Annotated in this window: 52 protein-coding genes, 10 tRNA genes and 1 other RNA gene (2 of these 63 running past the window's edge); 51 read left to right on the top strand and 12 right to left on the bottom strand. The window is 45.4% G+C overall.

All coding sequences use genetic code 11. From position 1 onward, the window contains the following. Both fbaA and mscS read left to right on the top strand, forming a co-directional pair. On the top strand, positions 1–806 hold the 3' portion of the coding sequence (fbaA, locus tag AB4133_RS06080) for a class II fructose-bisphosphate aldolase (RefSeq protein ID WP_010435694.1). It extends 271 nt beyond the left edge of the window; only the last 806 of its 1,077 coding nucleotides appear in the window; its start codon lies off the left edge, out of view; its stop codon occupies positions 804–806. Positions 807–1,183: 377 nt separating this feature from the next. Next, positions 1,184–2,050, top strand: a complete 867-nt coding sequence (gene mscS / locus AB4133_RS06075) for a small-conductance mechanosensitive channel MscS (protein WP_017063201.1) — start codon at positions 1,184–1,186, stop codon at positions 2,048–2,050. Positions 2,051–2,146: 96 nt separating this feature from the next. On the opposite strand, the gene AB4133_RS06070 is transcribed toward mscS, so the two are convergent. Continuing rightward, positions 2,147–2,776 carry a LysE/ArgO family amino acid transporter gene (locus AB4133_RS06070; RefSeq protein ID WP_372224070.1) on the bottom strand — a complete coding sequence of 210 codons (630 nt, stop codon included), beginning with the start codon at positions 2,774–2,776 and terminating at the stop codon, positions 2,147–2,149. 142 nt (positions 2,777–2,918) lie between these two features. Between AB4133_RS06070 and AB4133_RS06065 the strand changes: the two genes are divergently transcribed. Next, positions 2,919–3,815, top strand: a complete 897-nt coding sequence (locus AB4133_RS06065; protein WP_017068706.1) for a LysR family transcriptional regulator ArgP — start codon at positions 2,919–2,921, stop codon at positions 3,813–3,815. Positions 3,816–3,926: 111 nt separating this feature from the next. Beyond that, positions 3,927–4,640 (top strand): oxidative stress defense protein, encoded by a 714-nt coding sequence (locus AB4133_RS06060; protein ID WP_057622276.1) that lies wholly within the window; start codon positions 3,927–3,929, stop codon positions 4,638–4,640. A 116-nt stretch (positions 4,641–4,756) separates the two neighbouring features. Here AB4133_RS06060 and serA read toward each other — a convergent pair whose 3' ends face one another. The 5 genes from serA to zapA form a co-directional block, all read right to left on the bottom strand. Then, entirely contained in the window at positions 4,757–5,986 is a 1,230-nt protein-coding gene (gene serA, locus AB4133_RS06055) for a phosphoglycerate dehydrogenase (RefSeq protein ID WP_055319631.1), read from the bottom strand. A 260-nt stretch (positions 5,987–6,246) separates the two neighbouring features. Continuing rightward, positions 6,247–6,903, bottom strand: a complete 657-nt coding sequence (gene rpiA, locus AB4133_RS06050) for a ribose-5-phosphate isomerase RpiA (RefSeq protein ID WP_017059057.1) — start codon at positions 6,901–6,903, stop codon at positions 6,247–6,249. 124 nt (positions 6,904–7,027) lie between these two features. Next, on the bottom strand, positions 7,028–7,627 hold the full coding sequence (locus AB4133_RS06045; protein ID WP_017059056.1) for a 5-formyltetrahydrofolate cyclo-ligase: 600 nt from the start codon (positions 7,625–7,627) through the stop codon (positions 7,028–7,030). Between the two features lie 6 nt (positions 7,628–7,633). Continuing rightward, a non-coding RNA gene (ssrS, locus tag AB4133_RS06040) (6S RNA) lies at positions 7,634–7,817 on the bottom strand. An 11-nt stretch (positions 7,818–7,828) separates the two neighbouring features. After that, the gene (gene zapA, locus AB4133_RS06035; protein ID WP_004735366.1) at positions 7,829–8,137 is read right to left on the bottom strand and encodes a cell division protein ZapA; all 309 of its coding nucleotides are present in this window, start codon (positions 8,135–8,137) and stop codon (positions 7,829–7,831) included. A 308-nt stretch (positions 8,138–8,445) separates the two neighbouring features. On the opposite strand from zapA, the gene AB4133_RS06030 reads away from it, so the two are divergent. The 3 genes from AB4133_RS06030 to AB4133_RS06020 are packed head-to-tail and all read left to right on the top strand — an operon-like array spanning position 8,446 to position 11,459. Next, a complete protein-coding gene (locus AB4133_RS06030; RefSeq protein WP_372224069.1) occupies positions 8,446–9,021 on the top strand; it encodes a YecA family protein in 576 nt (191 codons plus the stop codon). Positions 9,022–9,045: 24 nt separating this feature from the next. Further along, on the top strand, positions 9,046–10,224 hold the full coding sequence (ubiH, locus tag AB4133_RS06025) for a 2-octaprenyl-6-methoxyphenyl hydroxylase (protein ID WP_017059054.1): 1,179 nt from the start codon (positions 9,046–9,048) through the stop codon (positions 10,222–10,224). An 11-nt stretch (positions 10,225–10,235) separates the two neighbouring features. Continuing rightward, positions 10,236–11,459 (top strand): FAD-dependent 2-octaprenylphenol hydroxylase, encoded by a 1,224-nt coding sequence (locus AB4133_RS06020; RefSeq protein ID WP_102321427.1) that lies wholly within the window; start codon positions 10,236–10,238, stop codon positions 11,457–11,459. A 123-nt stretch (positions 11,460–11,582) separates the two neighbouring features. Here the strand turns inward: AB4133_RS06020 and AB4133_RS06015 are convergent, their stop codons facing one another. The 3 genes from AB4133_RS06015 to ygfZ all read right to left on the bottom strand — a co-directional run bounded on the left by AB4133_RS06015 (position 11,583) and on the right by ygfZ (position 13,784). Continuing rightward, on the bottom strand, positions 11,583–11,789 hold the full coding sequence (locus AB4133_RS06015; RefSeq protein WP_009847660.1) for a DUF1107 domain-containing protein: 207 nt from the start codon (positions 11,787–11,789) through the stop codon (positions 11,583–11,585). A 557-nt stretch (positions 11,790–12,346) separates the two neighbouring features. Next, on the bottom strand, positions 12,347–12,808 hold the full coding sequence (locus AB4133_RS06010) for an aminoacyl-tRNA deacylase (RefSeq protein WP_029235114.1): 462 nt from the start codon (positions 12,806–12,808) through the stop codon (positions 12,347–12,349). A gap of 4 nt (positions 12,809–12,812) precedes the next feature. After that, positions 12,813–13,784, bottom strand: coding sequence for a tRNA-modifying protein YgfZ (gene ygfZ, locus AB4133_RS06005; protein ID WP_017059051.1), 972 nt, complete (start codon positions 13,782–13,784; stop codon positions 12,813–12,815). A 167-nt stretch (positions 13,785–13,951) separates the two neighbouring features. On the opposite strand from ygfZ, the gene AB4133_RS06000 reads away from it, so the two are divergent. Next, complete coding sequence (locus tag AB4133_RS06000; RefSeq protein ID WP_004735374.1) at positions 13,952–14,212, top strand: succinate dehydrogenase assembly factor 2; 261 nt, start codon at positions 13,952–13,954, stop codon at positions 14,210–14,212. After that, positions 14,160–14,579, top strand: a complete 420-nt coding sequence (locus tag AB4133_RS05995; RefSeq protein WP_346763701.1) for a protein YgfX — start codon at positions 14,160–14,162, stop codon at positions 14,577–14,579. The genes AB4133_RS06000 and AB4133_RS05995 overlap by 53 nt, the downstream gene beginning before the upstream one ends. A gap of 100 nt (positions 14,580–14,679) precedes the next feature. On the opposite strand, the gene nadB is transcribed toward AB4133_RS05995, so the two are convergent. Further along, positions 14,680–16,296 carry an L-aspartate oxidase gene (gene nadB, locus AB4133_RS05990; protein ID WP_017059049.1) on the bottom strand — a complete coding sequence of 539 codons (1,617 nt, stop codon included), beginning with the start codon at positions 16,294–16,296 and terminating at the stop codon, positions 14,680–14,682. Between the two features lie 389 nt (positions 16,297–16,685). On the opposite strand from nadB, the gene rpoE reads away from it, so the two are divergent. From rpoE to acpS, 11 genes are all read left to right on the top strand, one after another. Further along, positions 16,686–17,264 (top strand): RNA polymerase sigma factor RpoE, encoded by a 579-nt coding sequence (rpoE, locus tag AB4133_RS05985; RefSeq protein WP_008223963.1) that lies wholly within the window; start codon positions 16,686–16,688, stop codon positions 17,262–17,264. Between the two features lie 26 nt (positions 17,265–17,290). Continuing rightward, positions 17,291–17,914 (top strand): sigma-E factor negative regulatory protein, encoded by a 624-nt coding sequence (locus AB4133_RS05980; protein WP_171732419.1) that lies wholly within the window; start codon positions 17,291–17,293, stop codon positions 17,912–17,914. After that, positions 17,911–18,873: a sigma-E factor regulatory protein RseB gene (rseB, locus tag AB4133_RS05975; protein ID WP_372224068.1), complete on the top strand. Its 963-nt coding sequence runs from the start codon at positions 17,911–17,913 to the stop codon at positions 18,871–18,873. The genes AB4133_RS05980 and rseB overlap by 4 nt, the downstream gene beginning before the upstream one ends. Beyond that, positions 18,870–19,340 (top strand): SoxR reducing system RseC family protein, encoded by a 471-nt coding sequence (locus tag AB4133_RS05970; protein ID WP_017059046.1) that lies wholly within the window; start codon positions 18,870–18,872, stop codon positions 19,338–19,340. The genes rseB and AB4133_RS05970 overlap by 4 nt, the downstream gene beginning before the upstream one ends. 137 nt (positions 19,341–19,477) lie before the next feature. Beyond that, the gene (lepA, locus tag AB4133_RS05965; protein ID WP_017059045.1) at positions 19,478–21,271 is read left to right on the top strand and encodes a translation elongation factor 4; all 1,794 of its coding nucleotides are present in this window, start codon (positions 19,478–19,480) and stop codon (positions 21,269–21,271) included. A gap of 97 nt (positions 21,272–21,368) precedes the next feature. Further along, on the top strand, positions 21,369–22,265 hold the full coding sequence (gene lepB, locus AB4133_RS05960) for a signal peptidase I (RefSeq protein WP_017059044.1): 897 nt from the start codon (positions 21,369–21,371) through the stop codon (positions 22,263–22,265). 26 nt (positions 22,266–22,291) lie between these two features. Continuing rightward, the gene (gene rnc / locus AB4133_RS05955; protein ID WP_017059043.1) at positions 22,292–22,969 is read left to right on the top strand and encodes a ribonuclease III; all 678 of its coding nucleotides are present in this window, start codon (positions 22,292–22,294) and stop codon (positions 22,967–22,969) included. Next, the gene (era, locus tag AB4133_RS05950) at positions 22,962–23,933 is read left to right on the top strand and encodes a GTPase Era (RefSeq protein WP_017059042.1); all 972 of its coding nucleotides are present in this window, start codon (positions 22,962–22,964) and stop codon (positions 23,931–23,933) included. The genes rnc and era overlap by 8 nt, the downstream gene beginning before the upstream one ends. A 102-nt stretch (positions 23,934–24,035) precedes the next feature. Beyond that, positions 24,036–24,764 carry a DNA repair protein RecO gene (recO, locus tag AB4133_RS05945; RefSeq protein ID WP_019826299.1) on the top strand — a complete coding sequence of 243 codons (729 nt, stop codon included), beginning with the start codon at positions 24,036–24,038 and terminating at the stop codon, positions 24,762–24,764. Next, complete coding sequence (pdxJ, locus tag AB4133_RS05940) at positions 24,761–25,498, top strand: pyridoxine 5'-phosphate synthase (RefSeq protein WP_017059040.1); 738 nt, start codon at positions 24,761–24,763, stop codon at positions 25,496–25,498. Before recO ends, pdxJ begins: the two co-directional genes overlap by 4 nt. A gap of 69 nt (positions 25,499–25,567) precedes the next feature. Next, the gene (acpS, locus tag AB4133_RS05935; RefSeq protein WP_017059039.1) at positions 25,568–25,948 is read left to right on the top strand and encodes a holo-ACP synthase; all 381 of its coding nucleotides are present in this window, start codon (positions 25,568–25,570) and stop codon (positions 25,946–25,948) included. Between the two features lie 125 nt (positions 25,949–26,073). Here acpS and barA read toward each other — a convergent pair whose 3' ends face one another. Continuing rightward, on the bottom strand, positions 26,074–28,887 hold the full coding sequence (gene barA / locus AB4133_RS05930; RefSeq protein WP_017059038.1) for a two-component sensor histidine kinase BarA: 2,814 nt from the start codon (positions 28,885–28,887) through the stop codon (positions 26,074–26,076). 165 nt (positions 28,888–29,052) lie between these two features. Between barA and rlmD the strand changes: the two genes are divergently transcribed. The 13 genes from rlmD to rpoS all read left to right on the top strand — a co-directional run bounded on the left by rlmD (position 29,053) and on the right by rpoS (position 43,324). Beyond that, a complete protein-coding gene (gene rlmD / locus AB4133_RS05925; RefSeq protein WP_136978438.1) occupies positions 29,053–30,372 on the top strand; it encodes a 23S rRNA (uracil(1939)-C(5))-methyltransferase RlmD in 1,320 nt (439 codons plus the stop codon). A 134-nt stretch (positions 30,373–30,506) separates the two neighbouring features. Further along, complete coding sequence (gene relA, locus AB4133_RS05920; protein ID WP_017059036.1) at positions 30,507–32,729, top strand: GTP diphosphokinase; 2,223 nt, start codon at positions 30,507–30,509, stop codon at positions 32,727–32,729. 210 nt (positions 32,730–32,939) lie between these two features. Beyond that, positions 32,940–33,737, top strand: coding sequence for a nucleoside triphosphate pyrophosphohydrolase (mazG, locus tag AB4133_RS05915; protein ID WP_017068693.1), 798 nt, complete (start codon positions 32,940–32,942; stop codon positions 33,735–33,737). Between the two features lie 150 nt (positions 33,738–33,887). Continuing rightward, positions 33,888–35,528 (top strand): CTP synthase, encoded by a 1,641-nt coding sequence (locus AB4133_RS05910; RefSeq protein WP_017059034.1) that lies wholly within the window; start codon positions 33,888–33,890, stop codon positions 35,526–35,528. Positions 35,529–35,609: 81 nt separating this feature from the next. Next, on the top strand, positions 35,610–36,908 hold the full coding sequence (gene eno / locus AB4133_RS05905; RefSeq protein WP_017059033.1) for a phosphopyruvate hydratase: 1,299 nt from the start codon (positions 35,610–35,612) through the stop codon (positions 36,906–36,908). Positions 36,909–37,309: 401 nt separating this feature from the next. Beyond that, positions 37,310–37,591, top strand: coding sequence for a cell division protein FtsB (gene ftsB / locus AB4133_RS05900; protein WP_010435786.1), 282 nt, complete (start codon positions 37,310–37,312; stop codon positions 37,589–37,591). Beyond that, positions 37,591–38,292: a 2-C-methyl-D-erythritol 4-phosphate cytidylyltransferase gene (ispD, locus tag AB4133_RS05895; RefSeq protein ID WP_017059032.1), complete on the top strand. Its 702-nt coding sequence runs from the start codon at positions 37,591–37,593 to the stop codon at positions 38,290–38,292. The genes ftsB and ispD overlap by 1 nt, the downstream gene beginning before the upstream one ends. Before the next feature lie 2 nt (positions 38,293–38,294). Continuing rightward, a complete protein-coding gene (gene ispF, locus AB4133_RS05890) occupies positions 38,295–38,774 on the top strand; it encodes a 2-C-methyl-D-erythritol 2,4-cyclodiphosphate synthase (RefSeq protein ID WP_004739053.1) in 480 nt (159 codons plus the stop codon). Between the two features lie 22 nt (positions 38,775–38,796). Further along, positions 38,797–39,843: a tRNA pseudouridine(13) synthase TruD gene (truD, locus tag AB4133_RS05885; RefSeq protein WP_017059031.1), complete on the top strand. Its 1,047-nt coding sequence runs from the start codon at positions 38,797–38,799 to the stop codon at positions 39,841–39,843. 81 nt (positions 39,844–39,924) lie between these two features. Then, on the top strand, positions 39,925–40,668 hold the full coding sequence (gene surE, locus AB4133_RS05880; protein WP_017633214.1) for a 5'/3'-nucleotidase SurE: 744 nt from the start codon (positions 39,925–39,927) through the stop codon (positions 40,666–40,668). After that, positions 40,669–41,295, top strand: coding sequence for a protein-L-isoaspartate(D-aspartate) O-methyltransferase (locus tag AB4133_RS05875; RefSeq protein ID WP_017633213.1), 627 nt, complete (start codon positions 40,669–40,671; stop codon positions 41,293–41,295). Between the two features lie 35 nt (positions 41,296–41,330). Next, the gene (nlpD, locus tag AB4133_RS05870; RefSeq protein WP_372128350.1) at positions 41,331–42,245 is read left to right on the top strand and encodes a murein hydrolase activator NlpD; all 915 of its coding nucleotides are present in this window, start codon (positions 41,331–41,333) and stop codon (positions 42,243–42,245) included. A gap of 98 nt (positions 42,246–42,343) precedes the next feature. Then, a complete protein-coding gene (gene rpoS / locus AB4133_RS05865) occupies positions 42,344–43,324 on the top strand; it encodes an RNA polymerase sigma factor RpoS (RefSeq protein WP_017059027.1) in 981 nt (326 codons plus the stop codon). Positions 43,325–43,464: 140 nt separating this feature from the next. Here rpoS and mutS read toward each other — a convergent pair whose 3' ends face one another. Further along, on the bottom strand, positions 43,465–46,026 hold the full coding sequence (gene mutS / locus AB4133_RS05860; RefSeq protein WP_372224067.1) for a DNA mismatch repair protein MutS: 2,562 nt from the start codon (positions 46,024–46,026) through the stop codon (positions 43,465–43,467). A 124-nt stretch (positions 46,027–46,150) separates the two neighbouring features. On the opposite strand from mutS, the gene pncC reads away from it, so the two are divergent. From pncC to AB4133_RS05770, 18 genes are all read left to right on the top strand, one after another. Then, the gene (pncC, locus tag AB4133_RS05855; protein ID WP_029235458.1) at positions 46,151–46,645 is read left to right on the top strand and encodes a nicotinamide-nucleotide amidase; all 495 of its coding nucleotides are present in this window, start codon (positions 46,151–46,153) and stop codon (positions 46,643–46,645) included. 139 nt (positions 46,646–46,784) lie between these two features. Further along, entirely contained in the window at positions 46,785–47,825 is a 1,041-nt protein-coding gene (gene recA / locus AB4133_RS05850; RefSeq protein ID WP_017056586.1) for a recombinase RecA, read from the top strand. 332 nt (positions 47,826–48,157) lie between these two features. Continuing rightward, the gene (alaS, locus tag AB4133_RS05845; protein WP_017063223.1) at positions 48,158–50,740 is read left to right on the top strand and encodes an alanine--tRNA ligase; all 2,583 of its coding nucleotides are present in this window, start codon (positions 48,158–48,160) and stop codon (positions 50,738–50,740) included. Between the two features lie 220 nt (positions 50,741–50,960). Then, the gene (locus AB4133_RS05840) at positions 50,961–52,142 is read left to right on the top strand and encodes an aspartate kinase (RefSeq protein WP_082153902.1); all 1,182 of its coding nucleotides are present in this window, start codon (positions 50,961–50,963) and stop codon (positions 52,140–52,142) included. Positions 52,143–52,234: 92 nt separating this feature from the next. Beyond that, the gene (gene csrA, locus AB4133_RS05835) at positions 52,235–52,432 is read left to right on the top strand and encodes a carbon storage regulator CsrA (protein WP_004415691.1); all 198 of its coding nucleotides are present in this window, start codon (positions 52,235–52,237) and stop codon (positions 52,430–52,432) included. A 474-nt stretch (positions 52,433–52,906) separates the two neighbouring features. Continuing rightward, positions 52,907–52,999: transfer RNA gene (locus AB4133_RS05830), tRNA-Ser, on the top strand. A 43-nt stretch (positions 53,000–53,042) separates the two neighbouring features. Continuing rightward, positions 53,043–53,119: transfer RNA gene (locus AB4133_RS05825), tRNA-Arg, on the top strand. Positions 53,120–53,163: 44 nt separating this feature from the next. Further along, positions 53,164–53,256, top strand: a tRNA-Ser gene (locus AB4133_RS05820). A gap of 89 nt (positions 53,257–53,345) precedes the next feature. Next, positions 53,346–53,422 (top strand) — tRNA-Arg (locus tag AB4133_RS05815). 67 nt (positions 53,423–53,489) lie between these two features. Then, positions 53,490–53,566, top strand: a tRNA-Arg gene (locus AB4133_RS05810). 80 nt (positions 53,567–53,646) lie between these two features. Then, positions 53,647–53,723: transfer RNA gene (locus AB4133_RS05805), tRNA-Arg, on the top strand. Positions 53,724–53,802: 79 nt separating this feature from the next. Beyond that, positions 53,803–53,879 (top strand) — tRNA-Arg (locus tag AB4133_RS05800). A 58-nt stretch (positions 53,880–53,937) separates the two neighbouring features. Beyond that, positions 53,938–54,014, top strand: a tRNA-Arg gene (locus tag AB4133_RS05795). A 57-nt stretch (positions 54,015–54,071) separates the two neighbouring features. Beyond that, positions 54,072–54,148 (top strand) — tRNA-Arg (locus AB4133_RS05790). Between the two features lie 81 nt (positions 54,149–54,229). Next, positions 54,230–54,306: transfer RNA gene (locus AB4133_RS05785), tRNA-Arg, on the top strand. 375 nt (positions 54,307–54,681) lie between these two features. Further along, positions 54,682–54,939, top strand: coding sequence for an oxaloacetate decarboxylase subunit gamma (locus AB4133_RS05780; protein ID WP_004741884.1), 258 nt, complete (start codon positions 54,682–54,684; stop codon positions 54,937–54,939). 31 nt (positions 54,940–54,970) lie between these two features. Next, positions 54,971–56,746 (top strand): sodium-extruding oxaloacetate decarboxylase subunit alpha, encoded by a 1,776-nt coding sequence (oadA, locus tag AB4133_RS05775; RefSeq protein WP_017059560.1) that lies wholly within the window; start codon positions 54,971–54,973, stop codon positions 56,744–56,746. A 9-nt stretch (positions 56,747–56,755) separates the two neighbouring features. Beyond that, positions 56,756–57,671, top strand: partial view of a sodium ion-translocating decarboxylase subunit beta gene (locus AB4133_RS05770; protein ID WP_019825842.1) — the 5' portion only. It continues 215 nt past the right edge of the window; only the first 916 of its 1,131 coding nucleotides appear in the window; its start codon is at positions 56,756–56,758; its stop codon lies beyond the right edge, outside the window.

Below are 57,671 nucleotides of genomic sequence, written 5' to 3'. Positions count from 1 at the left end.
AATACGTACACGCTGTAGCTGAAGCTTACGGTGTTCCAGTTATCCTGCACACTGACCACGCTGCTAAGAAACTTCTTCCATGGATCGACGGTCTACTAGACGCTGGTGAAGAGTTCTTCGCACAAACTGGTAAGCCTCTATTCTCTTCTCACATGCTAGACCTTTCTGAAGAGTCTCTAGAAGAGAACATCGAAACATGTGCTAAGTACCTAGAGCGCATGGCTAAAATGAACATGACAATCGAGATCGAACTTGGTTGTACTGGTGGTGAAGAAGACGGCGTTGATAACTCTGATATGGACGCATCTGAGCTTTACACTTCTCCAGAAGACGTAGCATACGCTTACGAGAAACTAATGGCTGTTAGCCCACGTTTCACTATCGCTGCATCTTTCGGTAACGTACACGGTGTTTACCAAGCTGGTAACGTTGTACTTACTCCAACTATCCTACGTGACTCTCAAGCATACTGTGCAGAGAAGTTCGGTATCGCACCTAACGCTCTAAACTTCGTATTCCACGGTGGTTCTGGTTCTTCTGAAGCAGAAATCCAAGAGTCTATCGGCTACGGTGTTATCAAAATGAACATCGATACTGATACACAGTGGGCAACTTGGGACGGTATCCGTCAGTACTCTGCTGACAACTTCGATTTCCTACAAGGTCAAATCGGCAACCCAACTGGCGAAGCTGCTCCAAACAAGAAGTACTACGATCCACGCGTATGGCTACGTGCTGGTCAAGCTTCAATGGTTGCTCGTCTAGAGAAAGCATTTGCTGACCTTAACGCTGTAGACGTACTATAATTCTTTGAATTAAGTACTCTTTAAGTTTTAAAAACCCGCTCATTGAGCGGGTTTTTTTATATCTGATAAAAACTTGTACTAAATATGTGAAAAACCTAGCGTGCGGTGAATAAATTTCGTAGTCTTTTAGTTATCGGTATTTGTGTTTATCGGTAAGTTTTAATAATTCAAAAGCTTACATAAATATGACTTTGCAATCTGTCAAAGATAGGATATCGTGCCGAAAAACTGAACTTGGTTCAGTTTATAAAAAGGACTTGGCTTTAATTTACTTTTAACACAATGACTTAACGGTAATTACACTGTTTATTATATTGCAGAGTAAATGAGGCTTAAGGCAGTTTAGCCCATAGCATATTATATAGAGGATGCACATTATGGCTGATAGTTCGACAGCGATTGAGACTCCACTTGTGGATGGTTTGTCTCAAGCAGAGCAGTGGTTAACAAATAATTCAGATTTATTTATCCAATATGGCGTAAATATCATTTCAGCACTGATAATTCTATTTATTGGTAACCTTATTGTTAAAGCAGTAGCGAATAGCGTGTCTAAGGTTCTTCAGAAGAAGAAAATGGACCGAGCAGTTGTGGAGTTCGTCCATGGTTTAGTTCGTTATTTGTTGTTTGTGATTGTTTTAATTGCTGCACTTGGTCGTTTAGGTGTTCAAACGGCATCTGTAGTTGCTGTTATTGGTGCGGCTGGTTTAGCCGTTGGTCTTGCACTACAAGGCTCACTATCTAACTTTGCTGCTGGTGTACTTATCGTTGCATTCCGTCCATTTAAGTCTGGTGACTATGTGGAAATTGGTGGTGTGGCAGGTTCAGTTGATTCTATTCAAATCTTCCAAACGGTTCTAACAACGCCAGACAACAAAATGGTTGTAGTACCTAACGGTAGCGTTATCGGCAGCCCAATCACAAACTATTCTCGTCATGCGACGCGCCGTATTGATCTAATGATTGGTGTTTCTTACAACGCTGATCTTCAGAAGACAAAAGCGCTACTGACTAAGATCTGTGAATCTGATGAGCGTGTACTGAAAGAACCTGGCGTTCAAGTTGGTGTTCATACGCTTGCTGATTCTTCAGTTAACTTCGTTGTTCGTCCATGGGTTAGCACTGCTGACTACTGGAATGTTTATTTCGACCTGATGCAAGCAATCAAAGAAGGCTTGGATAACGAGGGTATCGAAATTCCATTCCCGCAAATGGATGTACACATGAATAAAGTAGAAGCTTAATTCCTAGTTAGTTTTTATAACTATAAGCTTTTATAAGGAAAGGCGGATAACTTAGGTTATCCGCCTTTTTTGTTGGTTTCATGAAGCTAAATAGATTTACCAGTATTGCTCAATAAGTCCATCGGTAAGCACCGTTGCTATGGCGAACATCATGGTTGCGACTGCGATATCAATGCCTTTCTTAACCTTAGGTTTAGATAGCGTCGGGCCTAGTTTTGCAGCGCCTAATGACAAAGAATAGAACCAGACGAACGAAGCCAATATAGTCCCCATAGCAAATGCAATTCTGTCGTTGCCTTCAAATTGCCCACCAATGGATCCAAGAATTACCACGGTATCCAAATAGAGATGTGGGTTTAATACTGTTACTGCCAATGCCCCTAAAATAACGGTGCGCTTGCCACGCGCTAATATCTCACCTTTCGACTCATCACTGGTGCGCACTTTGAATGCACTGCGTAGTGAGAGCAAACCATACACAGTCAGAAAAGCGATGCCACCTAGTGTCACTGAGGTAAGCAGTAATTCATTTTGCGACAAGATCGCTCCGCCGCCAAAAATGCCTAATGAGATAAACAGAGTATCGAGCAGGCTACAAATCGTTGCTGTCGTTAAATGATGATTGCGGTTTATCCCTTGATTTAGGACGTACGCATTCTGAGCGCCAATAGGGATAATCATACTTGCCCCTAGACCAAAACCTTGTAATAAAACCCAAAAACTCATTTTAACCTCCACTTATTTAACGATATTTACGTGCTATATGGCGAAGATACTCTGACCCTTTAAATAAGTATAATTAATGATTTTAATCCATTATTAGAGTTGCTAATGTGGTGATGAGTTAGCTTAAAAAGGAAGCAAATTGATGCGCGGATTGGATTATAAATGGATTGAAGCACTGGATGCTGTAGTAAAACAACGTAGCTTCGAAAGGGCTGCTGAGCAGTTATATATCTCCCAGTCGGCGGTATCTCAACGCATCAAACAGCTGGAAAAGTGGTTGGCTCAGCCAGCCTTGGTGAGAGAAAGCCCGCCTAGGCCAACGCCTGCGGGTAAAAAACTACTGGGCTTATATCGCCGTGTTCGTTTGTTAGAGCACGAGCTTGTGCCTGAGTTGATGAATGAAGAGGGTAATCAACCACTATCGATATCCATAGCCACCAACGCTGATAGTTTGGCGACATGGTTGCTACCAGCTTTGTCGGATGTGATTAAGTCTCGCCAAGTCGAGTTGAACCTCGCGATTCATGGTGAGTCGAGAACCATTGAAAAGATTAAAAGTGGCGAGGTGGCCGGTGCAATCAGTTTGGAGTCTCAAGCGATTCCTGGCTGCAGTGCTGACTATCTCGGTAGGATGGATTATGTGTGCGTGGCTAGCCCTGACTTTCATCAGCGTTACTTTGCAGAGGGCGTAAACTACGCCACCTTAAGCAAAGCACCTGCGGTTTCCTATGATCAATACGATGATCTGCATAAGAAGTTTCTGCATGATCATTTTAACGTCCCGAGAGACAGTGTGATCAATCATACAGTCGGCAGTTCAGAAGCATTTGTGCGCTTGGCATTATCGGGTGTAGCCTATTGCTTGATCCCCCGATTACAGATTATCGATGAGCTCGAGTCTGGTGCTCTGATTGATATTACCCCTGGCTTTCTGCTCTCTTATCGCATCTATTGGCACCATTGGCAGCTTGAGAGCGGAGTATTAAAAGAGGTATCCCAAGCAATATTGAGTTTTGCTCACAATCACTTACCTCAGTAAACTGTTGGTTTTTTCAGCGTCAAAGTTCTGTTAGAAGTGTGTGCTCTGGATTGGCTAAACGATAAATTGCTCTATGATGAAAGGACATTTGTTTAGCATAGGTCATACCTAATGAAGCTTGTACCAAAGATGTTAGCAACGTCTCTTACTCTTACTGCGGCGTTGAGTGCTGTGAGTTTTCCATCATTGGCTGACTCTCCATCCTTTCCTCATATTTCAACGACAGGCTATGGTGAAGTGATCGCTACACCTGATATGGCGACATTCTCTGTGAGAGTCGTGGAATCGACGATGACTGCTGAACAGGCTAAAAATACCGTTGATAAAGTCGTGACAGGCTTTCTAAACAAGCTGCATCAAGCTGGTGTTGATGAGGCGAGTGTACACAGCTCTAACCTGTATTTATCTCCTCAATATCATTACCCGAAAGATGGCAAACCGGAACTGGTTGGCTACCGCGCCTCACGTAATGTGACCGTTCAAGTGACTGAGCTAGCTAATCTTAATGAGTACATGGATATTGCGATTGGAGAAGGCATTAATCAGATCGACAACATCCAACTGCAAGTTCGCGACCAAGCTAAGTATCAAGAGCAAGCGCGCTTAGAAGCCATCAAGGATGCGCGATCGAAAGCTAAATCATTAGCGAGTGGGTTTGAGCGTGAGTTGGGTGATGTTTGGCGTGTTGATTACAACGCACAATCTTCTCAGCCTGTGTTAATGCGTTCAATGGCGATGGATGCGAGAACAGAGTCGAACTCTTATGAAGACTCAACGATCACCATTCGCGATCGTGTTAATGTGATCTACCAGATCGAAGAATAAGATAGCGCGATAGAGGCTTTTGGATCATGGTGATCTAATTACCTACGATAGGCCAAATACTAAAAAGGCTCTCATAATGAGAGCCTTTTTGTTTTTACTAATATCGAGTTCGATGATTAGTGAAGTAGACGAGCACGGATTGTGCCTTCGATCTCTTTCAGTTTAAGCAGTGCTTCTTCTGAACGATCCGCTTCTACATCGATAACTACATAACCCATATCAGCCGCAGTCTGTAGGTACTGACCCGCGATGTTAATGCCTTCTTCAGCGAAGATGGTGTTGATCTGAGTTAGGATACCTGGGCGGTTTTCGTGAATGTGCAGCAAACGAGACGTGCCCGTGTGTAGCGGTAGAGATACCTCTGGGAAGTTAACACTTGATAGCGTAGAACCGTTATCAGAGTATTTCGCTAGCTTGCCAGCCACTTCAACACCGATATTCTCTTGTGCTTCCTGAGTTGAACCACCTACGTGAGGTGTAAGAATCACGTTGTCGAACTGCATCAATGGCGACTCAAACGGGTCTGCATTGGTTTTTGGTTCTGTTGGGAAAACGTCGATCGCTGCACCTGCAAGGTGACCAGAATCTAGAGCGCCACACAGAGCAGGAATGTCTACCACTGTGCCACGTGCTGCATTGATAAAGATAGAACCAGGCTTCATGCGCTCGAACTCTTCTTTACCCATCATGTCTTTTGTTTCGTTGGTTTCAGGGACGTGTAAAGAGATCACATCACACTTATTCAGCAGTTCGGTCATGGTATGAACTTGCGTTGCGTTACCCAAAGACAGTTTGTTTTCAATGTCGTAGAAGTAAACACGCATGCCAAGGTTTTCAGCAATAATACCCAGTTGAGTACCTATGTGACCGTAGCCAATAATACCTAAACGCTTACCACGGGCTTCGTAAGAGTTGTCGGCACTCTTTTTCCAGATGCCACGGTGTGCAAGCGCGTTCTTTTCTGGAATGCCACGTAGTAGCAATAGAACCTGACCAAGAACGAGCTCAGCAACGCTTCGAGTGTTTGAGAACGGTGCGTTGAACACAGGGATACCGCGTTTTGCTGCTGCTTGAAGGTTGACTTGGTTAGTACCAATACAGAAACAACCGACGGCAACCAGCTTTTCAGCTGCATCAATAACTTCTTGGGAGATATTAGTGCGAGAACGAATACCAATGAAATGAGCATCTTTTACTGCTTCAAGAAGTTCATCTTCCGGTAGCGAGCCTTTGTGGTACTCAATGTTTGTGTAACCAGCGGCTTGCAGTACTTCTACAGAAGAAGGGTGAAGACCTTCTAGAAGTAGAATTTTAATTTTTTCTTTTTCCAGTGAAACTTTGGCCATTGTTCTCGTCCTTAAAATGGAAAGGTTGGGCAAATGCGGCGCACGTGCTACAAAATGGCTGAAAGGGGAACAAATTCACCACTTTGTTAGGAGACAAACGTTTTCCCTGTGCGTCTTCTGAACAATAAAGTAACAAAAAAAAAATGTTTTGGGTAAGAAAATTACGGAATAAGACATAATTTTACAGCAATAAAGCAAAAAAAACGGCGCCCTAGGGCACCGTATGTAATGAAGTAACAGAAAACTCAATCTTCTATTATTTATTCTTCGATTTTTGCACCTTCAGGCGTGCCGGTGATAACCACATCAGCACCACGGTGAGCGAACAGACCAACCGTCACCACACCAGCTATACCATTGATGATATCTTCTAGTTGTTTCGGGTTTTCGATCGCCATGCCGTACACATCTAGGATCACGTTGCCGTTATCGGTTGTGCAGCCTTCGCGGTAAACTGGGTCACCACCAAGCTTAACCAACTCACGTGCCACGTATGAACGTGCCATTGGGATTACTTCAACAGGCAGTGGGAATTTACCCAACACATCAACTGCTTTAGTACCGTCAACAATACACACAAACTTATCAGAGATAGCCGCTACGATTTTTTCACGAGTCAAAGCAGCGCCGCCGCCTTTGATCATATCGCGAGTTGGGTTGATTTCATCTGCGCCATCAACATAGATGTCTAGCTTAGCGACATCGTTACACTCATACACTTTGATCTCTAGCTCTTCTAGTCGCTGCGTTGAAGCAACAGAGCTTGAAACCGCACCTTTGATTTTGTCTTTCATTGTGCCTAGTGCGTCGATGAAGTGATTTACTGTAGAGCCAGTACCTACACCTACAATGCTGCCTTCTTCAACATATTGAAGTGCTGCCCAGCCAGCTGCTTTTTTCATTTCATCTTGAGTCATGCCATTCTCCTGAATAAGGTCTTGCGCTTTGAATTGATCGTTTGCGTAATGATGAAGTTAACGTTTAGATATTGAGTTAACGTTTCTATATCGAGGTTAACGTTTGCGGCGCGATTATAGCGCTTTAATGGTTGTTTTCCCATTGCCAAGTTTTACTCGGAGTCACGATTTTAGGTAACGGAATGTCCCATTCTTCAATCGGTAGCGTATCAACATGTTGGCAATCATGAGCCAAACCAATAGGAGCTGCACCTTCGCCCGTCTCGAACCACTTTGCCAAGGTGCGATCGTAATATCCGCCGCCCATACCTAAACGATGGCCATGGGAGTCAAAGCCGACAAGGGGCGTAAGAATAAGGTCGAGTTGCTGACAAGGTTTAACCAGCATTTGATTGAGCTGAGGTTCGACAATACCGTACTTATTCAAGACCGTCGGTGTGGTTGGCGAGTAGTGTAAAAACAGCAGGTGCCCGGCAGAGAAGGGGTGCAATACTGGTAAATAAGTTTGCTTACCTTGCGCCCATAACCATTCGATTAAAGGCTGAGTATCGAGTTCGCCATCGATAGAAATATAGAGGGCAATATGCTGAGCAGACTGAATTTCATCAAGCTGCATGCACTGCTTAACTAAGTCGATACCGGATTGAGTTTGTTGGTCGCCAGATAAGGCATTGCGTTTGATACGGATCTGTTTGCGAAATTCGCTGCGTGTGAGCGTCTTCATAAGAAGGGATACCCCAAAGTGCCGTTGAGAATAGATGGCCCTTGAACCAGCGAGTTCAAGGCGGATCAGCAATGATTACCGTAGGCTTCTCGGTCGGGCCGAGCATGCTCAATAGCACTCAAGTACTAACCCTTAGGGATTGCTTATCGGCTCGGGGACGTGAATCCTCTGACAAACACTCCAGGGTAAATTTTGTGTACGCTATTGCTGTCCGTGCTTAACTTTACTGAGGACATCTGAAAGTGATGTCGTGAGCTGTTCCATTCGCTCGGTCAGTGCGTTTTGTTCATCATTTGCTTCAAACTTCTTGGTTTGTAATTCGTAGCAAATATTCAGAGCTGCGATAGTCAGCAGCTTCACTTCATTGGTTACCTTAGTACGTTCAGCCATCTCTTTCAATCGATTATCAAGATCGGCCGCCGCTGCAATCAATGACTCTTCTTGCCCTGGTGGACAATTCACTCGAGTCAGTTTTCCTAATATTTCAACGTCTACCGCTTGATTACTCATGATGGATGAACTCTTTAACGCGCTATTTTAAGGCTGTTGCCCTTCGCCATTTTTTGAGAAAGAAAAAGTGCAAGTACCGATGAGGAAGCAATCTCCTCTGAGGGAGAAACTATAGGTAAACCGCTATTAAGATTCAAGCTTTTCAGAGTGACTGTTTGTAAATGAGAGCTTGAGCACACAGTAATTCAGCAAATTGAACAATTGGTAGTCAGTCATCCTTCAATTGCTGGGGATCGATGCTTACCAGAATTGGGGTGAAGTGGTACGATTATACTATCGATATAAAGAATAACTGAGCGAGCTATCTGATGAGCGAAACTACTTTACCTGACTACCTAACGGTTGCGACTGAACTTCAATCGGCAAGTCTAGCCGTAACCCCTGCTGAGATGCATGGTTTATTAACGGGTATGTTAAGCGGAGGCTTAAACCTTGCAGATAAAAGCTGGCAACCACTGATCTTCGATTACACCAATGAAGGCATGGGCTGGCCAGATCGCGCGCTAACGCTTGCGGAAGCAACACTGAAAGTCACAACCAGTGAAATCACAGGCTCAGGCATGGAACTGTCTATGCTGCTGCCGGACGAAGACGCAAGCGCAAGCCTATTTGACTTGGCTGATGGTGTGTCTGATTGGATTAACCATTTCATTTCTGGTCTAGGCTTGGTTGGCGCTCAATTGAACAAAGCGTCTGACAGTACAAAAGAAGCATTAGCTGATCTAGAAGAGATGGCTAAGCTAGGCATTGACGAAGAAGATGATCTGGAAGAGCAAGCGCAGCTTCTAGAGCACGTTATTGAGCACGTAAAAGCGTGTGCACTAACGATTCATGCTGAATTTGGTGCTCGCCCATCTGAAGATGCGGCGCCTACCATTCATTAATTCGTTGGCCGGTTTGAGGTTATGATGGCTCAGTATGATGTTGTAATTGCTGGTGGCGCAATGGCAGGGGCAACCTTAGCCCTTGCTTTGAATCACCTAAGCCAAGGTTCACTGTCGATTGCGGTAGTGGAGCCTTATCAGGTTGATCATCAAGCTCACCCTGGGTTTGATTCTCGTTCGATTGCTTTGTCCTATGGCACAGTGCAGATCCTGGATTCTTTGCGCTTATGGCAATCTATCGCTCCGGTCGCGACCCCGATTAAAGATATCCATGTTTCGGATCGCGGGCATGCCGGAATGACAGACATCTACAGTGAAGAGCTTGCTGTAGATGCGCTTGGCTACGTGGTCGAGTTAGCAGATGTGGGTCGAATCTATCAGCAGAAACTTGAATCAGAAGCGGCAATTACCATGCTTTGTCCTGAGTCTGTTAGTAAAGTTGAACGTGAAGAAGCGTTGACGACGATTGAACTGACAAGTGGGCAAACAGTAACCACTAAGTTACTGGTTGCTGCTGACGGTGCAATCTCAACCTGTTGCCAACAGCTCAATATCTCATTGAGTGAGCATGACTTTGAGCAAGTCGCTGTGATTGCCAATATTGTGGCGAGTGAACCTCACCAAGGTCGCGCATTTGAGCGTTTTACCCATCATGGGCCAGTTGCTCTATTACCGATGAGTGACAACCGTTTATCGCTGGTTTGGTGTTTAACACCAGAGCAAGCACAAAAAGTGATGACGCTAAACGACAATGAATTTCTTGAGCAATTGCAGAATGACTTTGGCTGGCGACTTGGCCGATTAGAGAAGGTCGGCAAGCGCGCGAGTTACCCTCTGATTCTTCGTCACCGACAGCAAAATATCTCTCATCGATTTGCCATTGTTGGTAATGCTGCTCAAACGCTTCACCCAATTGCGGGGCAAGGCTTTAACCTAGGCATCCGAGATGTGGCTTCCTTGGCAGAAGAGTTGTGTACCCAGTTAGATGATGTAGGTCGTTACCGTGGTCTTGTTAACTTTAGAAAGCGTAGAGAACAAGACCGAGACGCAACGATCACGTTGACTTCAAGCCTAGTTCACCTGTTCTCAAACGATTATATGACCGCTCGCATTGGGCGTAATCTTGGGTTAGCCGTAATAGATAACCTTCCACCACTTAAAGGTCCACTTTTGCGTCATACGCTTGGCCTAGTAGAAAGATAAGGTAATAAATAATGATGCAAAGTGTTGATATCGCGATTGTTGGTGGTGGCATGGTTGGCCTAGCGCTTGCTGCTGCCCTAAAAGACAGTGACCTAAGAATCGCTGTCATTGAAGGCAGAGCGCCTAGTGAAGGGCTGAGTGAGCTGCCTGATGTGCGTGTATCCGCGTTGAGTCGTTCTAGTGAAGTGATTCTTCGTAACCTAGGTGCATGGCAAGGTATCGAACAAAGACGCGCTGCACCGTATCAAGCGATGGAAGTGTGGGAACAAGACAGTTTCGCTCGTATTGAGTTTGACTCGACACGCTTGGCTCAGCCTAATCTTGGTCATATCGTTGAAAACCGTGTGATTCAATTAGCGCTGCTTGATCAGGTTAAGAAACAAGACAACGTCAGCCTGTATATGCCCGCAACGTGTAAAACGATGGCGATTGGTGAAAGTGAAGCTTGGTTAACATTGGACAATGGTCAAGCACTGACAGCTAAGTTAGTTGTTGGAGCAGACGGCGCAAACTCTTGGGTTCGTAAGCAGCAAGATATCCCATTAACACATTGGGATTACGGACACAGTGCGATTGTCGCGAACATCAAAACCACAGAGCCGCACCACAGCGTTGCTCGTCAAATCTTCACGCCTCAAGGCCCATTGGCATTCCTACCAATGCAACCAAGCAACATGAGCTCGATTGTTTGGTCTACGGAACCAAATCGTGCCGAGAAGCTGGTATCCATGTCGGATGTTGATTTTAATAAGCAGCTAACGGCAGAGTTCGACTCGAAGCTTGGATTGTGCGAAGTGGTTGGTGACCGTTTTGCCTTCCCACTGCGCATGCGTTATGCGCGTGACTTTGCGGTAGAGCGTGTGGCTTTGGTTGGTGATGCTGCTCATACCATTCACCCATTAGCAGGGCAGGGTGTGAACCTTGGCTTATTAGACGCAGCAAGCTTAGCGCAAGAGCTGTTAAAGCTATGGTCTGCGGGTGAGGATATTGGCACCAAGCGTAATCTTCGCGGCTACGAGCGCTGGAGAAAAGCAGAGGCGGCGAAAATGATTGCTTCAATGCAGGGCTTCAAAGATCTGTTTGAAGGCGATAACCCAGCTAAGAAGCTGATTCGTGGTATTGGTATGAAGCTAGCGGGCCAATTACCGGGTGCGAAAGATGAGATCATGAAGCGCGCACTGGGTTTGTCTGGCAATCTTCCTGACTTAGCTAAGCGTCCAGTGACTCATCGATAATGACATAGTGTTCTGGTGGTTTATCGAATCATCATTGATACGAAAATTGGTACGAAAATTGGTACGAAAAAAGGGTTGGCATAATGCCAACCCTTTTTGTTTTTAATTCTGTAGATAATCAGGTCATGCGTACGCGCAGCGCAGTTTCATGATTTCACTATTTATTTCTTTCACTGTTTGAAAGTGACGTTTTTCTGCTCGGTCTGGTAGCACTAGCTTACCGTTATCAAACTCAAATTTTCCTACGCCGTAAATGTAGATTCGTCCTTTGAAAAGTCGACTTACATGTTTAGCAATCATACTCGGTGTATAGCGCTTAAACAGTCTCATTCTTAATTATCCTTATATTTACCTAGCCTGCATATTATAGAAAAACTCCGAGATAATAATTGTGATAAGCATGGAGTTATATGCAGTAGCGTTGACGTTAATTAGATATTTGTGCTGTTCTAAGCACTTTCTTCAGTAAATATCTATTTTTACGTGAGCTCCTCCCCAAAATAATACTGAGTAGTGAACTGCCGTGAACTTTTCTGTTCAGTATTAAGCAGTGATAATGTTACAAGTATAAGAATAGGCGGGATTTTTTTGTTTGTGTAATCAAATTGTAAATTTCGGACAAAAAAAAGCCCGTCTAAAACGGGCGAATAGTCACAGATGCATTACACAAAAGTGGATACTGATGTTACTCAGTGGATTCACTTGCACTGATTTGCTTAATAGCTAGTCAGTAAATTTACAATAACGCAAATTTAACTTTGTGACTACTTATGCTTTTATTTTGAGTAACTATTTATTAATGGTGTGTTCTTCTTATGACGAGGTTCACACTAAAAATGTACTCAATGAAATATTAAAATGAAGTTTGCGAAGCATGATCTAAACGATCATCGACTGATGTCCGCGACGGTCGGTGCACATAGCGCCATAAGATCATTGAGATCCAGCGCAACGCCAGCCATTCGGTCGCCGGAGCTAATGGTTACGGTCGAGTTGTTTTGAATGGAAGGATCAAAAATGATCGGCATGTGTCTCTTGAGAGCGAGCGGACCAACACAACCCACTTTAAAACCGGTGATCGCTTCAACATCAGCGAGCGACACGCAGGTCATTCGACGGCAATTCAGTACCGAGCGTACTTTCTTGGGGTCGACAGAGCGATCGCCAGCAGTACAGGCTAACGCATACTGGTTGCCCATATCCTTGAGCAGGATGCACTTCACCATTTGAGAGGCGTCGATGCCTCGCTCTTGTGCAGTTTCTTCAATGCTGGTGGTTGGCTTGCTTTGCATCAGCAGGCGATAATTCACCTGCTGTTGATCCAGCCATTGTGTAATCTGCGTTTCCACGTGGTTACTCGTCGTCAAGGCTGTACGGCAGTGGCAGGATATTCCATGTTTGATCAGGCTGCGCGGTCAGTCGCAGCTGAACATCGTCATCAAGGTTGTTTGGCAGTACCATCAAACCAATCGCTCGGTTATCAGCAAATTGATAGACGTTTAATAGTCGGCCTGCGCCACGCCAGTTCTCACCCACACTACGTTCCAGTTCAATAGGGTTTTCTAACGACAGCACGTCCGCAGTTGTGCCCGACACAATGCGCATCTCACGCTTGTTCATGCCACGGTACTTAGCACGAGCAACCGTTTCTTGACCTGTGTAACAGCCTTTTGAAAAGCTGATACCGCCAATCGCTTGCAGGTTAAGCGCTTGAGGGATGTGCTCGTTTTGCTCTGCTTTCGATAGGTTAGGCTGAGCATCAAGAATTTCATGATATTGCCAAAGTGTTTCTGATACTTTCTCCGCAGCGCTGTTTGATACCAAGGCTTCAGCGGCTTCTTCTGTCACAAGTAGAGCCCAGCGATTGTCTGAGACTTTAACCGCTGTGCCACCAGAGATAGCACGCACGTTACCTTGGCCTTCTGAAATTGAATCAATATATTGATCCGCAGACGCGCCCATCACACCGATAACAACATCTGTCGTTTGCTCGATATCAACCTTAGAGAACACGGCGTATTTTTTGATTTCGACCAGCTCTACTTCAATCGCAGATTTAGGCTGCATGAGTGCGTAACCGCCATTGTGATGGAACAGGCGGAAGATGCTCCATACCTTTCCTTTTGCATCACAGTGCGCGCCTAACGTGGATTCATCATTAGGAAGAGTGACGACATCGCACGTTACTTGACCCTGTAGGTACGACTTTTTGTCATCGCCTATCATGGTGATTGCGCTCCAGTCTGACACGTGTGTCATCATCAGTTCTGGAAGCGATTCATTTTGCGTATGAGCGAGTGGCTGAAATGTGTTTTTCCAATCCATTTTATCTTTCCTAAGAATTTTATTTGGCTCTATGTTAATCCGGTTCTGTTTCTTTGTCAGCCTAGGTTTTTTTGTGAGCTTAGATAGGGACTGTGACTCACATAGTAGTTACAGGGCGTATGACTTGTTACACTCCGAGAAAGAAAAATTATAGGTGAGGATAGCCAATGTACACTGCAGAGCAGAAAGCACGAATTAAATGGGGTTGCCGTCGCGGCATGTTAGAACTTGATGTAGTCATCATGCCATTTTTCGAAGAGTGTTTTGATTCATTGCAAGAGCAGGAACAGCGCGAGTTTGTTTCTCTATTAGAGTGTGATGACCCAGATTTGTTTACTTGGGTGATGGGACACGGACGCAGTGAAAACCTAGGCCATGCATCAATGGTTGATAAAATTGTCGCACACAACCTCAGCAAGGTTCGTTAAGCTCCAGCTTAACCCTTCATATTCCGCATTATTCGCAAAGGGCACTGTTTTCGGGTGCCTTTTGTTTTTCATCGTCCTGTCTTCTATTCCACTTGTTGTCAGCCTTTATTGCTTGGCACTGCTGATTCATCTGCTTCAAACTAATCATCTGATTTTGAATAGTGCCCATGGCCGTTTTGATTATAAAGAGGATGGTGATATTCGACTCAATGACCGAACTTACCGACTCAAGTCCGTTGATAAGATCTGGGCGCAGTTCTTCGTTAAATTACAGTTTGAATGTGGGCACTCGGTACTGCTTTGGCGAGACAGCTGTTGCGAGCGCGAATATCGTCATTTTCTGGCGAACTTACAACGAACACGCTAGATAAAAGAAAGCGTTAGACAAAAGAAAAGGGAGCTCTCGGCTCCCTTTCGTTTAATCATTTCCGCTGACGGCTAATTCGCTAAGCACGTTTAACCAATTATTATGATTGGCGTTTCTCTGGCGTCAGAATCGTTGGGCCACTGTCTTCAGCAAGTTCAGGGTAATCCAACGTGTAGTGTAGGCCGCGGCTCTCTTTGCGCTGCATTGCACAACGAACCATTAGCTCTGCCACTTGTAGCAAATTACGCAGTTCTAATAAGTTATTCGAAACCTTGAAGTAGCTGTAGTACTCATGAGTTTCTTGTTGCAGCATCTGAATACGGCGTAATGCACGCTCTAGTCGTTTATCCGTTCGAACAATGCCCATGTAATCCCACATGAACAGGCGCAGTTCGTGCCAGTTGTGTTGAATGATAACTTCTTCATCACTGTTGGTGACTTGGCTTTCATCCCATGCTGGCAGTTCTGCACACAGTTGAGATTGGTCGATGTTCTCAACGATATCTTTTGCTGCTGCCCATGCGTAAACCACACACTCAAGCAGTGAGTTAGAAGCCATACGGTTTGCACCGTGTAAGCCGGTGTAGCTCACTTCGCCAATCGCATACAAGTTCGTTAGGTCGGTTTGACCCTGCTTATTAACCATGACACCACCACACGTGTAGTGAGCGGCTGGTACGATAGGGATCGGCTCTTTGGTCATATCGATGCCCAAGTCCATCAAGCGAGTATGGATCATCGGGAAGTGCGCTGTGATGAATTCTTCAGGCTTGTGGCTGATATCAACATACATACAGTCGGCACCCAAGCGCTTCATTTCGAAGTCAATTGCACGAGCAACCACATCACGTGGCGCCAGTTCACCGCGCTCATCGAAGTCCTTCATAAAGCGAGAACCATCTGGACGACGCAAGTAAGCACCTTCACCACGCAGTGCTTCCGTTAGTAGGAAGTTACGCGCTTCTGGGTGGAATAAACAAGTTGGGTGGAACTGGTTGAACTCAAGGTTTGCCACACGACAACCCGCACGCCAAGCGATAGCAATACCATCACCTGAAGAAACATCTGGGTTAGAGGTGTATTGGTAAACCTTTGAAGCGCCGCCTGTTGCTAATACAACAAACTTAGCGCGCACGGTTTCAACATGTTCTTGGTTACGGTTCCAAATGTAGGCACCGATCACCTTGTCTTTTGAACCACCAATCTTATCTTCCGTGATCAAATCCAGCGCATTGTGGCGCTCGAAGATCTCGATATTTGGGTGGTTGTTGACGTTATCTTGTAGTGAGGTTTGCATCGCCATGCCAGTTGCATCGGCAGCGTGCAGAATTCTGCGGTGACTGTGGCCACCCTCACGAGTGAGGTGATATTTTGGTTGGCCTTCTGTGCTGTTCTCATCTTTATCAAATGGAACACCACCATCAATCAGCCATTGCACACACTCTTTCGCATTTTCAGCAATGAATTGAACTGTATCTTCTTCGCATAACCCAGCCCCAGCGATTTGAGTATCCTCTACATGAGACTCAATACTGTCCGACTCATCGAACACCGCGGCGATACCACCTTGTGCGTAATACGTCGATCCTTCGCTGCGTGGTCCTTTGCTTAATACAATTACTTTTGCATGTTCTGCTACGCGTAAGGCTAATGACAAGCCTGCCGCACCACTTCCTACCACTAATACATCACACTGATGTTCACGGTTTGCGTTCATAAAACTTATTAAATCCCGGGCTATAGTCGAGTTGTCCACTCTCAATTGACTTTGTCTTGTTTTAGGAGTTTGGCTAAGACTGTTATAATCTCTCCAGAGTCATCCTTAAACGCTATGCAAAATCAATATATAGACAGCTATCTAGAAATATTTAATTGCTCAATACCATTGCTTTTGCTCAAGTTTCCCCAAATTGATAGGGATAGCTATTTTTATTACATCACATTGTGAAACAATAATGGCAAATAATTTTAAGAAAGTTGGAACTTTCGGTATTTGGCTTAGTCACAATAGTGCTCTTGTAGACGGTGGTGTCAATACTACATTTCGCATAATTAGTACCCATATCTGTGAAGGTGAGGGTTATAACAATAGGAGTACCCGCTCGAATGAACGAGCAGCTAACCGATCAAGTGTTGATTGAGCGAGTTCAGAGTGGAGATAAGCAGGCATTTAACTTACTAGTGGTTAAGTATCAAAACAAAGTTTGTAATCTTATCTCTCGATACGTGAATAATTCCGGTGATGTACCTGATGTAGCACAAGAAGCTTTTATTAAAGCTTACCGCGCGATACCTAACTTTCGTGGCGAGAGTGCCTTCTATACATGGTTATACCGAATTGCCGTGAACACCGCTAAAAATCATATCGTTGCCCAAAGCCGTAGGCCGCCAGCAACCGATGTAGATGCAGAAGATGCAGAATATTACGAAACAGGCAGCGCGTTAAAAGAAATATCGAACCCTGAGAACTTAACGCTGTCTAAAGAATTGAAACAAGTTGTTTTTGGAGCGATTGAAGCGCTACCAGAAGACTTAAAAACTGCAATGACGTTGCGAGAGCTCGAAGGTTTGAGCTACGAAGAGATTGCAGAAGTAATGGATTGCCCTGTAGGAACCGTACGTTCGCGTATTTTCCGAGCTCGTGAAGCGGTGGAAAAGAAAATCAAACCTCTTTTGCAACGCTAGAACTTGTAATAATTATGGTGAAAATAATGGCTGATAAAGAAAAGCTTTCGGCACTCATGGATGGTGAAACGATCGATAAAGCTCTCATTGTAGATCTCGAATCTGATCAAGAAAGCATGGATACTTGGCAGAGTTACCATTTAATTGGTGATGTTATGCGTGGGGATTCGCCAGAAACTCCAGAGTGGAACATTGCTAATAGTGTAGCGGCAGCGCTTGAGAACGAGCCTGCATATGGTTCAATGTCGAACCTGCACCAAGTGAATGTTGAACCTACTGTTGCTCCAATTGAAGAGCAACCTAAACCTCAGCAAGCGAAGCGTCAGCTTCCGGCGTGGTTACAACAGTTTGGACAAGTTGCCGTGGCAGCGTGTGTTTCATTAGCTGTTGTATTAGGTGTTCAACAATATGGTGGTAGCGACCCTGCAGCACCAGAGCAGTTGCCTGTACTCCAGACGATTCCATTTGCCGGTTCTGCGGAACCAGTAAGTTTAACGCGTGACTCTGTTGAGAAACCAGCATCTGAAGCTAACTTGCAAGAGCAGCGCAAACGCGTTCATGCATTGTTAGAAGATTATGAGCTGCAGCTAAGATTAAACAGTGATGCATCGCCAATGCAAGATGCACATCTAGAATCGGACATTGAATGAAGAAAATCCTGGTCAGTGCACTGACACTGTTCAGCTTGATGTCTCCAACAGCCTTTGCAGAGGAAACCACTGCAAAGGCCTTGTTGCATCAAATGAACGAGGCCAGTCAGCATCTAAATTACGAACTCTCCTACATTTTGATAAAGAAGAGCAGTATTGAGCCTCTTGTTTATCGCCATGCGGTTAACGACGACCAACAACTTGCACACCTTGTTTATCTAAGCGGCCCTGTTCGTGAAGTCATTCGACGTGGCAACGAAGTTAGCTACATCGAGCCGGGTACAGAGCCATTTACGATTCAGTCAGGCAGCATGGTTGCGCCTGTTATTCCGATGATTAATCGAGATATCGAATCTCTGAATCAGTACTACGACTTTGTGAAAGTTGGTCGCTCTCGTGAAGCAGGTAGCACCACTCAAGTGCTGCGTGTCGTGCCGAAAGATGGCCTTCGCTACTCTTACGTGGTTTGGGTAGACGAAAAAACGAATCTTCCTTTGCGTGCCGACCTTTTGGATCGTGATGGCGAAGTGCTTGAACAGTACCGCACTATCTCTTACGTGGTGAACGATAAGATTGCTGAGGCTATGGGTGGCTTGAGCCAAGCTCAATTGCCGAAAGTTTTATCATTACCGGAAGGCTTAGTGAATGAAACTAACTGGCAAGCGTCGTGGATTCCTGAAGGGTTTAAATCAAAAGAGCTTAGCCGCTATCAAATGGCTGCGACCGATAAAATGGTTGAAAGTCAGCTTTTCAGTGATGGACTGTTTAACTTTTCGGTTTATATCGCGGAAAAAGATGAGCATTCATTGAAAGGGCAGCTGGTGCGTCAAGGGCGTAGAACCTTGCACAGCTTAGTGATTGGCGATAAAGAGATCTCTGTGGTTGGTGACATTCCGCCGGCAACTGCAAAACGTATTGCTCAGTCAGTTACATTTAATAAATCGGTACAAGCGCAATGATGACCGCGCTGGCGACCGTTAGCTCGGTTGAACAAAAAGGTAAGCAATACTTTGTTCAATTGAGCTGCGAACAACAAACCAGTTGTAGCAGCTGTTCTTCTCAAAAAAACTGCGGTACGGGTATTGTGACCAAGGCTGTTGGCAATAAATCTTTGTTTTGGCAGCTTAAAACCAAAAGCTTAGTCAAAGCTGGACAAATCGTAGAAATTGGCTTTCCAGAAAAAAGCCTACTTCAGTCGGCGGCGATTGTTTATCTCATCCCACTTTTCATGTTGATGATTGGTGCTGGTTTTGGGCAACTCTTGTTACAACCCTTACTCCAGGGGGGCGAGGGCATTGTTATCTTAAGTGCAGCACTGTTTACTGCTGGTGGGATTGCCTTAGCGAAGCGGTTAGCCAAACCCATGGAAGACAAATCCAAGCAAGAAGTCGTCTTGATTCGAATCCTAGGTGAGTCTCTCGTCTAATTTATGATGCTTCTTGCCCTTAAATTGGGTAGAATCTGCCAACTTGATTGAAATGCCGCCACCAATGCTGACTGTAGATTGGACGCGTCGCGGCTTTCTTATTATCCCTATTCAAAGAGTTTAGTCACACCAAGCCTATGAAGCACATTCGTAATTTTTCGATTATCGCCCACATCGACCACGGTAAGTCGACCCTTTCTGACCGCTTAATCCAAGTTTGTGGAGGATTAAGTGAACGTGAGATGGCAGCTCAAGTCCTCGATTCTATGGATATAGAACGCGAGCGTGGTATTACAATTAAAGCGCAGAGTGTGACTTTAGATTACAAAGCTAAAGATGGTGAAACTTACCAACTTAACTTTATCGACACTCCTGGACACGTAGACTTCTCTTACGAAGTATCTCGTTCTCTAGCGGCTTGTGAAGGCGCACTACTTGTAGTGGATGCTGGCCAAGGTGTTGAAGCACAAACTCTAGCAAACTGTTACACAGCAATCGAAATGGAACTGGAAGTAGTGCCAATCTTGAACAAGATTGACCTACCAGCTGCTGAACCAGAACGTGTTGCTGAAGAAATCGAAGAGATCGTTGGCATCGATGCGATGGAAGCGACTCGCTGTTCTGCGAAAACAGGTTTGGGTGTTGATGATGTTCTAGAAAACATCGTGACGGCAATCCCGCCACCGGAAGGTGATCCTGAAGCGCCTCTACAAGCGTTGATCATTGACTCTTGGTTCGATAACTACCTTGGCGTAGTTTCTTTGGTTCGTATCAAAAACGGTAAGCTGAAGAAGAACGATAAGATCAAAGTAATGTCGACAGACCAAGTATGGGGTGTTGACCGTCTAGGTATCTTCACGCCTAAGCAAATCGATACTACAGAGCTAAATACTGGCGAAGTAGGTTGGGTTGTTTGTGGTATTAAAGACATCCTAGGTGCACCGGTTGGTGATACGTTGACGCTTGCAAAAGGCGGCAGCACTGAACGTCTACCTGGTTTCCAAAAAGTGAAGCCTCAGGTATACGCTGGTCTATTCCCTGTATCATCTGATGACTACGAAAACTTCCGTGACGCGTTAGGCAAATTAAGCCTGAACGATGCATCACTGTTCTTTGAACCAGAAAGTTCAGCAGCACTTGGTTTTGGTTTCCGTTGTGGCTTCTTAGGAATGCTTCACATGGAGATCATCCAAGAGCGTCTAGAGCGTGAATACGACCTAGACCTAATCACAACTGCTCCAACAGTAGTGTATGAAGTTGTAAAAACAGATAAAACGGTTCTTTACGTTGATAGCCCGGCTAAACTGCCAGCGGTTAATGACCTAGAAGAAATTCGTGAGCCAATTGCACGCTGTAATATTCTGGTACCTTCGGATTACCTAGGTAACGTAATCACACTGTGTGTTGAGAAGCGTGGCGTACAAGTAGACATGGTCTACCACGGTAACCAAGTTGCTGTGACGTACGATCTTCCTATGGCAGAAGTAGTTCTAGACTTCTTCGACCGTCTGAAGTCAACGTCTCGCGGCTATGCATCATTGGATTACAACTTCCAACGTTACGAGCCATCAAACATGGTACGTGTAGACGTACTGCTGAATGGCGAAACAGTTGATGCACTAGCTATCATTACGCACAAAGATATTGCTCAGTCTCGTGGTCGTCTACTGGTAGAGAAGATGAAAGAATTCATCCCTCGTCAGATGTTCGATATCGCGATTCAAGCAGCGATTGGTAACCACATCATTGCTCGTTCTACAGTGAAACAACTGCGTAAGAACGTAATCGCAAAATGTTACGGTGGTGATATCAGTCGTAAGAAGAAACTTCTTAAGAAACAAAAAGAAGGTAAGAAGCGTATGAAGCAGATCGGTAACGTTGAACTGCCTCAAGAAGCTTTCCTTGCAATCCTTCATGTTGGCAAAGATTAACTTTATCCAGCATTAAACGAATAATTGAAAGTGAAAGAGTAGCTCGCTACTCTTTCACTTTCGTTATTTTTAAAGAAATGAAATTTAAGGGATATCAATGGCTAATACATTTTCGCTTATCTTAGTGATCGTAACTCTAGTGACCGGCATTGTATGGGCGTTGGAAAAGTTTGTGTGGGCGAAGAAGCGCCAGCAAAAACTTGCTGACGTTGAAGCACAATCGAATGGCCTAGACGCTGAAACCAGCGCAAAAGTTACGGCTCAGCCTTGGTGGGTTGAGAACAGTGTGTCCATTTTCCCGGTAATTGCATTTGTTTTGATCTTGCGTTCATTCATCTATGAACCGTTTCAAATCCCTTCTGGCTCGATGATGCCAACCCTTTTGGTTGGTGATTTCATCTTGGTAGAGAAGTACGCGTACGGTCTAAAAGACCCTGTATGGCGCACTCAATTGGTAGAAACAGGCAAGCCAGAACGCGGTGACTCAATCGTATTTAAGTACCCACCTCAGCCAAACATCGACTACATTAAGCGTGTTGTTGGTATGCCTGGTGACACTATTCGCTACAGCAGTCGTAAAGAGATCTGCATTCAGGCGAAGGGTACAAGTAGCTGTGAACCAGTGAAACTAAGTAATGTTAAAGAGAGCCAATTTATTCAAGATGGTGTGCCTCTGATTCAGCTGAACGAACAGCTTGGAGACGTAGAGCACCAGATTTTAGTTAACCCATTGCGCCGCGATCGTGTGCAAGCATATCAGCCTCGCAATGGTGTTAACGAATGGGTCGTTCCAGAAGGCCAGTACTTTGTGATGGGTGATAACCGTGACAACAGTGCCGATAGCCGTTACTGGGGCTTTGTCCCTGAAGCAAACCTTGTTGGTAAGGCCGTTGCTATTTGGATCAGCTTCGAATTCGAACGCGGTTCAGACAGTGTACTTCCAACATGGATTCCTACTGGTGTGCGTTTTAATCGCATCGGTGGGATTCATTAATCGATCACATAACACATCGAGAGAGCATGAATTCTCCAATTGATAAACTAGAGAGAAAGATTGGCTATCAGTTTAATGATGCCGATCTTATCCACTTGGCGCTGACTCACCGCAGCGCCGCAGGTAAACATAACGAACGTCTTGAGTTTCTGGGCGATTCAATTTTAAGTTTTGTTATCGCTGATGATCTTTACCACCGTTTTCCTAAGGTAAACGAAGGTGATATGAGCCGCATGCGCGCAACATTAGTACGTGGTCATACATTGGCAGAACTAGGTCGTGAATTCGAACTAGGAGATTACTTAAAATTAGGTCCAGGTGAGTTGAAGAGTGGCGGTTTCCGTCGTGATTCTATTCTAGCGGATGCGGTTGAAGCGATCATCGGCGCTGTCTATTTAGATAGTGATACCGAGACGGTTCGCGGCATTATTTTAAGCTGGTACCAATCTCGCCTAGATGCTATTCAGCCTGGAGTATCTCAAAAAGATCCGAAAACTCGCCTACAAGAGTTTTTGCAAGGTCGAAGAAATCCTCTACCTGTCTACACAGTGACTAATATTAAAGGTGAAGCACACAACCAAGAGTTTACGGTTGAGTGTGAAGTGGCAGGTGTGGATAAACCTGTTATCGGTAAAGGCACTAGCCGCCGCAAGGCAGAACAAGCGGCTGCTGAAACAGCATTAGAGCAACTAAGCAATGTCTGATAACAACCAAGATTTCGATATCGATGCATTCTTTTCATCTGATAGCAAAAAAACAGGCCTACCGGAAAACCAACACTGTGGCTTCATCGCTATTGTCGGTCGCCCAAATGTAGGTAAGTCGACGCTTCTGAACCATATTCTGGGTCAGAAGATTTCTATTACATCACGTAAACCACAGACGACACGTCACCGTATTATGGGCGTTGAAACTGAGGGTGATTACCAAGCGATCTTTGTTGATACTCCTGGACTTCATATTGAAGAAAAGCGTGCCATCAACCGCTTGATGAACCGTGCGGCGAACAGCTCATTGAGTGATGTAAACCTAGTATTCTTCCTTGTCGATGGTACTCACTGGACTGACGACGATGAGATGGTTCTGAACAAACTGAAGAAGACTGACTTCCCAGTTGTACTTTGCATCAACAAAGTAGATAACGTTCAAGACCGTACTAACGTGATGCAGCACATGATGGAAGTCTCTAAGAAGATGGACTTCATTGATGTAGTGCCAATCTCAGCGAAGCAAGGTAAAAATATTGATGTACTGCGTAAGCACGTACGTGAACATTTACCTAAAGCGACACACCACTTCCCTGAAGAATACGTGACTGATCGCTCGCAACGTTTTATGGCCTCTGAAATTATCCGTGAAAAGCTGATGCGCTTTACGGGTGACGAGCTACCTTACTCGGTAACGGTTGAAATCGAACGTTTCGATTACAACCCAGATAACGATGGCTTCCACATCAATGCACTGATTCTTGTTGAGCGTACAGGCCAGAAGAAAATGGTGATTGGTAAAGCGGGCGAGAAGATCAAAACGATTGGTCGTGAAGCGCGTATCGATATGGAAGAGCTATTCGGCCGTAAGGTTTACCTAGAGACTTGGGTCAAGGTTAAATCTGGCTGGGCTGATGATGAGCGTGCACTTCGCTCGTTAGGCTACATCGACGATCTATAATATATTGAACGTCACTTTCTGAGATTAAGAAAGTTGAACTGAAGATAAATCCAAGAGAGAGTGCGAACTCTCTCTTTTTGTATCTGTAATAAGGGTAAGTGATTGAGCGAAGGGTTACAGCGATGCTTTGTGTTGCACCGTCGACCATACAGTGAGTCGAGCCTGATCTTGGACGTCTTCAGCGAAGAGTTCGGTCGGGTGACGTTGATGTCTAAAGGCGCTCGCAGCAAGCGTTCCAATTTGAAAGGTGCATTACAACCTTTTACGCCGCTATTGCTTAAGTGGTCTGGTAATGGTTCGATGAAAACCTTACGCCAAGCTGAACCCATCAGCTTGGGGCTCCCTCTCGCCGGTATTAATCTGTATTCAGGCATGTACGTGAACGAGCTTATCGGTCGGGTATTGATGGCGGAAGTACCGATGCCTGCACTTTTTCACGACTATCTTCATGCTTTAACAGAGCTGGCGCATAATGATAATCCTGAGCCAGCACTGCGTCGCTTTGAGCTGGCTCTATTATCTGCTATGGGTTACGGCGTCGACTTTTTACACTGCGCGGGCACTGGCGAAGCGATTGATCCGAGCATGACTTATCGCTATCGAGAGCAGAAAGGTTTCATCGCTTCAGTACGTCGAGATAACCTGACTTTTATGGGCGATGAACTTATTGCAATCAGCGAACGTAGGTTTATCACTAAAGAGCAGTTAAAAGCGGCAAAACGCTTTACACGCATAGCCTTAAAGCCGTATCTTGGCGGCAAACCATTAAAAAGTAGAGAGCTATTTATGCCAACAATAGCCCTCTCCAGAGCACGGAGTATTGGAAAATGAGCTCAATCCTTTTAGGCGTTAATATCGACCATATTGCAACACTACGTAATGCACGTGGTACTAAATACCCAGATCCAGTACACGCAGCTGAAATCGCTGAACGTGCTGGTGCAGATGGCATTACTATTCACCTGCGTGAAGACCGTCGTCACATCGTTGATCGCGATGTGCGTATTCTGGCTGAAACACTTCAAACTCGCATGAACTTGGAGATGGCCGTAACGGACGAGATGGTTCAAATTGCACTCGATACTAATCCTGAGTTTGTTTGTCTGGTTCCTGAAAAACGTGAAGAGCTAACCACTGAAGGTGGCTTGGACGTAGTTGGTCAACTAGAGAAGATCAAAGCGGCGACACAAAAACTGTCTGCAGCAGGTATCAAGGTATCTCTGTTTATCGATGCTGACCGTGAGCAAATCGATGCTGCAAAAGCGTGTGGCGCACCGTTCATTGAACTGCACACGGGTCACTATGCTGATGCTAAGACAGAAGAAGATCAACAAGACGAGCTTAAGAAGATCGCAGCAGGCGCAAGCTATGCAGATGACTTAGGTATCACAGTCAATGCGGGTCATGGTCTGACTTACCACAACGTAGCACCGATTGCGGCACTTCCAGAGATCTACGAGCTGAACATCGGTCACTCGATCATGGGACGTGCAGTGTTTGATGGCTTAAACAAAGCCGTTGCAGACATGAAAGCAATCATGGAAACAGCACGTAACAACGCTTAGTTCGGCAAGTCGTCGGCACTAAGCGATGTACAGTTAATCATTAGACAGAAGTTAAGTAGTAGAGGAAACATGGCAGTTGTTGGATTAGGTACAGATATCGCAGAAATCGAACGTGTCGAGAAGGCGCTGTCGCGAAGTGGCGACGCTTTTGCTCAGCGTATTTTGACGGATTCTGAGTTTGAAGTATTCCAACAGTTGAAGCAAAAAGGCCGTTACCTTGCAAAACGTTTTGCTGCTAAAGAAGCTGCATCTAAGGCGTTAGGTACGGGGATTGCGCTGGGTGTTACCTTCCACGACTTTGAGATTTCAAACGATGAGCATGGTAAGCCAGTATTGAGCTTACACAAGAAAGCGCGTGAAATCGCAGAGGCGAATGGCACAACATCGATTCATCTGACTATCTCGGATGAGCGTCACTACGCTGTGGCAACGGTGTTACTCGAATCGTAAACAGATTATCGCGACTTTATATCTAGTGCTCTTGGCTCTAGACAGAAAAAAGCAGAGCTCATGAGCTCTGCTTTTTTATTGGCGGGTAAACCCTCTAAAGAATACTAGTGAGTAACAAGTACCCGCTAGGCCTTCGCCTGTTTCAAGTAGTGAATCGCGGTTGCTTGAACCTTATCTAATTCATCCTGAAGCTCGAAAAGCTCAGGTTCAATGTCTTCAACAGAAGTACCTGAACGCAGCTCTTTCTCTATTGTCGCACATACCGATTTTAGCCTTGGTACGCCGCTGTACGAGCTGCTGCCATGCATCTTGTGAATGATGTGTATCAGCTCTTCAACTGGATAGTCACTGTCTTCTATCGCTTTGTCTGCTGCCTCATACACCTCTGGAATAAAGTCGACGAGCATTTGCAGCATATCGCGTGCGAGGTCTTCTTTATTGGCGGCTTGTTTCATCGCAGCTTGCCAATCAATGATGATGTTTGTGTGCACGCTGGCTTCAGTTTCTGACACCGGACCGTTGTCGACTTCAGCAGAGACCGCTGGGTGGTCTGGATCTATTTTTTCGATGAGCTCAACCTCAGAGGTCGAGCTCCAATGAATCAGAACCTGCTGTAAAACATGCTCTTCAATAGGTTTGGTTAGGTAGTCATCCATGCCCGCTTCAAGTAGTCGATCTCGTTCGCCAATCATTGCATGCGCGGTTACGGCTATCACAGGTGTGTTCGCATTGTTCGCCAGTTTTTTGATGTTCTGGCAAGCGGTCACACCGTCCATCTGTGGCATTTGAATATCCATGAAGATGATATCAAATGGCGTCTCTGTCGCTTTGTCTATCGCCTGCTGACCACTGGTACAACTGATGACGGTTTCTACACGCTCTTTAAGCAGCGCGGTAATCAACTTAAGGTTGGCTGGGTTGTCGTCTACTGCCATCACAGTAAGCGGTAACTTCTCTTCAGAATGCGTTTCAATCGCTGGTGCAATCAAGGTAGGTGCCTGATTCGATACCAGAGTTTGCAGCAACTTCTTACGAGAAAGAGGCTTGGTGATGCACTGAACATCGACCTCTTTCATTAGTTGCTCACCCAACGCTAGCTCGGTACTTGGTGTACCAATAATCACGTTTTGAGCAATCTTCTTCGCACCGATCGCCCAACCACTCACAGTATCAAATTGATACTCTTGGTTGGCGGCTAGGTTAAGCAGAACGTAGTCATACGAGGTCGTCTCATCTGGCATCACCGAACGATACGTTACCACTAAGCCTTCTTGGGTTAGGATTTGCTGAGTAATCGATGCCGCTTGCATGTTTGGCTCGATAAGCAGCAGTTGTTTGTCTTGCAGACACTGCGTCTCAATCAGCTCTGTCATCGGCATATCAGTCGTTGATAGTCTCAAGGTGAACCAGAAGGTAGAGCCTTGGTGAAGACGACTGGTTAGGCTGATCTCTCCGCCCATTTGGCTGACCAGTTTTTGGGTGATAACCAGACCTAAGCCTGTACCGCCGTAACGACGAGAGATACTTGCATCGGCTTGGCTGAAAGCTTGGAAAAGCTGAGCTTGTTGACGCTCAGAAATACCAATACCCGTATCGCGAACCATGAATTGCAGCTCGATGTTGTCTTCACTTTGTGAGCGAAGCTCAACGCTGATATCAATGTTGCCGCGTTCGGTAAACTTGATTGAGTTACCAACAAGGTTGGTTAGGATCTGCTGAATACGCAGTGGATCGCCCACCACACCTGGCGGTACTTTAGGGTCGATCTTCAGTGTCAGTTCTAGGCCTTTCTCATGAGCGTTGGTTGCTTGAAGGTTTACTACCTCTTCAAGGCTGGCTTGGAATTCAAATGGGATGTTCTCTAGGGCTAATTTACCGGCTTCAAGTTTCGAGAAGTCCAAGATATCGTTGATGATGCTAAGCAGGTTGTTTGCCGAGCGTTCAATGGTTTGTAGGTAATCGGTTTGACTGTTCGATAGGTGAGTCTTGAGCATTTGACGAGTAAAGCCAATCACACCGTTCAGCGGCGTTCTCAATTCGTGAGACATATTCGCTAAGAACTCAGACTTAACACGAGCCGCTTCTTGAGCGCGTTTCTTCGCGATGTCTAACTCAACGTTTTGAATCTCTAGCTGTTCAAGAGTTTCACGCAAATCTGATGTGGCCTGGTCGATACTGTGCTGCATCTCGACGTGATACTCTGATAGCGATACCGCCATCGCATTGATACCGTTTTTCAGCGAGTCTAGCTCACCATGCATCTTACCTTCGATACGCACATCTAGGTGACCTCGACGAATTCGGTCGACCATGTTTTTCATGTGTGTGATCGGTTGAGTGACATCGTGCATTAAGCGGAACGCAAACACGCCCGATAAACCAAGCCCGAGAATCAACACTAAGAATGCAGAGAACACTTCTTGATATTGCTGCAATCGAAGTGATGAAAGATCTAATTCAATCGCAATGTAGCCGATCGCTTGATTAGCTTGAGACTGACCGTTGGCTGAATTGATGTACTGGCCTTCGGCGATGATAGGTGTCCGCAGAATCAGCGTATTATCGAGAAGGTTCGATGAGCTTAAATGCGGGATCGGTTTATCTTTGGGGTAGGTCAGGCTTTCAAAATCGGGGTGGAAATTTGAGGTTACAAACAACTCATGACGCTCATCAAACACCGCGATACTGCGCACTAGCTTAGAATTCTTTCGATGAGCATAGCTAATAAGCTGACGAACAGACTCTCGACTTTCGAGCTTCATGCCTGATTCACTCGTAATCGCAAGTGGCTCAATGATGCTAGTACCAGTGTTAACCACTTGACCTTCAAGGTCTTGATAGCGGTTAAATGAGAAAAATGCACTCAATAGCAACCCAATAATCAGGGTTGGAGCTAGAGTTAAGGTAATTACACGGGCTCTTAAGCCATATCTGGTCATGTTCTTTAATTACATCGAGGTCTGGATATGGGAAAATAACGCACACAATGGCGGTTAAGTGAACGGTAAGCTTAATCAAAGCCGTGACGTTCGACAATGATTCCAAGACATAATAGTGAGTCCTGGATACCAATTACTTATTAAAAGATACATTAGGCACAAGCAATGGCACGTTTTTTCCAACCAAAAAAGAAAACTCAACTCGAGACCAAGCATCAATCGGTTTTGGTTGAACGAATGGATCACAATGGCGCTGGCATCGCTTATCAAAAGAATAAACCGGTTTTCATTGATGGCGCATTGCCCGGTGAGCAGGTGGTTATTCAACTTACTGAGAGCAAAAGTAAGTTTTCGCGAGCTAAACTCATCAAGTTATTGAAGCCGAGCGAGCAGCGTTTAAAGCCGTTTTGTAAGCACTTTAATCAGTGTGGTGGCTGTCACCTTCAACACCTAGGTTACTCTTCTCAGGTTGAGCATAAATCGCAATCTCTGACGCACCTGATGAGCCAATACCAAACGGCGAACACTGAAGTTGCACAACCTATTGTCGGTGATGAAACCGGTTATCGACGTCGCGCACGTATCAGCCTATTTGTTGATAAGAAGACACAACAGCTTCAATTCGGTTTCCGTAAGAAGCAGAGTAAGCAGATTGAAAACATCACCGACTGTGCCGTGCTTGATCCTCGCCTTAATGTGTTGCTGCCAAAACTGAAAAATTTACTGAACACTTTCAACAGCCTTACGTCTTTAGGACACGTTGAATTGGTGTTGGGCGATACTGGCCCTGTTATGGTTCTACGTCACCTTAAGCCTTTAGTTGAAAAAGATGAGCAAGCGCTGATTGCGTTAGCAAAAGAAGAAGGCGCTACGCTGTACTCGATGCCTGAAACCGATAAGTTGGCCCGTCTGGTTGGTGATGCGCCTAGCTACAGCGAAACTGGCGTGACGTTACCGTTTGAGCCAAACCACTTTATCCAAGTAAACCAGAAAGTGAATCAGCAGATGGTGGCTCAAGCGATTGAGTGGCTAGAACCTCAAGCGGATGAGCGAGTGCTAGACCTGTTTTGTGGTCTCGGTAACTTTAGTCTGCCTATCGCGCAACAATCGGCGTTTGTGGTTGGTGTAGAAGGCGTTGATGAAATGGTTCAGCAAGCCGCATCTAATGCAGCGTTAAACCAGTTAAGCAATACGGAATTTTACCAAGCTAACCTTGAAGAAGACTTATCTTCACAGCCTTGGGCAAAAGAGAAATTCGATAAAGTATTGCTTGACCCGGCACGTGCGGGAGCGAGTGGGATCGTTGATCAAATTTCAGCGTTAGGAGCGAAGCGTGTGGTTTATGTTTCGTGTAATCCTGCTACTCTAGCTAGAGATTCTGAGAGCTTAGAAAAACAAGGCTATCAATTAGCCAAACTGGGTATGTTGGACATGTTCCCACACACCAGTCATCTAGAATCGATGGCTCTCTTTATCAAGGCTTAGAGGCCCTTAAACAAGGCTTCAAATGAATCACAAAGGCGCAGGGAAGCCTGCGCTGATATCAATATGGTCGAACTAACTTGGAACCAGTTAGTCATATTGAATTGGGTATAAAACATAATAACTAGGAAGGCATGATGGTTGCGGTACGAAGCGCACATTTAAACCCAAGCGAACAGTTTGAGCTAGAAAGTTGGATTGCGTCATTGAATCAAGACGCAAAAACCTCGAATAAACTGATTAAAGTTTATCGTCACTGTGAAGAACTTTTAAAAGATCACGAGCAAGCATCGCTCTTGCTTTGGCGTGGCCGTGAGATGATCGAAATCTTGGTCACCTTGTCCATGGACCGTGCCACTTTAATTGCTGCACAACTTTTCCCCGTCGTCTCAAGCGGCGTTTTTGAGCGCGAAGCGTTTGAAGAAAGCTACGGTAAAGAAACCGTAAAGTTGATCGATGGCGTTGAAGAAATGGCGGCCTTAGGCCAGTTAAACGTGACCCTTGAAGGCAGTGCTGCCTCGGGTCAAGTTGATAACGTTCGACGCATGCTACTGGCTATGGTCGATGATTTCCGCTGCGTAGTCATCAAACTCGCTGAACGAATCTGTAACCTTATCGAGGTAAAAAAAGCGCCTGATGCTGTGCGTCGCGCGGCCGCAAAAGAGTGTTCTAACATCTATGCCCCACTGGCAAACCGTTTAGGTATCGGCCAACTTAAGTGGGAAATCGAAGATTACGCATTCCGCTACCAACAACCAGATACCTACAAGCAGATTGCAAAACAGCTGTCTGAGCGTCGTATCGTTCGTGAACAATACATCACAGATTTCGTTGATGATTTAACCGCAGAAATGCAGCGTTCAAACATCAATGCTGAAGTGAGTGGCCGACCAAAACACATCTACAGTATCTGGCGCAAAATGCAGAAGAAAGGCTTAGCCTTCGATGAGCTTTTTGACGTACGAGCAGTACGTATTATCGCTGACCAGCTGCAAGACTGTTACGCCGGCCTTGGGGTGGTACACACTAAATACAAGCACCTCCCGAGCGAATTTGATGATTATGTGGCGAACCCTAAGCCAAATGGTTACCAGTCGATTCATACCGTAGTACTTGGCCCTGAAGGCAAGACCATTGAGATTCAGATCCGTACTAAGCAAATGCACGAAGACTCTGAGCTTGGTGTGGCGGCGCACTGGAAGTACAAAGAAGGAGCTTCAAGCGGCCGTAGTGGCTACGATGAGAAAATCACTTGGTTGCGTAAACTTATCGACTGGCAAGAAGAGATGTCGGACTCTGGCGAGATGCTGGATGAGGTACGTAGCCAAGTCTTCGATGACCGTGTATACGCATTTACTCCACGTGGTGACGTGGTCGACTTACCAATGGGCGCAACCCCGTTGGATTTCGCCTACCACATCCACTCGATGGTCGGACACCGCTGTATCGGTGCCAAAGTAGCGGGGCGTATCGTACCGTTCACTCATAAACTATCGATGGGCGATCAAGTTGAGATCATCACGCAGAAAGAGCCGAACCCATCTCGTGACTGGTTAAATCCAACCACAGGTTTTGTTCATTCTGGTCGAGCTCGAGCGAAAATCAACGCTTGGTTCCGCGCACAAAGCCGTGAGAAAAACCTAGAAGCGGGTCGTGATATCCTGGAAGTTGAGCTAGCGAAAGTAGGCGCAACCCTAAAAGATGCTGATCAATACGCACTAAAACGCTTTAACGTGAATACGCCAGACGAACTCTATGCAGGTATTGGTAGTGGCGACTTGCGTATTAACCAAGTGGTTAATCACATCAATGCGCTAGTGAATAAGCCAACGGCGGAAGAAGAAGACAAGAAAGCGCTAGAGAAACTGCTTGAGTCGGAAAACAAGCCGGCACAACAGAGTCGTCCGAAGAAAGATGCGGTAGTGGTTGAGGGCGTTGATAACCTAATGACGCACCTAGCGCGTTGCTGTCAGCCAATCCCAGGTGATGTGATTAAAGGTTACATCACTCAAGGTCGTGGTATCTCAGTGCACCGCGCTGACTGTGAACAGCTAGGCGAGCTAAGCGTGCATGCGCCAGAACGTATCATTGATACCGTTTGGGGTAATGGCTTTGTCGGCTCATACATCCTAACGCTGCGTGTTGAAGCGCTAGAACGTAATGGCTTGTTGAAAGACATCACCTCACTGTTCTCGAACGAGAAGATCAGTGTGACCACAATGAAGAGCCGCATCGACTACAAGCGTCAGCTATCGGTAATGGATTTCGATTTGGAAGTGACCAATATTGAAATTCTGAGTCGCGTTACCAGCCGAGTAGAACAAATCAAAGATGTTATGTCAGTCAAAAGGTTGGGGTAGGCCAAAATACTATCCACGTCATTCCCTACAGTGAGGGACGAACGTGATAGGGAATCTCGTAAAGCGATTTGAGATCCCCAACTCGCTCATTCTTCGCTCTTGGGGATGACGGAAAGAATAGAAAGGTGAGTGGTTTTGGCTGCTCGCCTTTTTTAGTTTTAGAAGACGTTATAAATTTAAAAATCAAAGACAGTGAATAGGAAGAAAACGATGAATCACCCGATTGAACAACTTGAACAGATTATGACTAAGCTGCGCGATCCAGAAGGTGGCTGTCCTTGGGATTTGAAACAAAATTTTGAAACAATTGTCCCGCATACTATCGAAGAAACCTACGAGGTGGTGGACGCGATTCACAACAAAGATTGGCCGAACCTACAAGAAGAGTTGGGTGACTTGTTGTTTCAGGTGATCTTCTATAGCCAGTTAGCGAAAGAACAGGGGTTGTTTGAGTTCTCTGATGTGGTTGATGGCATTAACGAAAAGCTAACACGCCGTCACCCGCATGTGTTCTCTGATACTGAGTTTGCCAGTGATGAAGAAATCAATGCCAATTGGGAAGCGGAAAAAGCCAAAGAAAAAGCACAAGCAGGCAAAACTCAAGAAAGTATTCTAGACTCAATACCAAACTCTCTACCTGCACTTTCGCGTGCTACAAAAATTCAAAAGCAGGTCGCGAAATATGGCTTTGATTGGGACTCAATTGGCCCAGTCGCCAATAAGGTATTAGAGGAAGTGGACGAGGTGCTAGAAGAAGCACTTCAAGTGACGCCAAACGAAGAATTGGTTGAAGAAGAGCTGGGGGATTTACTGTTCGCGACCGTTAACTTGGTACGACATTTAGGTAAAAACCCAGAATCGGCACTCAATAAAGCCAATCTCAAGTTTTCGCGTCGCTTTAAAGGGGTGGAACAAAAAGTTCGTCAGCAAGGTAAAAATTTGACCGATTTTTCACTACAACAGCTTGATTCCATGTGGGGTGAAGTCAAAGTGGCGGAGAAAAGATAACCAAAGCTTTTATCATGAATTGATTTGAAGCAAAAAATAAAAAATAGCAGTGTGATAGATTTCACGTTGTGGCGATAAGGGGCTTCTGGTATATTTTCATCCCGTCCAGAAGTAGTCCATTTCCCTCATTCAACCAATTTCAGGTTAAACATGACGACAAATTACATTTTTGTTACTGGCGGGGTTGTATCCTCTCTAGGTAAAGGTATTGCTGCAGCATCTCTTGCGGCTATTTTAGAAGCTCGTGGTCTTAAAGTGACTATGATGAAGCTTGACCCTTACATCAACGTTGATCCAGGCACTATGAGCCCGACTCAGCACGGTGAAGTGTTCGTTACGGAAGATGGCGCTGAAACAGACCTTGACCTTGGTCACTATGAGCGATTCATTCGCACCAAGATGACTAAGCGTAACAACTTCACTGCAGGTCGTGTTTACTCAGACGTACTCGCTAAAGAGCGTCGCGGTGATTACCTAGGTGCAACTATTCAGGTTATCCCACACATCACTAACTCTATCAAAGAGCGTGTAATTTCTGGCGCAGCTGGCCACGATATTGCGATCGTTGAAGTTGGTGGTACGGTTGGTGATATCGAATCTCTACCATTCATGGAAGCGATTCGTCAGCTAGCAGTAGAACTAGGCCGTGAACGCGCAATGTTCATGCACCTTACTCTAGTGCCATACCTAGCAGCTGCGGGCGAAGTGAAAACTAAGCCAACGCAACACTCTGTAAAAGAGCTACTGTCTATTGGTATTCAGCCAGACATCCTAGTTTGTCGTTCAGACCGCAACATTCCTTCGAACGAGCGTAAGAAAATTGCTCTGTTCTGTAATGTGCAAGAAAATGCAGTTATTTCTATGCGCGATGTTGACTCTATCTACAAGATCCCTCAGCTTATTAAAGCTCAAGGTACTGATGAACTTGTATGTAAGCGTTTCGGCATCACAGCTCCAGAAGCAGACCTGTCTGAATGGGAACAAGTAATTTACGAAGAAGCTAACCCAACGGGTGAAGTGACGATTGGTATGGTTGGTAAGTACATTGAACTACCAGACGCATACAAATCAGTAAATGAAGCGCTAAAACACGCGGGCTTGAAAAATCGCCTAAGCGTTCATATTAAATACGTAGATTCACAAGACGTTGAGTCTCGTGGCGTAGAAGTTTTAGAAGGCCTAGATGCAATCCTAGTTCCTGGTGGCTTTGGTGACCGTGGTGTTGAAGGTAAGATTCTTGCTGCTCAATACGCTCGTGAAAACAAAGTACCGTACTTAGGTATCTGTCTAGGTATGCAAGTAGCACTTATCGAGTACGCTCGTAACGTTGCGAAAATGGAAGGGGCACACTCTTCTGAATTCTGCACTGAAACTAAGTACCCAGTTGTTGGTCTTATCACTGAGTGGACTGATGGCGAAGGTAAAGTTGAAGAGCGTACAGAAACATCTGACCTTGGCGGCACAATGCGTCTTGGTTCACAGCTTTGTCACCTAGCGAAAGGGACGAAAGCTTACGAATTATACGGTAGCGCGACGATCCATGAACGTCACCGTCACCGTTACGAAGTGAACAACAATCTTCGTCCACAAATCGAAAAAGCGGGCCTAAAAGTATCGGGTCTATCTGCGGACAAGAAACTGGTTGAAGTTATTGAGAACCCGAACCACCCATGGTTCGTTGCTGCTCAATTCCACCCAGAGTTCACTTCAACACCTCGCGATGGTCACCCATTGTTTGCAGGTTTCGTTAAAGCGGCTGGTGAGTTCCAGCGCGGCGAGTTAGAGAAGTAAAAAGGAATACAGGTAGCTGCGTAAGTTGTGCTGCTACCTTTAAATTTGACATTTATATATTCAACGAGAAGGAAACATTCAATGTCTAAGATCGTTAAAGTTCTAGGTCGTGAAATCATCGATTCACGTGGTAACCCAACTGTAGAAGCTGAAGTACACCTAGAAGGCGGTTTCGTAGGTATGGCTGCTGCTCCATCTGGCGCATCTACTGGTTCTCGCGAAGCTCTTGAGCTACGTGACGGCGACAAATCACGTTTCCTAGGTAAAGGTGTTCTTAAAGCTATTGAAGCTGTAAACGGCCCAATCGCTGAAGCTCTAGTTGGTACTGACGCTAAAGCACAAGCTGACGTTGACCAAATCATGCTTGACCTAGACGGTACTGATAACAAGTCTAAGTTCGGCGCGAACGCTATCCTAGCTGTATCTCTAGCTAACGCAAAAGCTGCTGCTGCTGCGAAAGGCATGCCTCTATACGAGCACATCGCTGAGCTAAACGGTACTGCTGGTCAGTTCTCTATGCCTCTACCAATGATGAACATCATCAACGGTGGTGAGCACGCAGATAACAACGTTGACATCCAAGAGTTCATGATCCAACCAGTTGGCGCTAAAACTCTTAAAGAAGGTCTACGTATCGGCGCTGAAGTATTCCACAACCTAGCTAAAGTTCTTAAGTCTAAAGGCTACAGCACTGCAGTTGGTGATGAAGGTGGTTTCGCTCCTAACCTTAAGTCTAACGCTGAAGCTCTAGAAGTTATCGCAGAAGCTGTTGCAGCTGCTGGTTACGAACTAGGTAAAGACGTTACTCTTGCTATGGACTGTGCAGCATCTGAGTTCTTCGACAAAGAAGCTGGCATCTACAACATGAAGGGCGAAGGTAAAACTTTCACTTCTGAAGAGTTCAACCACTACCTAGCTGAGCTAGCGAACAACTTCCCAATCGTTTCTATCGAAGACGGTCTTGACGAGTCAGATTGGGATGGCTTCAAGCACCAAACTGAACTTCTAGGCGACAAGCTTCAAATCGTTGGTGACGATCTGTTCGTTACAAACACTAAGATTCTTGCTGAAGGTATCGAGAAAGGCGTAGCTAACTCTATCCTTATCAAGTTCAACCAAATCGGTTCTCTAACAGAGACTCTAGCTGCTATCAAGATGGCTAAAGACGCTGGCTACACTGCAGTAATCTCTCACCGTTCTGGCGAAACTGAAGATGCAACTATCGCTGATCTAGCGGTAGGTACAGCTGCAGGTCAAATCAAAACTGGTTCTATGAGCCGTTCTGACCGTGTTGCTAAGTACAACCAACTTATCCGTATCGAAGAAGCTCTAGGTTCTAAAGCTCCTTACAACGGTCTTAAAGAAGTTAAAGGTCAATAATTCGTCCTATTTGGCACTGTAGCTGCGTTAACTGCAGAAGATTCACTAAGTCACATAGGAAACTATGCTCCATAGCTGAATCTTCTTTGTTGCCTTGCTACAGCACCAACTAGTTAGAATTATGCACTAATACTTTTGAATGCCTCGCTTATGCGGGGCATTTTTTTGTCTGTAGAAAACTGAATGAAAGAAGCTCTAGGCTCTAAAGCTCCTCCTTGTCACATATAAAGTTCGTCATTCCCTAGACTGACGAAGGAAGGAGTAGGGAATCTCATTGTTTTCCTGACAATGACTCCCCGACTTATTGATTCCCTGACACCACATATCTCGCACCAATAAGCTCATTATGGTATATATGTGCCTTATTCTAGTTCCTTCTTTTTCAACCGGCGAAAGGTGTTATGCGAATTTTTGCTTTAGTACTGCTCATAGTGTTTGGCTGGCTACAACACACACTGTGGCTCGGTAAAAATGGTATCTCTGATTACTACGGTGTGAACAACGAAATCCAAGTTCAACAGCAAGTAAATGAAAAGCTGCATATTCGAAATGCAGAAATGTTTGCTGAAATTGACGATCTACGCCAAGGCTTAGACGCGATAGAAGAACGCGCACGTCATGAACTTGGAATGGTCAAAGAAGGTGAAACGTTTTATCGCATCATTGGTGAGGAATCCCATTAATGTCGACTCAACTTCAAAGCGTGATTGCCGTTGTACCTGCGGCGGGCGTCGGTAGCCGAATGAAGGCAGACCGCCCTAAGCAATATCTCAAGATTCACGACAAAACAATTTTAGAGCACACCATTGAGAAATTACTGTCTCACCCACAAGTCGCTCAAATTGTCGTTGCGATCAGCGATGATGACCCATACTACCCTGATCTAGCACTCAACCTGAACCCGCAAGTGATCAGAGTGTCAGGCGGAAGCGAGCGAGCGGACTCTGTACTCTCTGCGCTAAACTATATCGCTGAGCAGCAGCTTAGTGATTGGGTAATGGTTCACGATGCGGCAAGGCCGTGTGTTCAGCTAAGTGATATCGACAAGCTAATTTCCGGCGCGATGAGCCATGATGTGGGCGCTATTTTAGCGGCTCCAGTTCGTGACACGATGAAGCGCGGTGCCCAAGGGCAGATCGAGCATACCGTTGAGCGTGCCGATTTATGGCATGCACTTACGCCGCAAATGTTCAGAGCAAAGCCTCTGTGGAAGGCATTAAGTGAGGCGTTGCAACAAGGCGCTTCAATTACTGATGAAGCCTCAGCCTTTGAATGGAAAGGTTTATCGCCCGCTTTAGTGGCAGGGCGTTCAGATAATTTTAAGATTACTCAGCCTGAAGATTTAGCGCTTGCTGAGTTCTATTTAAGTCAGAATAAGGAATAATGATGATTCGTATTGGCCATGGCTTTGATGTACATAAGTTTGGTGGTGAAGGCCCGGTAATTATTGGTGGTGTAAGCATCCCTTACGAGCAAGGTCTTATTGCACACTCAGACGGTGATGTTGCCCTTCATGCGTTGTGTGACGCTCTATTGGGTGCGATTGCTGCGGGTGATATTGGTCGTCATTTCCCTGATACCGATGACGAATGGAAAGGTGCGGATAGCCGTGAGCTACTGAAAGATGTTTACCGTCGAGTAAAAGAACAAGGTTACGTGATTGGTAATGCCGATATTACTATCATGGCGCAAGCTCCAAAGATGGCGCCTCATATAGACTCTATGTGCCAAGCTATTGCTCAAGACCTAGAAACCAGCATTAGCAATGTGAATGTAAAAGCGACGACCACTGAGCGTTTAGGTTTTACAGGTCGCAAAGAGGGCATCGCATGTGAAGCGGTGGTCCTAATTACTAAAAGTGCGTAAGCACCAACACGAAAAGAACAGCATGTCAGATATTTTATCTTCATTGGCTTATCTAAACGGTAAACCAACTGCGAAAGCAAAACTAAAAGCAAAAGCCGAACACTTTGTCGTTAATGAAGACTTGGGTTTTGAGTTTGCTGGTGAAGGCGAGCACCTAATGGTTCGTATTCGTAAAACGGGTGAAAACACGAGCTTCGTAGCAAACGAGCTGGCTAAAGCTTGCGGTGTTAAGTCGAAAGACGTGAGCTGGGCGGGTTTGAAAGACCGCCACGCTGTGACAGAGCAGTGGTTGAGCGTTCACCTACCGAAAGGTGAGCCTGACTTTTCAGGGTTCTTAGCACAATACCCAAGCATTGAAATCTTAGCGACAGCGCGACACAACAAAAAGTTACGTCCAGGCGATTTAGTTGGCAACCAATTTGAGTTGACCTTGTCTGAAGTAACGGATTGCGATGATGTGGTCAAGCGTTTGGAAAAAGTCGCTCAAGTGGGCGTGCCAAACTACTTTGGTGCTCAGCGTTTTGGCAATGAAGGTAACAACCTATCTGAAGCTCGTCGTTGGGGCCGCGATAACGTTCGTACTCGTAACCAGAATAAGCGCAGCTTGTACCTTTCTGCTGCTCGTTCGTGGATTTACAACCTGATCCTTTCAGACCGTATTGAGCAAGATGCGTTTGCATCAGCATTGGTTGGCGATATCGTGGTGAAAGACGGTGCTCAACTGGCAGTAACAGCAGACAACATTGAAGCTGTAAACCAAGACATTGCGAACGGTTCTGCTTTGATAACTGTTGCTTTGGCTGGCGATAATGCCTTACCAACGATTGATGAGTCTCAAGCTCTAGAACAGAAACACCTTGATGCTGAACCGGATCTAATGGCTCTGATTCGTGGTAACCGTATGCGTCATGATCGCCGTGAAGCGTCACTGAAACCAACAGACTTAACTTGGGAAGTGAACGAAGATAATGTCACGCTTAAGTTCTCTCTTGATGCGGGTTGTTTCGCAACAGCGATCGTTCGCGAATTGGTTGAAGAAGTACACGTAGAGAGAACCTACGAGCAATAACGATTCTGCTTGGAGCTGAGTCACTTGATATTGGAATTTAAGTGACTTGGCTTAGCATGGGAACAAAAGAAAGGATACAAGATGAAGATTTTACTCAGCAATGATGATGGTGTGCACGCTCAAGGTATTCATGAGCTAGCAAATGAATTACGTGATCTTGCTGAAGTTATCATTGTGGCACCTGACCGAAATCGCTCAGGTGCTTCAAATTCATTAACTTTAGAACAACCTTTGCGCGTTCAAGAAATTGCAGAAAATACCTACTCGGTACAAGGCACGCCGACCGACTGTGTGCATTTTGCGTTAAATGAACTGCTCAAGAACGATATGCCCGATCTGGTTTTAACGGGTATTAATCACGGTGCTAACCTGGGTGACGATGTGCTTTATTCAGGCACAGTCGCAGCCGCAATGGAAGGGCATTTCTTAGGCGTTCAATCGGTGGCATTTTCATTGGTGGGTAAAAAACATTTTAAGACAGCGGCAGCGATTGCTCGTCGTATCGTCGAACAACATTTAGTCAACCCAATCCCAACTAATCGCCTGTTAAACGTCAATGTGCCTGATTTGGCTTTAGAACAACTCTCTGGTACTCAAGTTACGCGCCTCGGTGCTCGTCACCATGCCGAAGATATGATTAAGCAAAAAGACCCTCGTGGTCATGATATCTATTGGCTTGGTCCTCCGGGTAAAGAGCAAGATGCTGGCGAAGGTACCGATTTTTACGCAATCGAACATGGCTTTGTATCGGTAACACCGTTACAAGTTGATCTGACGGCGCACGAGTCGTTAGGTGCGATGACAACATGGTTAGGGGAGAAGTAAGTGAGCAATCCACAAGCCGAGCGCTTAGTTACTTTTCTGATTGAAAATGGTATCCGAGACCAAAAGGTTCTTGATGCGATTTACCAACTGCCGAGAGAGAGCTTTTTATCACAGGCGATGTACCATCAAGCTTATGATAATAATGCGCTGCCGATCGGACAGGGGCAAACCATCTCGCAACCATATATTGTTGCTAAAATGACAGAGTTACTTGAGTTACAACAAGATAGCCGCGTTTTGGAGATTGGAACGGGTTCTGGTTACCAAACCGCAGTATTGGCTCAGCTTGTTGATCATGTCTATTCGGTTGAAAGAATAAAGTCGCTACAATGGGATGCTAAGCGTAGGTTGAAGCAACTCGATTTCTACAATATTTCAACTAAGCATGGTGATGGTTGGCAAGGGTGGTCTTCAAAGGCGCCTTTTGATGCGATTATTGTTACCGCTGCTGCAGAGTCGATTCCTCAAGCGCTTCTGCAACAGCTGAAAGATGGTGGTCGTTTACTGATTCCTGTTGGGGATGATGAACAACAACTGTTGAAGATCGTTCGTCACGGCGATGAATTTTTGTCGAGTGTTATCGAAATGGTGAGATTTGTACCTCTTGTTCCTGGTGAACTAGCTTAATAACAAGATTAATGGTGTAGGTGGATAGAGAGTCGATGCGTTCGAAGTTGTTAAAAGGAAGTACTTTACTGCTTAGCTGTGCCCTTGTTGGGTGTGCAGCGAATTCGCCTGCGCCCGTTTCAAACCTAAACAAGAATTACTCATCGATTGATCGTGGTAGTTATCGTGGCAGTTACTATGAAGTTAAAAAAGGCGACACCCTTTACTTCATTGCTTATGTCACCAATAAAGACGTTAAAGACCTCATCGGTTATAACAAGTTGTCTGCTCCTTACACTATCCACCCAGGGCAGAAGCTTAAGTTGTGGCGTCCTAGCTACAATGCGCCAGCGTATGGTAAATCAACGGTAGCGGCAGCAGCAGTTGCTGCGCCTGTCGCGGCATCGACAACGTCATCTGCGGCAAGTAAACCTAAAACCACATCGCAACCGAGCAAAAACTCTAAACCGGCTCCAGCTCAAACTACCACCAAAGTGGTGAAAAAAGATCCACCAAAGAAGGTTGAACAATCCAAATCAAAGGAGTATGTTGGTTCTAAAGGTAAACAGAATGTTACACCGCCCACCAAACCAACAAGTGATAAAGTATCCAAATGGTTATGGCCAACTAAAGGGAGAGTAATCAAGAGTTTCTCTGTAGGCGAACAAGGAAATAAAGGCATAGACATAGCAGGACAGCGAGGTCAGCCAATAGTATCTACTGCAGGGGGAACGGTTGTTTATTCGGGTAATGCACTACGAGGCTACGGCAATCTAGTGATTGTGAAGCACAATGATAATTACTTAAGTGCATACGCGCACAACGACCGACTATTAGTATCTGAAGGGCAAAGTGTGAAACCAGGGCAGAAGATTGCAACAATGGGAAGCTCTGGAGCCAGCAGTGTTAGGCTGCACTTTGAGATTCGTTACCAAGGTAAGTCCGTTAATCCAAAACGATATTTACCTTAAATACAATATGCAAAAATTACGTATTGTATGGAGTGACATAGTCATTTAGCGACATATGAAGTTGTAATGTCATGCTAATTTCGCCAGGGGGAGGCGTTATGAGTATAAGCAATGCAGTAACCAAAGAAGAGTTCGATCTTGACCAAGCAACCACGGAACCGGAAGCTCTTGGAAAAGCAAAACGAACAGTCACTAAGAAAACCGAAGCGAAAGAAGAAGTTGAAGTTACGTCTAAAAGTTTAGATGCCACTCAACTCTACTTAGGCGAAATTGGTTTCTCACCACTACTAACCGCTGAAGAAGAAGTGCTATATGCACGTCGAGCTCTACGCGGTGATGAAGCAGCACGTAAACGCATGATCGAAAGTAACCTGCGTTTAGTGGTAAAAATTTCACGTCGTTATAGCAACCGCGGCCTTGCACTTCTCGATCTAATCGAAGAAGGCAACCTAGGTTTGATTCGCGCCGTAGAGAAGTTTGATCCAGAGCGTGGCTTCCGCTTCTCAACTTACGCGACATGGTGGATTCGTCAAACCATTGAACGTGCGTTAATGAATCAGACTCGCACTATCCGTTTGCCAATCCATGTTGTGAAAGAGCTGAACATCTACCTACGTACTGCAAGAGAGCTATCACAAAAGCTTGACCATGAACCAACGGCAGAAGAAATTGCTTCTAAGCTAGATAAGCCGGTTGGTGATGTGAGCAAGATGCTTCGTCTAAACGAAAGAGTGAGCTCTGTTGATACGCCAATTGGTGGTGACGGTGAGAAAGCGCTGTTGGATATTATTCCAGACATCAATAATTCAGATCCTGAGGTTTCAACTCAAGATAGCGATATCAAGAACTCGTTGATTTTCTGGCTTGATGAGCTGAATCCTAAGCAGAAAGAGGTGCTTGCGCGTCGCTTTGGACTACTGGGTTATGAACCGTCAACATTAGAAGAAGTGGGCCGCGAAATCAGCCTGACTCGTGAACGTGTTCGTCAAATCCAAGTTGAAGGTCTTCGCCGTCTACGTGAGATTCTTATCAAGCAAGGTCTGAATATGGAAAACCTGTTCAACGTAGAAAACGACTAATTGAACGGATGATGCTTCTCTAAATAGAAGACAAATAAAAACGCTGACTTTAAGTCAGCGTTTTTTTGTTTGTGGCTTTGGTATTTCATGCCGTCTAATCAAAATAGCAGTACGGCCATAACAAGCTACTTGGTAAGAAACTAAAGCAGCTTCTTCAAGCGGTAAAGTTCTTCTAATGCTTGGCGAGGAGTTAGATCATCAGGATCAACATTCGCTAGCGCTTGCTCTACTTCACTCGGTTCTGGGATCAGGCTCAGTTGGTTTGCGATATCGACACCGCTTGGCTTCGATGTTGGCGACTCCATACTTAACGCTTCTAACTGAGTCAGCTTCGCACGAGCATTCTTGATCACTGCTTTCGGTACGCCAGCTAAACCTGCAACCGCTAGACCATAAGATTTACTTGCAGCACCTTCTTGAACTGCGTGCATAAAGGCAATGCTATCACCATGCTCAACCGCATCTAAGTGTACGTTTGCTAAAGTTGGAAGTTGGTTAGGTAGTTCAGTTAGCTCAAAGTAGTGCGTTGCAAACAGTGTCATCGCATTGATTTGATTGGCTAGCCACTCTGCACTTGCCCAAGCCAGAGACAGGCCATCGTAAGTACTGGTACCACGACCGATTTCATCCATTAGCACAAGGCTGTTTGGTGTTGCATTGTGCAGGATATTTGCGGTTTCTGTCATCTCAACCATGAAGGTTGAACGGCCAGAAGCCAAATCATCGGATGCGCCAATACGCGTAAAGATACGGTCGATAGAGCCGATGGTTGCGCTTTCTGCAGGAACATAACAACCGATATGAGCCATCAATGCGATGAGTGCCGTTTGGCGCATGTAGGTCGATTTACCACCCATGTTGGGACCCGTGATGATCAGCATCTTACGTTGATCATTCAGGTCGATAGGGTTAGCAATGAAAGGTTCGTCCATCACTTGTTCAACAACAGGGTGACGACCGGCCTGAATTTGTACGCCAGCAGACTCTGTCATGGTTGGACGACAGTAATCAAGGGTATCTGCACGCTCAGCCAAGTTCTGTAGAACATCAAGCTGAGATACTGAAGAGGCGATATTTTGTAGGCGCTCTAGATACGGCAGTAGTAAGTCAAACAACTCTTCCCACAGCTGTTTCTCGATAGCGAGTGCTTTCGACTTAGAGTTAAGTACTTTGTCTTCGTGCTCTTTTAGCTCAGGAATGATGTAACGCTCAGCATTTTTCAGCGTTTGACGACGAACATAGTGTAGCGGCACAAGATGGCTTTGCCCACGGCTTACTTGAATGAAGAAACCATGTACGTTGTTGTAGCCAACTTTTAGCGTGTCGATGCCATGACGTTCACGCTCTTCTTGCTCAAGCTTATCAAGAAATTCAGTTGCGCCTGCTGCAAGGTCGCGCCATTCGTCTAACTCGGCATTGTAGCCTTCTGCAATCACACCACCGTCACGGATAACCACCGGTGGGTTCTCTTTGATTGCACGTTCAAGCAGCTCAGAAACCTCATCCACAGGAGAAGCATATTGAGCAAGTTGAGTTAGGTATGGGTGCTTCAGTTGCGTCAGTGTTTCAGCAAGCTCTGGCAAATATTCCATTGCTTGGCGAAGACGCGCCATATCGCGAGGGCGAGCAGAGCGAAGTGCTAATCGAGCGAGAATACGTTCGATATCACCAATCTGTTTTAAGGTTGGCTGTAGTTCTGTGAATAGAGCCAAATCTTTCATTTCACCAATTGCATCTAAGCGCTGATCGAGTGCAGATATATTGCGCATTGGTTGATGTAACCAACGCTTAAGCATACGGCTACCCATTGCTGTCGCAGTGTGATCAAGTACTTCGGCAAGGGTGTTATCAGTACCACCCCCAAGATTTTGCGTGATCTCCAAATTACGACGAGTTGCAGCATCAAGGATCACCGAGTGATCTTGTTTATCCATCGTGAGTGAACGGATATGAGGGAGGGCAGTACGTTGGGTATCTTTCACGTATTGGATCAAACAACCAGCCGCACATAGACCCAGTTTCGCGCTTTCTACGCCAAAGCCAACCAGATCGCGAGTACCAAACTGCTTATTCAATTGCTGCTTAGCGGTGTCTAATTCAAATTCCCATACAGGGCGGCGGCGGTTGCCATTACGGCTTGCCATTAAATCGACGGGTTCGAAATCTTCAGGGAACAGCAGCTCACGCGGAGAGGTTCTTTGTAGCTCAGCGGCCATCGCTTCTTCTGTTTCTGGCTCGCAAAGTTGGAATCGGCCAGAGGTAATATCAAGTGTCGCATAACCGAATTTACCGTTGTGGTGATAAATGGCTGCAATTAGGTTATCAACGCGTTCAGAAAGCAAGGCTTCGTCGGTTACGGTACCCGGTGTCACGATACGCACTACTGCGCGCTCAACAGGGCCTTTTGAAAGTGCTGGATTACCAATCTGTTCACAAATTGCTACGGACTCACCAAGTTGCACTAACTTTGCAAGGTATCCTTCAACCGCATGGTATGGAACACCTGCCATCGGAATCGGTTCACCATTTGATGAGCCACGCTTAGTCAGTGAAATATCGAGGAGTTGAGAGGCTTTTTTAGCGTCATCGTAGAAAAGCTCGTAGAAATCGCCCATGCGGTAGAACAGCAGAATTTCTGGGTTTTCTGCTTTCAGTTTTAGATACTGCTGCATCATGGGAGTATGTTTTTGATCGGCTTTCACAGTTAACTTCTTTCGTTTATTTCTATTGCGGCTTAGGATACGTGAAAGCGTTTCGTGCGAAAAGCGGCTGATGCGAAAAGATGCGAATCCAAATGATATGACAGTAAATAAAGGGAAGCAGATGATGCAGATGACTCAAGACCTTAGTGAGCAGCTTGGACATTTACTCGCTAAACACAAACACGTGTTAGTGACGGCTGAATCTTGCACTGGCGGAGGTGTCGCGAGTGCAGTCACCGATATTGCGGGCAGCTCTGGATGGTTTGATCGCGCTTTTGTTACGTACAGCAATGAAGCCAAACAAGAGATGATCGGTGTACAGCTTAAAACCTTAATGGAATTCGGCGCCGTGAGTGAGCCTGTCGTAATAGAAATGGCGAGCGGGGCATTGCAACATTCAAACGGGACGATCTCTGTATCAATCAGTGGCATCGCTGGCCCAGGTGGCGCGACCGAAGATAAGCCTGTTGGTACAGTATGCTTCGCGTGGAAAGCGCTAAATGGCTGGGATAAAGTAGAAACGCATGTATTTACAGGCGACAGATCACAAGTACGCCAACAAGCCACGCACCATGCCCTGCAAGTTATTTATGATTACCTATCAATGGAAGGTAAGTAACATTTGTACAAATTATTTTCATACAGGTATAGACACTGTATGAATCAACAGTATAATGAAAGCCAATTAGTCACCCCTATGTGGGTTAGAAATAGATTCTAGATCGCTTGTTGAGACAACCGATTATGTGGAGATAGAAATGGACGAGAATAAACAAAAAGCGTTAGCCGCAGCCCTTGGTCAGATTGAAAAGCAATTTGGTAAAGGTTCTATCATGCGTCTTGGTGATAACCGCACAATGGACGTAGAAACTATTTCTACAGGTTCTCTATCTCTAGATATCGCACTAGGTGCTGGTGGCCTACCGATGGGACGTATCGTAGAAGTTTACGGTCCAGAATCATCAGGTAAAACAACGCTAACGCTTGAGCTTATTGCTGCAGCACAGAAAGTGGGAAAGACGTGTGCATTCGTTGATGCGGAGCACGCACTAGACCCTATCTACGCTCAAAAGCTTGGTGTTGATATCGATGCACTTCTTGTTTCTCAACCAGATACTGGTGAGCAAGCGCTGGAAATCTGTGATGCACTGGCTCGTTCAGGTGCAATCGACGTTCTTGTTATTGACTCAGTAGCAGCCCTAACACCAAAAGCAGAAATCGAAGGCGAAATGGGCGACAGCCACATGGGTCTTCAGGCTCGTATGCTTTCTCAAGCAATGCGTAAGCTGACGGGTAACCTTAAGCAGTCTAACTGTATGGCTATCTTCATTAACCAAATTCGTATGAAAATTGGTGTGATGTTCGGTAACCCAGAAACAACAACAGGTGGTAACGCACTTAAGTTCTACGCATCTGTTCGTCTTGATATTCGCCGTACTGGTGCGATTAAAGATGGTGATGAAGTTGTTGGTAACGAAACTCGTATCAAGGTCGTTAAGAACAAGATTGCTGCACCATTCAAACAAGCTGAGACTCAAATCCTTTACGGTAAAGGCTTCAACCGCGAAGGTGAGCTTATCGACTTAGGTGTTAAGAATAAGCTAGTAGAAAAAGCAGGCGCTTGGTACAGCTACAAAGGCGATAAGATCGGCCAAGGTAAAGCTAACGCTGGTAAATACCTACGTGAAAACCCAGAAGTTGCTCTAGAGATCGATACTAAACTTCGTGAGTTACTACTGACTCCTGCTGTTCTTGAAGAGAAAGACGTAGAGAAAGAAGAAGAAAACGAAGAGCTATAAGCTCACGTTTTATAGAGTGGATGTTTGAAAGAAGCATCCGCTTTGAAAGAATTTAAAGCCTCGCATATTTTATGCGGGGCTTTTTTATTGGATCTGCTCCGTCGAGCATGTCTTTGGTCAAATCTCTCTCGTTGACTGAGTTTCTTCGGTACTAGGTCGTCAATTTAGTTCTGCTTTTCCACGGCAAGATATAGTGGAATATTCTTCATTTTATCGAATTCCCACTAAAATCCTGCCCAAGGGTGTCTTTTCTACAAGAAAACTAGTCGAAGCCTTAACCATGATCTACAATACGGCAAAATTCTAACTCGACTATTTTCAGGAAGAGCTGCATGTACATGAGCACTGATGAGGTTCGCAACGCGTTCCTTAAGTTCTTTGAGAGCAAAGAACACCAAATCGTAGACAGTTCATCGTTAGTTCCACATAACGATCCAACCCTGCTATTTACTAACGCAGGTATGAACCAATTCAAAGATTGCTTCTTAGGCGCCGAAAAGCGTGCCTACACTCGAGCAACTACGGCTCAGCGTTGTGTACGTGCGGGTGGTAAACACAATGACCTTGAAAACGTAGGTTTCACGGCTCGTCACCACACGTTCTTCGAAATGCTAGGCAACTTCAGCTTTGGCGACTACTTCAAAGAAGAAGCGATTGGATTTGCTTGGGAATTCCTGACTGAAACTCTTCAACTGCCAAAAGACCGCCTGCTGGTAACGGTATACGAGACAGATGATGAAGCATTCGATATCTGGAACAAGAAAGTAGGTGTTCCTGCTGACCGTATCGTTCGCATTGGCGACAAAGAAGGCGGTAAACAGTTCGAGTCTGATAACTTCTGGACGATGGGTGACACAGGTCCTTGTGGTCCATGTACTGAAATCTTCTACGATCACGGTGAGCACATCTGGGGCGGCCGTCCTGGTACACCTGAAGAAGATGGTGACCGTTTCATCGAGATCTGGAACAACGTATTCATGCAGTTCAACCGTCACGCTGACGGCACAATGGAACCGCTACCTAAGCCTGCTGTAGATACAGGTATGGGTATTGAGCGTATTTCTGCAATCATGCAGGGCGTTCACTCTAACTACGAAATTGATGTATTCCAAAAGCTAATCAAAGCGACTGCGGAAGTTGTTGGTCATGACGATCTATCTAACCAATCGCTACGCGTTATTGCTGACCACATCCGTTCTTGTTCATTCCTAATTGCTGACGGTGTTATGCCTTCAAACGAAGGTCGTGGCTACGTTCTACGTCGTATCATCCGTCGTGCAGTTCGTCACGGTAACAAGCTTGGCGCACAAGGCGTGTTCTTCCACAAACTTGTGGGCGTACTGGCTGAAGTGATGGGCTCTGCGGCAGATGAACTTAAGAAACAGCAAGAGCTGGTTGAAAAAGTACTTCGCATTGAGGAAGAGAACTTTGGTCGTACGCTAGAGCGCGGCATGGTTATTCTTAATGACGCACTAGATGCACTTGAAGGCAAAGAGCTTGACGGCGAAACAGTTTTCAAACTTTACGATACATACGGCTTCCCAGCTGACCTTACTAACGATGTAGCTCGCGAACGCGATTTTACTATCGATGAAGAAGGCTTTGAGAAGGCGATGGAAGCACAGCGTAAGCGTGCACGTGAAGCAGGCCAATTCGGCACGGATTACAACGCGACAATCAAAGTAGACACCAACACTGAGTTCTGTGGTTACACAGCAACTGAAGGTGCTGGTGAAATCTCTGCGCTATTCGTTGACGGCGAAGAGGTTGCTTCACTATCGGCTGGCGACAAAGCAATCATCATCCTTGAAGAGACACCATTCTACGCTGAGTCAGGCGGTCAATGTGGTGATGCTGGTACACTAAAAACAGCGTCGGGTCTTTTCAAAGTACAAGACACTCAGAAGCTAGGTAACGCATTTGCGCACCACGGTGAGCTAGTTGAAGGTGTATTTGCTAAGGGCGATAAAGTAGAAGCAACGGTTGACGCTGAGCGTCGAGCTGCTATCTCACTAAACCACTCTGCCACTCACTTACTTCACTCTGCATTGCGCGAAGTGCTAGGTGAGCACGTTGCTCAGAAAGGTTCTTTAGTTAAGCCAGACAACCTACGTTTTGACTTCTCTAACCTTGAAGCGGTAACACCAGCACAGATTAAAGAAGTAGAGCGTCTAGTTAACGCACAAGTTCGTAAGAACCATGTGATTGAAACGAACATCATGGACATCGAGTCAGCGAAAGAAAAAGGTGCAATGGCACTGTTTGGCGAGAAGTACGATGATGAAGTTCGCGTTCTATCTATGGGCGACTTCTCTACTGAACTTTGTGGTGGTATCCACGCTTCAAACACAGGTGATATCGGCCTATTCAAGATCACTTCTGAAGGTGGTATTGCTGCGGGTATTCGTCGTATTGAAGCGGTAACAGGTGAAGCTGCACTAGATGCAGTAGAAGCTCAAGCTAACGCTTACGAAGAGAAACTGGCTGAGTCAGCTAAGAAAGCGAAATCGCTAGAGAAAGAAATCCAACTGCTTAAAGAAAAGATGGCTGCTGCAGAAAGCGCAAACATCATGGGCAAAGTAGAAGACATCTCTGGTACTAAAGTTTTGGTTGCTGCAATTGAAGGCGCAGACAACAAGAACCTACGTACTATGGTTGATAACGCTAAAAACCAAGTAGGTAGCGGCATCATCCTGATCGCGAACGTAGCAGACGGTAAAGTTGGCTTGATTGCTGGTGTAACCAAAGACCTAATCGGCAAAGTAAAAGCGGGTGATCTCGTCAAGATGGTTGCTGAGCAAGTTGGCGGTAAAGGCGGCGGTCGTCCAGATATGGCTCAAGCGGGCGGTACAGACGTTGCAGCACTGCCAGAAGCGCTTAAATCTGTGCGTACTTGGCTAGAAGAGCGTCTTTAAGCTTAAGTAATTGATACAAAGATGCCCAATCAGTTGATTGGGCATCTTTTATTTTGCCTATTGGAAGTGTGTTTAAACAAGATTTGATTGAGATTAACCAAGAAGTCTAATGGTGGCGTTAGACTCCTTGGTTAATTTTTTATTGCTTCGCCCTGACGCGGAGTATGTGTTTTTTTGTCATATATAGACATTGGTCTTGGGAAGGTGAGGACGGGTGAAAATGCCTCTTATCGTGCAAAAATTTGGTGGAACGTCGGTGGGTTCAATTGAACGAATCCATCATGTAGCAGAAAAAATCATTGAAGCGAAAAATGAAGGGAACCAGATTGTGGTTGTCGTTTCTGCTATGTCTGGTGAAACAAATCGGTTAGTTAATTTAGCCACGCAAGTTGATAGCGTACCAAACGCTAGAGAACTGGATGTGTTGTTAACGGCTGGCGAGCAAGTTTCCATGGCCTTGTTAGCAATGACGTTACACAAGTTAGGTTATGAAGCGACATCGATGACTGGCTACCAAGCCAAGATACACACGGATTCTAATCATAATAATGCAGCGATTGAGCGCATTGATACTGCCCCGATTCAAGCTTTGCTAGATGACAATCAGATTGTTATTGTTGCAGGCTTTCAAGGATTCAATGCGAAAGGCGATATCACAACATTAGGCCGCGGTGGTTCAGATACTACAGCGGTCGCGCTTGCAGGTGCCTTGCAGGCGAAAGAATGCCAGATCTATACTGATGTAGATGGTGTTTACTCTTGTGACCCTAGAGTCGTAAAGCAATCTCAGAAATTAGATACTTTAGACTTCCCTTCTATGGAAGAGATGGCCCGCCGAGGCGCTAAGGTGTTGCATCTTCCGTGTGTTCAGTATGCATGGCAGAACAACGTGCCATTGCGAGTGCTTTCAAGCTTTGAACAAGGCGAGGGCACATTGATCGCGGGTAATCAGTGTTTGAATGATATTGCTGGCATCGCCATCCAAAGAGATATGGTGCGTATCGAGTGTTTGAATGAAGATTTACCGTCTTTCATTTCACATTGCCAACTGTTGGGGATCGAAGTCTGTAGTGTGATCGAGGAAACAGAACGGGCAGCACTCATTATTAAACAAGACATAAGTGCCAAATTAAAACTAGTTTTTGCTGAGAAAATCCGTAATAGTGAACAGGTTAGTTTGTTAACTGTGGTAGGAAGCCGAACACAAGAAATTGTGGTCAGTTCACATGGATTGTTGTCTGAAGGCGAAATTGATGTACAGCATCACTTATTGCAGCAGCAGTCTTTAACTTTGGTGATATCACCAACGCAAGTCGATATGGCTGCTAACATATTACACAATGCATACATCGTAGCGCGTGAAACACAGGGTTATCCTAAAAAAGAAGTGCATTTTGGTTAAATAAACTCAATCGATAGTTTACGAAAATATAACTTTTGTTGGATAATGCTCTCGTAGCTAGATAAATTTAGAGATTACTCAAGGAGCAAAGAATGCTAATTTTGACTCGCCGCGTTGGCGAAACACTGATGATTGGTGATGAAGTAACAGTTACTGTACTAGGCGTTAAAGGTAACCAAGTACGTATCGGTGTTAACGCACCTAAAGAAGTATCTGTTCACCGTGAAGAGATCTACATGCGCATTCAAGCTGAAAAAGGTAATGGTAACGTTGCATCTGGCAACTACTAATACTTTTGCGTAGAGAAGAGGCTAGCATTGTTGCTAGCCTTTTTTGATCTTGGGGAACCGAAACACTCATTGGGACATAGATGGGTTGGATAACGGATCGGTCTCAAAGTGGTGAAGTGAATGCTTTGTGATGCTGCGAGATACAGACAAGGTTGAACAGAACTGTTGCTCTCTATTTTGTTTGGCAAAACTCAAGATTTATTCGCTTCCCCTATGGCGAAAATACGCATCCCGTAGTATTGTGCCATCAGCGGTAGCACTTGCTGCTGGAGAAATTAGATAATTGTTTTCGGCTGTTTATTATTGCCAATCTTTCACCTTAATTTTTAAGGGAAAAAGCGCGATTTGAATCTTATAAGTTCAATTTGCAAGCGCTTTGATTAAATAGCAAACGGTTGAGTGTTTTTGTCCAATTTTTTTCAATAAAGTGTTTGACATATTTTCGGTAAAACGTAATATGTGCCTCCGCAAGACGGTGAGGTGGCCGAGAGGCCGAAGGCGCTCCCCTGCTAAGGGAGTATGTGGTTTGTAGCTGCATCGAGGGTTCGAATCCCTCCCTCACCGCCATTTCTTGCGAGTCTAAAATTAGCAATTTAGACAATGTAAATGTGCGTCCTTAGCTCAGCTGGATAGAGTACCTGGCTACGAACCAGGCGGTCGGAGGTTCGAATCCTCCAGGACGCGCCATTCTCTCTTCTCTTACTTGTAAGTGATTTGAGAATAATGAATTAGGTGAGGTGGCCGAGTGGCCGAAGGCGCTCCCCTGCTAAGGGAGTATGTGGTTTGTAGCTGCATCGAGGGTTCGAATCCCTCCCTCACCGCCATTCATTACAGGCCGATGGCCTTTTTTTTTCTTCGTAGCAAGAAGAATGTGATATATTTCACAACTTCATTCTTAATGAATGAACACCGTGCGTCCTTAGCTCAGCTGGATAGAGTACCTGGCTACGAACCAGGCGGTCGGAGGTTCGAATCCTCCAGGACGCGCCACTATTTAAGGGTTAATTTCTTTTAAGAATGAAAGTCCTTGTATTGACTAAGTTTATACTAAAACCGTGCGCTCTTAGCTCAGCTGGATAGAGTACCTGGCTACGAACCAGGCGGTCGGAGGTTCGAATCCTCCAGAGCGCGCCACTATTTAGGGTTTAGTTCTTATAAGAATGTGAATCCTGATATTGATAAATCGTTCGTCGAAAATTAATATCAAAAACCGTGCGTCCTTAGCTCAGCTGGATAGAGTACCTGGCTACGAACCAGGCGGTCGGAGGTTCGAATCCTCCAGGACGCGCCACTATTTAGGGCTTCTTTCTTATAAGAACAGAAATCCTTGTATTGAGTTGTTGTTTACAACGAATTGATACTAAAACCGTGCGCTCTTAGCTCAGCTGGATAGAGTACCTGGCTACGAACCAGGCGGTCGGAGGTTCGAATCCTCCAGAGCGCGCCACTATTTAGGGTTTCTTTTATGAACCCCTGATATTGGGAATACCGATATCGAAAACTGCGCGTCCTTAGCTCAGCTGGATAGAGTACCTGGCTACGAACCAGGCGGTCGGAGGTTCGAATCCTCCAGGACGCGCCACTCTTTAGGGTTTCCTTGTGAACTCCTGATATTGGAAATACTGATATCGAAAACCGTGCGTCCTTAGCTCAGCTGGATAGAGTACCTGGCTACGAACCAGGCGGTCGGAGGTTCGAATCCTCCAGGACGCGCCACTATTTAGGGCTTTTTTCTTATAAGAATGAAATCCTTATATTGATCTCTTGTTAGTAACAATGAATTGATATTAAAACCGTGCGCTCTTAGCTCAGCTGGATAGAGTACCTGGCTACGAACCAGGCGGTCGGAGGTTCGAATCCTCCAGAGCGCGCCACATTATTAGAAAAAGCCTCGTTTATACGAGGCTTTTTTTATGTCTGCTGCAAATTTGTTGCGACAATGTTAAATTTGTTCGTTGTTTAACTTGTTGTATTTAAAGTAGTTCTTGATTGCTTCTTTGTTATTCCACCTTTCTCATATCAATTCCCAGAAAAGCCCCGTTTAAGTCACAGTTTAAATATCTAAAAATGACGTATTTGACAGATTTATGTGATCTGATAGGCGAATAATTAACCTTATGTGTGCGTTATCCGTAACAGAACCTTAAACAAAATTGACAAACTTTTACCAATCGAGATAATCCATGGGTCGGGATCACTATTCGCTGAAATCCTGTACGTATGTCAGGATGACGAAGAAAGGAAGCAACATGACTAATATTGGAAGCCTGCTAGGAGATGCGGCGACTCTAATGATAACGGGGATGTCCGTTGTCTTTATTTTCCTAACTATTCTAGTTTACCTCGTTCGGTTGATGTCAAAACTGGTACCAGAAGAAGTACCAGAGCCGATCGCAGCACCTAAAAAAATTCAAAAATCACAATCAAACCCTTCAGCTGTTAGTCCACAGGTAGTGGCAGCAATTTCGGCCGCGGTTCATCAATACCGTGCGTCTACTGCTAAGTAGCATTTAAAGGATTAAAAAGGAGTTTATGAGCATGTCTAAACCACTAGCTATCACAGATGTGGTACTTCGTGACGCGCACCAGTCACTATTTGCTACTCGTATGCGTATCGAAGATATGCTGCCAATTGCGGCAGAACTGGATAAAGTCGGTTACTGGTCTCTAGAGACTTGGGGCGGCGCGACATTTGATTCGTGTATCCGTTTTCTTGGAGAAGATCCATGGGAGCGTTTACGTGAACTTAAAAAAGCGATGCCAAACACACCAATGCAGATGCTACTGCGTGGTCAAAACCTGTTGGGTTACCGTCACTACGCGGATGATGTAGTAGAAAAATTTGTTGAACGTGCCCATAAAAACGGCATGGACGTATTCCGTATCTTTGATGCGATGAATGACGTACGTAACTTTGAAAAAGCAGTGAAAGCAACGATCGACGTTGGTGGCCACGCTCAAGGTACGTTGTCTTACACAACCAGTCCGGTTCACAACTCAGATACTTGGGTTGATTTGGCCAAACGCCTAGAGGACCTAGGTTGTCACTCACTATGTATCAAAGATATGTCAGGTTTATTAAAGCCGTATGAAGCAGAAGAGCTGATTACACGTATCAAAGCATCGTGTGACGTTCCTCTAGCACTGCATAGCCACGCGACAACTGGTCTATCGACTGCAACAGCGGTTAAAGCCGTTGAAGCGGGTATCGACATTCTAGATACCGCTATTTCTTCAATGAGCTGTACTTACGGTCATACGCCAACCGAAACGGTTGTTGCGATGTTAGAAGGTACAGAGCGCGACACGAATCTTAAACTAGACCAAATCGAACCCATCGCGGCTTACTTCCGTGATGTACGTAAAAAGTACGCGAAATGGGAAGGTCAGCTAAAAGGTGTCGATTCTCGCATCTTAATCGCTCAAGTTCCTGGCGGAATGTTAACTAACATGGAAGGCCAGCTTAAAGAGCAAGGCGCCGCCGATCGCATGGATGAAGTTCTAGAAGAGATCCCACGCGTACGTAAAGAGCTTGGTTACATTCCTTTAGTAACACCAACTTCTCAGATTGTCGGTACTCAAGCGGTTATTAACGTCTTAACGGGCGAACGCTATAAGAGCATCACGAAAGAGACTGCTGGTCTACTGAAAGGTGAATACGGTCAAGCTCCTGCTGAAGTGGATGCTGAACTGCAAGCGAAAGTTCTAGACGGTGCAGAGCCGATTACTTGTCGTCCTGCTGATTTACTTAAGTCTGAAATGGATACGTTAACGACGGATCTGTTAGAGAAAGCGAAATCAGAGGGTATCTCTCTAGCTGAAGATACGGTTGATGATGTACTGACTTACGCGCTCTTCCCACAAGTGGGTCTTAAGTTCCTTAAGAACCGTCGTAATCCTGAAGCATTTGAACCTGCACCAACGCTAGAAGTTGCGGCTCCAGTTGCTGCAGCTCCTGTACAAGCTTCTGGTGGTATTGAAAGCTACAGCGTGAAGGTTGATGGTCAAGTTTACGATGTTGAAGTTGGCCCACAAGGTGAACTGACATCGGTGGCGCCATCTGCAAAACCTGCTCAGGCTGCACCAGTAGCAGCGTCTGACGCTGAAGCGGTTCCAGCTCCATTGGCGGGTAACATCTTTAAAGTAAACGTTCAGGCGGGTACTGAGGTTTCTGAAGGCGACGTTCTACTAATCCTAGAAGCGATGAAGATGGAAACGGAAGTTCGTGCTGCTCGTGGTGGTATCGTTCAAGAATTGAATGTTAAAGAAGGCGATGCAGTTACTGTAGGCGCTCCACTACTAAGCTTAGCGTAAGGGAGTACCATGGAAGGATTGATGACCTTATGGTCTGAAACAGGGATTGCGAACTTTGAGTTCGGCCAGATCTGTATGATGCTGGTTGGTTGCTTACTGTTGTTTTTGGCAATTCGTAAAGGATTTGAACCGTTACTTCTACTGCCTATTGGTTTTGGTGCTGTATTAGCAAACATTCCAAATGCTGGGTTTACTGATCCAGGTGGTTTGCTCTACTACGTCTACTACATTGGTATTGAGACAGGTATTTTCCCACTGCTGATCTTTATGGGTGTTGGTGCGATGACGGACTTCGGTGCGTTGATTGCGAACCCTAAAACGTTGTGGCTAGGGGCTGCGGCTCAGTTTGGTATCTTCGCGACGCTATTTGGCGCGATCTTGCTGAACTACGTTCCAGGAATGGAGTTCTCGATGGCCGATGCTTCGTCAATTGCGATCATTGGTGGTGCCGATGGCCCAACTGCGATCTTCTTGGCGAGTAAGTTATCTCCGGATCTTTTAGGTGCCATTGCAGTAGCGGCTTATAGCTACATGGCTTTGGTTCCGATCATTCAGCCACCAATCATGAAAGCGTTAACGTCTCCTGAAGAGCGCAAAATTAAGATGGCTCAACTTCGTCACGTTAGCAAAGCCGAGAAGATTCTTTTCCCGCTTGCTGTACTACTGATGACGATTTTGTTCCTACCTTCAGCAACACCTCTAGTTGGTATGTTCTGTTTGGGTAACTTAATGCGTGAAGCGGGTGTGGTTGATCGCCTTTCAAAAACAGCTCAAAACGAACTGATTAACGTTGTAACTATTTTCCTAGGTCTAGGGGTTGGTTCTAAGCTTCAAGCGGATACGTTCTTGAACTTAGAAACATTGGGTATTCTAGGTTTAGGTGCGGTCGCGTTCAGTATCGGTACGGCGGGTGGTGTATTGATGG

Source organism: Vibrio sp. 10N.286.52.F8 (genome assembly GCF_041468745.1).
In the GTDB taxonomy this organism is placed as follows: domain Bacteria; phylum Pseudomonadota; class Gammaproteobacteria; order Enterobacterales; family Vibrionaceae; genus Vibrio; species Vibrio crassostreae_C.
The sequence above is the reverse complement of the archived record's forward strand: the minus strand, read 5'-3'. Positions and strand labels throughout refer to the sequence as shown.

Excerpts from the sequence above, each read along its gene's own strand:
- mscS (WP_017063201.1), top strand. The coding sequence starts at position 1,184 with ATGGCTGATAGTTCGACAGCGATTGAGACTCCACTTGTGGATGGTTTG.
- AB4133_RS06070 (WP_372224070.1), bottom strand. The coding sequence starts at position 2,776 with ATGAGTTTTTGGGTTTTATTACAAGGTTTTGGTCTAGGGGCAAGTATG.
- AB4133_RS06065 (WP_017068706.1), top strand. The coding sequence starts at position 2,919 with ATGCGCGGATTGGATTATAAATGGATTGAAGCACTGGATGCTGTAGTA.
- AB4133_RS06060 (WP_057622276.1), top strand. The coding sequence starts at position 3,927 with ATGAAGCTTGTACCAAAGATGTTAGCAACGTCTCTTACTCTTACTGCG.
- serA (WP_055319631.1), bottom strand. The coding sequence starts at position 5,986 with ATGGCCAAAGTTTCACTGGAAAAAGAAAAAATTAAAATTCTACTTCTA.
- rpiA (WP_017059057.1), bottom strand. The coding sequence starts at position 6,903 with ATGACTCAAGATGAAATGAAAAAAGCAGCTGGCTGGGCAGCACTTCAA.
- AB4133_RS06045 (WP_017059056.1), bottom strand. The coding sequence starts at position 7,627 with ATGAAGACGCTCACACGCAGCGAATTTCGCAAACAGATCCGTATCAAA.
- zapA (WP_004735366.1), bottom strand. The coding sequence starts at position 8,137 with ATGAGTAATCAAGCGGTAGACGTTGAAATATTAGGAAAACTGACTCGA.
- AB4133_RS06030 (WP_372224069.1), top strand. The coding sequence starts at position 8,446 with ATGAGCGAAACTACTTTACCTGACTACCTAACGGTTGCGACTGAACTT.
- ubiH (WP_017059054.1), top strand. The coding sequence starts at position 9,046 with ATGGCTCAGTATGATGTTGTAATTGCTGGTGGCGCAATGGCAGGGGCA.
- AB4133_RS06020 (WP_102321427.1), top strand. The coding sequence starts at position 10,236 with ATGATGCAAAGTGTTGATATCGCGATTGTTGGTGGTGGCATGGTTGGC.
- AB4133_RS06015 (WP_009847660.1), bottom strand. The coding sequence starts at position 11,789 with ATGAGACTGTTTAAGCGCTATACACCGAGTATGATTGCTAAACATGTA.
- ygfZ (WP_017059051.1), bottom strand. The coding sequence starts at position 13,784 with ATGGATTGGAAAAACACATTTCAGCCACTCGCTCATACGCAAAATGAA.
- AB4133_RS06000 (WP_004735374.1), top strand. The coding sequence starts at position 13,952 with ATGTACACTGCAGAGCAGAAAGCACGAATTAAATGGGGTTGCCGTCGC.
- AB4133_RS05995 (WP_346763701.1), top strand. The coding sequence starts at position 14,160 with ATGCATCAATGGTTGATAAAATTGTCGCACACAACCTCAGCAAGGTTC.
- nadB (WP_017059049.1), bottom strand. The coding sequence starts at position 16,296 with ATGAACGCAAACCGTGAACATCAGTGTGATGTATTAGTGGTAGGAAGT.
- rpoE (WP_008223963.1), top strand. The coding sequence starts at position 16,686 with ATGAACGAGCAGCTAACCGATCAAGTGTTGATTGAGCGAGTTCAGAGT.
- AB4133_RS05980 (WP_171732419.1), top strand. The coding sequence starts at position 17,291 with ATGGCTGATAAAGAAAAGCTTTCGGCACTCATGGATGGTGAAACGATC.
- rseB (WP_372224068.1), top strand. The coding sequence starts at position 17,911 with ATGAAGAAAATCCTGGTCAGTGCACTGACACTGTTCAGCTTGATGTCT.
- AB4133_RS05970 (WP_017059046.1), top strand. The coding sequence starts at position 18,870 with ATGATGACCGCGCTGGCGACCGTTAGCTCGGTTGAACAAAAAGGTAAG.
- lepA (WP_017059045.1), top strand. The coding sequence starts at position 19,478 with ATGAAGCACATTCGTAATTTTTCGATTATCGCCCACATCGACCACGGT.
- lepB (WP_017059044.1), top strand. The coding sequence starts at position 21,369 with ATGGCTAATACATTTTCGCTTATCTTAGTGATCGTAACTCTAGTGACC.
- rnc (WP_017059043.1), top strand. The coding sequence starts at position 22,292 with ATGAATTCTCCAATTGATAAACTAGAGAGAAAGATTGGCTATCAGTTT.
- era (WP_017059042.1), top strand. The coding sequence starts at position 22,962 with ATGTCTGATAACAACCAAGATTTCGATATCGATGCATTCTTTTCATCT.
- pdxJ (WP_017059040.1), top strand. The coding sequence starts at position 24,761 with ATGAGCTCAATCCTTTTAGGCGTTAATATCGACCATATTGCAACACTA.
- acpS (WP_017059039.1), top strand. The coding sequence starts at position 25,568 with ATGGCAGTTGTTGGATTAGGTACAGATATCGCAGAAATCGAACGTGTC.
- barA (WP_017059038.1), bottom strand. The coding sequence starts at position 28,887 with ATGACCAGATATGGCTTAAGAGCCCGTGTAATTACCTTAACTCTAGCT.
- rlmD (WP_136978438.1), top strand. The coding sequence starts at position 29,053 with ATGGCACGTTTTTTCCAACCAAAAAAGAAAACTCAACTCGAGACCAAG.
- relA (WP_017059036.1), top strand. The coding sequence starts at position 30,507 with ATGGTTGCGGTACGAAGCGCACATTTAAACCCAAGCGAACAGTTTGAG.
- mazG (WP_017068693.1), top strand. The coding sequence starts at position 32,940 with ATGAATCACCCGATTGAACAACTTGAACAGATTATGACTAAGCTGCGC.
- AB4133_RS05910 (WP_017059034.1), top strand. The coding sequence starts at position 33,888 with ATGACGACAAATTACATTTTTGTTACTGGCGGGGTTGTATCCTCTCTA.
- eno (WP_017059033.1), top strand. The coding sequence starts at position 35,610 with ATGTCTAAGATCGTTAAAGTTCTAGGTCGTGAAATCATCGATTCACGT.
- ftsB (WP_010435786.1), top strand. The coding sequence starts at position 37,310 with ATGCGAATTTTTGCTTTAGTACTGCTCATAGTGTTTGGCTGGCTACAA.
- ispD (WP_017059032.1), top strand. The coding sequence starts at position 37,591 with ATGTCGACTCAACTTCAAAGCGTGATTGCCGTTGTACCTGCGGCGGGC.
- ispF (WP_004739053.1), top strand. The coding sequence starts at position 38,295 with ATGATTCGTATTGGCCATGGCTTTGATGTACATAAGTTTGGTGGTGAA.
- truD (WP_017059031.1), top strand. The coding sequence starts at position 38,797 with ATGTCAGATATTTTATCTTCATTGGCTTATCTAAACGGTAAACCAACT.
- surE (WP_017633214.1), top strand. The coding sequence starts at position 39,925 with ATGAAGATTTTACTCAGCAATGATGATGGTGTGCACGCTCAAGGTATT.
- nlpD (WP_372128350.1), top strand. The coding sequence starts at position 41,331 with ATGCGTTCGAAGTTGTTAAAAGGAAGTACTTTACTGCTTAGCTGTGCC.
- rpoS (WP_017059027.1), top strand. The coding sequence starts at position 42,344 with ATGAGTATAAGCAATGCAGTAACCAAAGAAGAGTTCGATCTTGACCAA.
- pncC (WP_029235458.1), top strand. The coding sequence starts at position 46,151 with ATGCAGATGACTCAAGACCTTAGTGAGCAGCTTGGACATTTACTCGCT.
- recA (WP_017056586.1), top strand. The coding sequence starts at position 46,785 with ATGGACGAGAATAAACAAAAAGCGTTAGCCGCAGCCCTTGGTCAGATT.
- alaS (WP_017063223.1), top strand. The coding sequence starts at position 48,158 with ATGTACATGAGCACTGATGAGGTTCGCAACGCGTTCCTTAAGTTCTTT.
- AB4133_RS05840 (WP_082153902.1), top strand. The coding sequence starts at position 50,961 with ATGCCTCTTATCGTGCAAAAATTTGGTGGAACGTCGGTGGGTTCAATT.
- csrA (WP_004415691.1), top strand. The coding sequence starts at position 52,235 with ATGCTAATTTTGACTCGCCGCGTTGGCGAAACACTGATGATTGGTGAT.
- AB4133_RS05780 (WP_004741884.1), top strand. The coding sequence starts at position 54,682 with ATGACTAATATTGGAAGCCTGCTAGGAGATGCGGCGACTCTAATGATA.
- oadA (WP_017059560.1), top strand. The coding sequence starts at position 54,971 with ATGTCTAAACCACTAGCTATCACAGATGTGGTACTTCGTGACGCGCAC.